This window comes from Mycobacterium sp. Root135, assembly GCF_001426545.1.
GTDB lineage: Bacteria > Actinomycetota > Actinomycetes > Mycobacteriales > Mycobacteriaceae > Mycobacterium.
This window is the reverse complement of sequence record NZ_LMEZ01000001.1, coordinates 228227-283569: the sequence shown is the minus strand read 5'-3', so window position 1 is coordinate 283569 and position 55343 is coordinate 228227. Positions and strand designations below refer to the sequence as shown.

58 protein-coding genes and 2 pseudogenes (2 of these 60 running past the window's edge) are annotated in these 55343 nt (G+C 68.0%); 32 read left to right on the top strand and 28 right to left on the bottom strand.

What is annotated here, in order from left to right:
- The 5 genes from ASD37_RS01370 to upp all read left to right on the top strand — a co-directional run.
- Positions 1 to 305, top strand: partial view of a quinone oxidoreductase gene (locus ASD37_RS01370; RefSeq protein WP_056546961.1) — the 3' end only. The gene continues 661 nt to the left of window position 1, outside the view; only the last 305 of its 966 coding nucleotides appear in the window; its start codon lies off the left edge, out of view; it ends in the stop codon at positions 303 to 305.
- Between the two features lie 76 nt (positions 306 to 381).
- A complete protein-coding gene (locus ASD37_RS01365) occupies positions 382 to 765 on the top strand; it encodes a VOC family protein (protein ID WP_056546958.1) in 384 nt (127 codons plus the stop codon).
- Positions 766 to 856: 91 nt separating this feature from the next.
- Positions 857 to 2092 carry a GTP cyclohydrolase II gene (locus ASD37_RS01360; RefSeq protein ID WP_056546954.1) on the top strand — a complete coding sequence of 412 codons (1236 nt, stop codon included), beginning with the start codon at positions 857 to 859 and terminating at the stop codon, positions 2090 to 2092.
- Positions 2089 to 3321, top strand: a complete 1233-nt coding sequence (locus ASD37_RS01355) for a URC4/urg3 family protein (protein WP_056546951.1) — start codon at positions 2089 to 2091, stop codon at positions 3319 to 3321. Before ASD37_RS01360 ends, ASD37_RS01355 begins: the two co-directional genes overlap by 4 nt.
- 16 nt (positions 3322 to 3337) lie before the next feature.
- Complete coding sequence (gene upp, locus ASD37_RS01350) at positions 3338 to 3967, top strand: uracil phosphoribosyltransferase (RefSeq protein ID WP_056549615.1); 630 nt, start codon at positions 3338 to 3340, stop codon at positions 3965 to 3967.
- On the opposite strand, the gene ASD37_RS01345 is transcribed toward upp, so the two are convergent.
- Positions 3968 to 4675 (bottom strand): GDSL lipase, encoded by a 708-nt coding sequence (locus tag ASD37_RS01345; protein WP_056546947.1) that lies wholly within the window; start codon positions 4673 to 4675, stop codon positions 3968 to 3970. It lies immediately after the preceding gene.
- Entirely contained in the window at positions 4675 to 5946 is a 1272-nt protein-coding gene (locus tag ASD37_RS01340; RefSeq protein ID WP_082569890.1) for an acyltransferase, read from the bottom strand. The genes ASD37_RS01345 and ASD37_RS01340 overlap by 1 nt, the downstream gene beginning before the upstream one ends.
- A gap of 268 nt (positions 5947 to 6214) precedes the next feature.
- Between ASD37_RS01340 and ASD37_RS01335 the strand changes: the two genes are divergently transcribed.
- On the top strand, positions 6215 to 6646 hold the full coding sequence (locus tag ASD37_RS01335; RefSeq protein ID WP_056546942.1) for a Rieske (2Fe-2S) protein: 432 nt from the start codon (positions 6215 to 6217) through the stop codon (positions 6644 to 6646).
- A gap of 60 nt (positions 6647 to 6706) precedes the next feature.
- Here the strand turns inward: ASD37_RS01335 and ASD37_RS01330 are convergent, their stop codons facing one another.
- The gene (locus ASD37_RS01330) at positions 6707 to 7294 is read right to left on the bottom strand and encodes a M15 family metallopeptidase (protein ID WP_056546938.1); all 588 of its coding nucleotides are present in this window, start codon (positions 7292 to 7294) and stop codon (positions 6707 to 6709) included.
- A 64-nt stretch (positions 7295 to 7358) separates the two neighbouring features.
- Here ASD37_RS01330 and ASD37_RS01325 point away from each other — a divergent pair, with 64 nt between their 5' ends.
- On the top strand, positions 7359 to 8495 hold the full coding sequence (locus tag ASD37_RS01325) for an alkaline phosphatase family protein (protein ID WP_056549613.1): 1137 nt from the start codon (positions 7359 to 7361) through the stop codon (positions 8493 to 8495).
- A 10-nt stretch (positions 8496 to 8505) separates the two neighbouring features.
- On the top strand, positions 8506 to 9252 hold the full coding sequence (yaaA, locus tag ASD37_RS01320; protein WP_056546933.1) for a peroxide stress protein YaaA: 747 nt from the start codon (positions 8506 to 8508) through the stop codon (positions 9250 to 9252).
- A 33-nt stretch (positions 9253 to 9285) separates the two neighbouring features.
- Here yaaA and ASD37_RS01315 read toward each other — a convergent pair whose 3' ends face one another.
- Complete coding sequence (locus ASD37_RS01315; RefSeq protein WP_056546930.1) at positions 9286 to 9693, bottom strand: VOC family protein; 408 nt, start codon at positions 9691 to 9693, stop codon at positions 9286 to 9288.
- A 77-nt stretch (positions 9694 to 9770) separates the two neighbouring features.
- On the opposite strand from ASD37_RS01315, the gene ASD37_RS01310 reads away from it, so the two are divergent.
- From ASD37_RS01310 to ASD37_RS01300, 3 genes are all read left to right on the top strand, one after another.
- Entirely contained in the window at positions 9771 to 10010 is a 240-nt protein-coding gene (locus ASD37_RS01310) for a hypothetical protein (RefSeq protein WP_056546926.1), read from the top strand.
- A 170-nt stretch (positions 10011 to 10180) separates the two neighbouring features.
- Positions 10181 to 11173, top strand: a complete 993-nt coding sequence (locus ASD37_RS01305; protein ID WP_056546924.1) for a TerC family protein — start codon at positions 10181 to 10183, stop codon at positions 11171 to 11173.
- Between the two features lie 44 nt (positions 11174 to 11217).
- A complete protein-coding gene (locus ASD37_RS01300; protein ID WP_056546921.1) occupies positions 11218 to 12678 on the top strand; it encodes an amidase in 1461 nt (486 codons plus the stop codon).
- Here ASD37_RS01300 and ASD37_RS01295 read toward each other — a convergent pair.
- Positions 12621 to 14246: an ATP-binding protein gene (locus ASD37_RS01295; RefSeq protein ID WP_082569889.1), complete on the bottom strand. Its 1626-nt coding sequence runs from the start codon at positions 14244 to 14246 to the stop codon at positions 12621 to 12623. The two genes, ASD37_RS01300 and ASD37_RS01295, sit on opposite strands and share 58 nt — an antisense overlap.
- A gap of 122 nt (positions 14247 to 14368) precedes the next feature.
- On the opposite strand from ASD37_RS01295, the gene ASD37_RS01290 reads away from it, so the two are divergent.
- Positions 14369 to 14722, top strand: a complete 354-nt coding sequence (locus tag ASD37_RS01290) for a response regulator transcription factor (RefSeq protein ID WP_056546918.1) — start codon at positions 14369 to 14371, stop codon at positions 14720 to 14722.
- Positions 14723 to 14729: 7 nt separating this feature from the next.
- On the opposite strand, the gene ASD37_RS01285 is transcribed toward ASD37_RS01290, so the two are convergent.
- The gene (locus ASD37_RS01285; protein WP_056546915.1) at positions 14730 to 15383 is read right to left on the bottom strand and encodes a response regulator transcription factor; all 654 of its coding nucleotides are present in this window, start codon (positions 15381 to 15383) and stop codon (positions 14730 to 14732) included.
- Positions 15384 to 15496: 113 nt separating this feature from the next.
- On the opposite strand from ASD37_RS01285, the gene ASD37_RS01280 reads away from it, so the two are divergent.
- Positions 15497 to 16414, top strand: coding sequence for an alpha/beta fold hydrolase (locus ASD37_RS01280; protein ID WP_056549604.1), 918 nt, complete (start codon positions 15497 to 15499; stop codon positions 16412 to 16414).
- 6 nt (positions 16415 to 16420) lie between these two features.
- On the opposite strand, the gene ASD37_RS01275 is transcribed toward ASD37_RS01280, so the two are convergent.
- The 4 genes from ASD37_RS01275 to ASD37_RS01260 form a co-directional block, all read right to left on the bottom strand.
- On the bottom strand, positions 16421 to 17644 hold the full coding sequence (locus tag ASD37_RS01275) for a S9 family peptidase (RefSeq protein ID WP_056546912.1): 1224 nt from the start codon (positions 17642 to 17644) through the stop codon (positions 16421 to 16423).
- A gap of 134 nt (positions 17645 to 17778) precedes the next feature.
- Positions 17779 to 20247, bottom strand: a complete 2469-nt coding sequence (locus tag ASD37_RS01270; RefSeq protein WP_056546910.1) for an FAD-dependent oxidoreductase — start codon at positions 20245 to 20247, stop codon at positions 17779 to 17781.
- Between the two features lie 21 nt (positions 20248 to 20268).
- Positions 20269 to 21192 (bottom strand): choline kinase family protein, encoded by a 924-nt coding sequence (locus tag ASD37_RS01265; protein WP_056546908.1) that lies wholly within the window; start codon positions 21190 to 21192, stop codon positions 20269 to 20271.
- Between the two features lie 6 nt (positions 21193 to 21198).
- Positions 21199 to 22485: a competence/damage-inducible protein A gene (locus ASD37_RS01260; RefSeq protein ID WP_056546905.1), complete on the bottom strand. Its 1287-nt coding sequence runs from the start codon at positions 22483 to 22485 to the stop codon at positions 21199 to 21201.
- Positions 22486 to 22648: 163 nt separating this feature from the next.
- Here ASD37_RS01260 and ASD37_RS01255 point away from each other — a divergent pair, with 163 nt between their 5' ends.
- On the top strand, positions 22649 to 23353 hold the full coding sequence (locus tag ASD37_RS01255) for a DedA family protein (protein WP_056549597.1): 705 nt from the start codon (positions 22649 to 22651) through the stop codon (positions 23351 to 23353).
- Here the strand turns inward: ASD37_RS01255 and ASD37_RS30755 are convergent.
- Complete coding sequence (locus ASD37_RS30755; RefSeq protein ID WP_082569888.1) at positions 23268 to 23519, bottom strand: hypothetical protein; 252 nt, start codon at positions 23517 to 23519, stop codon at positions 23268 to 23270. The two genes, ASD37_RS01255 and ASD37_RS30755, sit on opposite strands and share 86 nt — an antisense overlap.
- Positions 23520 to 23606: 87 nt before the next feature.
- On the opposite strand from ASD37_RS30755, the pseudogene ASD37_RS32090 reads away from it, so the two are divergent.
- Positions 23607 to 24446: pseudogene (locus ASD37_RS32090) on the top strand (glycosyltransferase 87 family protein); the annotation flags it as partial.
- A 335-nt stretch (positions 24447 to 24781) separates the two neighbouring features.
- Here the strand turns inward: ASD37_RS32090 and ASD37_RS01240 are convergent.
- Complete coding sequence (locus ASD37_RS01240) at positions 24782 to 27565, bottom strand: sugar-binding domain-containing protein (RefSeq protein ID WP_370072073.1); 2784 nt, start codon at positions 27563 to 27565, stop codon at positions 24782 to 24784.
- A 96-nt stretch (positions 27566 to 27661) separates the two neighbouring features.
- A complete protein-coding gene (locus ASD37_RS01235) occupies positions 27662 to 28405 on the bottom strand; it encodes a glucose 1-dehydrogenase (protein ID WP_056546891.1) in 744 nt (247 codons plus the stop codon).
- A gap of 100 nt (positions 28406 to 28505) precedes the next feature.
- On the opposite strand from ASD37_RS01235, the gene ASD37_RS01230 reads away from it, so the two are divergent.
- Positions 28506 to 29582, top strand: coding sequence for a diacylglycerol kinase (locus tag ASD37_RS01230; protein WP_056546888.1), 1077 nt, complete (start codon positions 28506 to 28508; stop codon positions 29580 to 29582).
- A 7-nt stretch (positions 29583 to 29589) separates the two neighbouring features.
- On the opposite strand, the gene ASD37_RS01225 is transcribed toward ASD37_RS01230, so the two are convergent.
- Entirely contained in the window at positions 29590 to 30033 is a 444-nt protein-coding gene (locus ASD37_RS01225) for an ATP-binding protein (RefSeq protein WP_056546885.1), read from the bottom strand.
- Between the two features lie 43 nt (positions 30034 to 30076).
- The gene (locus tag ASD37_RS01220) at positions 30077 to 30430 is read right to left on the bottom strand and encodes an STAS domain-containing protein (RefSeq protein ID WP_056546881.1); all 354 of its coding nucleotides are present in this window, start codon (positions 30428 to 30430) and stop codon (positions 30077 to 30079) included.
- Between the two features lie 251 nt (positions 30431 to 30681).
- On the opposite strand from ASD37_RS01220, the gene ASD37_RS01215 reads away from it, so the two are divergent.
- Complete coding sequence (locus ASD37_RS01215; RefSeq protein ID WP_056546877.1) at positions 30682 to 31464, top strand: HAD family phosphatase; 783 nt, start codon at positions 30682 to 30684, stop codon at positions 31462 to 31464.
- Here the strand turns inward: ASD37_RS01215 and ASD37_RS01210 are convergent.
- Positions 31401 to 32033 carry a hypothetical protein gene (locus ASD37_RS01210; RefSeq protein WP_056546874.1) on the bottom strand — a complete coding sequence of 211 codons (633 nt, stop codon included), beginning with the start codon at positions 32031 to 32033 and terminating at the stop codon, positions 31401 to 31403. The two genes, ASD37_RS01215 and ASD37_RS01210, sit on opposite strands and share 64 nt — an antisense overlap.
- Positions 32034 to 32269: 236 nt before the next feature.
- On the opposite strand from ASD37_RS01210, the gene ASD37_RS01205 reads away from it, so the two are divergent.
- Together ASD37_RS01205 and ASD37_RS01200 are read left to right on the top strand one after the other, a co-directional pair.
- Positions 32270 to 33403 carry a nitronate monooxygenase gene (locus ASD37_RS01205; RefSeq protein WP_056546871.1) on the top strand — a complete coding sequence of 378 codons (1134 nt, stop codon included), beginning with the start codon at positions 32270 to 32272 and terminating at the stop codon, positions 33401 to 33403.
- Between the two features lie 88 nt (positions 33404 to 33491).
- A complete protein-coding gene (locus ASD37_RS01200; protein WP_056549595.1) occupies positions 33492 to 34298 on the top strand; it encodes a family 16 glycosylhydrolase in 807 nt (268 codons plus the stop codon).
- Between the two features lie 12 nt (positions 34299 to 34310).
- Here ASD37_RS01200 and ASD37_RS01195 read toward each other — a convergent pair whose 3' ends face one another.
- The gene (locus tag ASD37_RS01195; RefSeq protein WP_235567939.1) at positions 34311 to 34886 is read right to left on the bottom strand and encodes a hypothetical protein; all 576 of its coding nucleotides are present in this window, start codon (positions 34884 to 34886) and stop codon (positions 34311 to 34313) included.
- A 233-nt stretch (positions 34887 to 35119) separates the two neighbouring features.
- On the opposite strand from ASD37_RS01195, the gene ASD37_RS01190 reads away from it, so the two are divergent.
- A complete protein-coding gene (locus tag ASD37_RS01190; RefSeq protein WP_056546868.1) occupies positions 35120 to 36382 on the top strand; it encodes a cytochrome P450 in 1263 nt (420 codons plus the stop codon).
- Here ASD37_RS01190 and ASD37_RS01185 read toward each other — a convergent pair.
- Positions 36333 to 36674, bottom strand: coding sequence for a hypothetical protein (locus ASD37_RS01185; RefSeq protein WP_056546865.1), 342 nt, complete (start codon positions 36672 to 36674; stop codon positions 36333 to 36335). The two genes, ASD37_RS01190 and ASD37_RS01185, sit on opposite strands and share 50 nt — an antisense overlap.
- Before the next feature lie 84 nt (positions 36675 to 36758).
- On the opposite strand from ASD37_RS01185, the gene ASD37_RS01180 reads away from it, so the two are divergent.
- From ASD37_RS01180 to ASD37_RS01170, 3 genes are read left to right on the top strand one after another with little or no spacing between them, the layout of a single operon-like run.
- Positions 36759 to 37544 carry a helix-turn-helix domain-containing protein gene (locus ASD37_RS01180; RefSeq protein WP_056549591.1) on the top strand — a complete coding sequence of 262 codons (786 nt, stop codon included), beginning with the start codon at positions 36759 to 36761 and terminating at the stop codon, positions 37542 to 37544.
- Between the two features lie 31 nt (positions 37545 to 37575).
- The gene (locus ASD37_RS01175) at positions 37576 to 38295 is read left to right on the top strand and encodes a FadR/GntR family transcriptional regulator (RefSeq protein ID WP_056546862.1); all 720 of its coding nucleotides are present in this window, start codon (positions 37576 to 37578) and stop codon (positions 38293 to 38295) included.
- Positions 38292 to 38957 (top strand): sterol desaturase family protein, encoded by a 666-nt coding sequence (locus ASD37_RS01170; protein WP_056546859.1) that lies wholly within the window; start codon positions 38292 to 38294, stop codon positions 38955 to 38957. The genes ASD37_RS01175 and ASD37_RS01170 overlap by 4 nt, the downstream gene beginning before the upstream one ends.
- On the opposite strand, the gene ASD37_RS01165 is transcribed toward ASD37_RS01170, so the two are convergent.
- Genes ASD37_RS01165 through ASD37_RS01155 form a run of 3 tightly spaced genes read right to left on the bottom strand, consistent with a single transcriptional unit; the run spans position 38941 to position 41623 of the window.
- On the bottom strand, positions 38941 to 39687 hold the full coding sequence (locus ASD37_RS01165) for a L,D-transpeptidase family protein (protein WP_056546856.1): 747 nt from the start codon (positions 39685 to 39687) through the stop codon (positions 38941 to 38943). The two genes, ASD37_RS01170 and ASD37_RS01165, sit on opposite strands and share 17 nt — an antisense overlap.
- Positions 39688 to 39741: 54 nt before the next feature.
- On the bottom strand, positions 39742 to 40353 hold the full coding sequence (locus ASD37_RS01160; RefSeq protein ID WP_056546854.1) for a Pr6Pr family membrane protein: 612 nt from the start codon (positions 40351 to 40353) through the stop codon (positions 39742 to 39744).
- Position 40354: 1 nt separating this feature from the next.
- Positions 40355 to 41623 carry a hypothetical protein gene (locus ASD37_RS01155; RefSeq protein ID WP_056546851.1) on the bottom strand — a complete coding sequence of 423 codons (1269 nt, stop codon included), beginning with the start codon at positions 41621 to 41623 and terminating at the stop codon, positions 40355 to 40357.
- Between the two features lie 111 nt (positions 41624 to 41734).
- On the opposite strand from ASD37_RS01155, the gene ASD37_RS01150 reads away from it, so the two are divergent.
- Together ASD37_RS01150 and ASD37_RS30745 are read left to right on the top strand one after the other, a co-directional pair.
- The gene (locus ASD37_RS01150; protein ID WP_056546848.1) at positions 41735 to 43198 is read left to right on the top strand and encodes a peptide MFS transporter; all 1464 of its coding nucleotides are present in this window, start codon (positions 41735 to 41737) and stop codon (positions 43196 to 43198) included.
- 103 nt (positions 43199 to 43301) lie between these two features.
- Positions 43302 to 43499, top strand: a complete 198-nt coding sequence (locus ASD37_RS30745) for a hypothetical protein (RefSeq protein WP_082569887.1) — start codon at positions 43302 to 43304, stop codon at positions 43497 to 43499.
- Positions 43500 to 43518: 19 nt separating this feature from the next.
- On the opposite strand, the gene ASD37_RS01145 is transcribed toward ASD37_RS30745, so the two are convergent.
- Positions 43519 to 44466: a threonine/serine dehydratase gene (locus ASD37_RS01145; protein ID WP_056546845.1), complete on the bottom strand. Its 948-nt coding sequence runs from the start codon at positions 44464 to 44466 to the stop codon at positions 43519 to 43521.
- Positions 44467 to 44510: 44 nt separating this feature from the next.
- Here ASD37_RS01145 and ASD37_RS01140 point away from each other — a divergent pair, with 44 nt between their 5' ends.
- Both ASD37_RS01140 and speB read left to right on the top strand, forming a co-directional pair.
- On the top strand, positions 44511 to 44972 hold the full coding sequence (locus ASD37_RS01140) for a thioesterase family protein (RefSeq protein WP_056546840.1): 462 nt from the start codon (positions 44511 to 44513) through the stop codon (positions 44970 to 44972).
- Positions 44969 to 46030, top strand: coding sequence for an agmatinase (gene speB, locus ASD37_RS01135; RefSeq protein WP_156720678.1), 1062 nt, complete (start codon positions 44969 to 44971; stop codon positions 46028 to 46030). The genes ASD37_RS01140 and speB overlap by 4 nt, the downstream gene beginning before the upstream one ends.
- 12 nt (positions 46031 to 46042) lie before the next feature.
- Here the strand turns inward: speB and ASD37_RS01130 are convergent, their stop codons facing one another.
- The 3 genes from ASD37_RS01130 to ASD37_RS01120 all read right to left on the bottom strand — a co-directional run bounded on the left by ASD37_RS01130 (position 46043) and on the right by ASD37_RS01120 (position 48311).
- Entirely contained in the window at positions 46043 to 46927 is an 885-nt protein-coding gene (locus tag ASD37_RS01130; protein ID WP_056546837.1) for a cyclopropane mycolic acid synthase family methyltransferase, read from the bottom strand.
- Positions 46928 to 47106: 179 nt separating this feature from the next.
- The gene (locus ASD37_RS01125) at positions 47107 to 47418 is read right to left on the bottom strand and encodes a putative quinol monooxygenase (protein WP_056546834.1); all 312 of its coding nucleotides are present in this window, start codon (positions 47416 to 47418) and stop codon (positions 47107 to 47109) included.
- Positions 47419 to 47423: 5 nt separating this feature from the next.
- A complete protein-coding gene (locus ASD37_RS01120) occupies positions 47424 to 48311 on the bottom strand; it encodes a TIGR03854 family LLM class F420-dependent oxidoreductase (RefSeq protein WP_056546832.1) in 888 nt (295 codons plus the stop codon).
- Between the two features lie 115 nt (positions 48312 to 48426).
- Here ASD37_RS01120 and ASD37_RS01115 point away from each other — a divergent pair, with 115 nt between their 5' ends.
- Positions 48427 to 48879, top strand: coding sequence for an SRPBCC family protein (locus ASD37_RS01115; RefSeq protein ID WP_056546829.1), 453 nt, complete (start codon positions 48427 to 48429; stop codon positions 48877 to 48879).
- Between the two features lie 13 nt (positions 48880 to 48892).
- Here ASD37_RS01115 and ASD37_RS01110 read toward each other — a convergent pair.
- A pseudogene (locus ASD37_RS01110) lies at positions 48893 to 50821 on the bottom strand (flavin-containing monooxygenase).
- A gap of 93 nt (positions 50822 to 50914) precedes the next feature.
- Between ASD37_RS01110 and ASD37_RS01105 the strand changes: the two are divergent.
- The gene (locus tag ASD37_RS01105) at positions 50915 to 51307 is read left to right on the top strand and encodes a hypothetical protein (RefSeq protein ID WP_056546827.1); all 393 of its coding nucleotides are present in this window, start codon (positions 50915 to 50917) and stop codon (positions 51305 to 51307) included.
- 16 nt (positions 51308 to 51323) lie between these two features.
- A complete protein-coding gene (locus ASD37_RS01100; protein ID WP_056546824.1) occupies positions 51324 to 52604 on the top strand; it encodes a cytochrome P450 in 1281 nt (426 codons plus the stop codon).
- Between the two features lie 6 nt (positions 52605 to 52610).
- Here ASD37_RS01100 and ASD37_RS01095 read toward each other — a convergent pair whose 3' ends face one another.
- Together ASD37_RS01095 and ASD37_RS01090 are read right to left on the bottom strand one after the other, a co-directional pair.
- Positions 52611 to 53099, bottom strand: coding sequence for a hypothetical protein (locus ASD37_RS01095; protein ID WP_056546822.1), 489 nt, complete (start codon positions 53097 to 53099; stop codon positions 52611 to 52613).
- A 97-nt stretch (positions 53100 to 53196) separates the two neighbouring features.
- On the bottom strand, positions 53197 to 54123 hold the full coding sequence (locus tag ASD37_RS01090; RefSeq protein ID WP_056546819.1) for a dienelactone hydrolase family protein: 927 nt from the start codon (positions 54121 to 54123) through the stop codon (positions 53197 to 53199).
- A 70-nt stretch (positions 54124 to 54193) separates the two neighbouring features.
- On the opposite strand from ASD37_RS01090, the gene ASD37_RS01085 reads away from it, so the two are divergent.
- Entirely contained in the window at positions 54194 to 55117 is a 924-nt protein-coding gene (locus tag ASD37_RS01085; protein ID WP_056546815.1) for an SDR family oxidoreductase, read from the top strand.
- 64 nt (positions 55118 to 55181) lie between these two features.
- Positions 55182 to 55343: the 5' end (the start) of an amidohydrolase family protein gene (locus tag ASD37_RS01080; protein ID WP_056546813.1), read on the top strand. Its footprint extends 1629 nt past the window's final position; 162 of the gene's 1791 nt are visible here — the first part of the coding sequence; its start codon is at positions 55182 to 55184; the stop codon falls past the right edge of the window.

Genomic DNA, 55343 nt, shown 5'->3' with positions numbered 1-55343 from the left:
AGGGGTCACTCGACGTGCTGCGACGCTCGGGCACGCTCTGCTGGTACGGCCCGGTGCTGGGCGGCCCGGGATTGATCGACGTCACGAGCCTGCCGAGGAGCGTCAAGATCGGCTATGCGACCTACTACGACCACGTTCACACCCCGGCCCTGCTGCAGGCACGCACGGCGCAACTGTTCGACTGGCTAGCCGAAGGTCGGCTCACCGTGCGGGTCGGCGGCGAGTATCCCCTCGTCGACGCAGCACAGGCGCATGCCGACATCGAAAGCCGTGGCACCGTCGGCAAGCTGCTGCTCGTCCCGTGAGCTTCGGTCGCATTTAGCGCACGCGACCTGGGGCGGTGTCGGTGCATTGTCGCCCCGCCTCGTTAGAGTCGCCGGCGTGACGTCTGGCTCCCCCGCATTGCGCATCGGATCGGTGTCCGTCGACTGCCCCGACCCTGGCGCTCTCGCGGACTTCTACGCCGAACTGTTCGGCATGACGCGAATCGTCGAATCACCCGACGGCAGCGTCGTCGCCATCTCCGATGGCACCCACACGCTGGCGATGATGAAGGTCGACGGCTACGTCGCGCCGACCTGGCCCGAACCCGGGCAAGGCCAGCAAATGCACTTCGACGTCTCGGTTCCCGACCTCGACGCCGCCGAGGCACGCGCGCTGGCCGTCGGAGCCCGGCTCGCCGAGCACCAACCGGCACCCGATCTGTGGCGGGTGCTCCTCGACCCGGCCGGGCATCCCTTCTGCCTGACCACCTTCGGCGCGTAGCGGCCGACACCCGGCGTCGCGTGCGGCACATCGCTATGCTGGCGCATTCCAGCGGCCCGATGGCCGGACGTTCGACCCCCGAGGAGCGAGCATGGTCGCGCACATCCGGCTGACCTCGCACAGCGGCGGGGTGGGCGCCCTGCCCATCACGTGGGACGCGCCGACCGCCACCGAGCGCGGACCGGTCATCGGCACCACCACCAAGCGCGCGCACCGCAACGTGATCGGCACCCACAGCGGCTCCTACGGCGTGTACCGCGCGCTCGCCGTCGCCGCGGGGGCGCTGTCGCGGGAGCACAAGGCCGACCTCACCAACACCTCACCCACCGACGTCGTCGGCCCGTACCCGCAGTGGAGCGAGCCGGGCAAGATCGTCAGCCTCGACCCGTGGGGGGCGATGGTCGCCGACGTGTTCGCCGACGAACTGGCCGCCGGTCACGACATGCGCCCGTCGATCGCCATCACCAAGGCCCACGTCATCCTGCCCGAGGTCGTCGACGCCGTGCAGAAGGGCCGGCTCGTCCCCGACGGTCGCGTATTGCTTGCGAGCGGCGCCGCGTTGGTCACCAAGGCCGCGATCGAACCGGTCTGGTACCTGCCCGGCGTGGCACGACGATTTGGCTGCACCGAAACCGACTTGCGCAGGGCGCTTTTCGAGGAAACCGGGGGAATGTACCCGGAGCTCGTCACGCGATCCGATCTCGAGGTCTTCCTTCCGCCGATCGGCGGCCAGACCGTCTACGTGTTCGGTGCGACCAAGGATCTGGCGGACCCGTCTGTCGAGCTGACCGCGCGGGTGCACGACGAGTGCAACGGTTCGGACGTCTTCGGGTCCGACATCTGTACCTGTAGGCCGTATCTCACCCACGCCATCGAGGAGTGCATCCTCGGCGCGCAGCGCGGCGGAGTGGGACTGGTGTCCTACTCTCGCAAGGAGGGGCGCGCACTCGGCGAGGTCACCAAGTTCCTGGTCTACAACGCACGCAAGCGGCAGGTCGGCGGCGACACGGCCGACCAGTACTTCGCCCGCACGGAATGCGTTGCCGGCGTTCAGGACATGCGTTTCCAGGAGCTCATGCCCGACGTCCTGCACTGGCTGGGCGTTCGCAAGATTCACCGGCTCGTCTCGATGAGCAACATGAAGTACGACGCCATCACCGGATCGGGCATCGAGGTCGGCGAGCGCGTCAACATTCCCGACGAGCTGGTGCCCGCCGACGCTCGCGTCGAGATCGACGCCAAGATGGCCGCGGGCTACTTCACCCCCGGCCCGGTACCGGACGCCGAAGACCTCAAGAACTCGAAGGGCCGCGGGTTGGGCGGATGAGCGCCGCCGAGGCCGACGGGGCAGCGGCTCTGCTGCGCACCACCACCGCCGTCCGGGACCGGGCCGGTTTTCTGTTGGGGCGGGCGCGCGCCGGCGAATCGCCGTGGTTCGTCGTGGACGACGAGTCGACACCGGTGGCGGTGGCCGAAGTGGTCGCCGTGACGCGACACCGATACCCCGACCTGAACATTCCGTTCCACAGCCGGTGGCGCCACTTCGAAGCCGGCGGGGTCGACCGCAAGGCAGAACTCGACGCCCGGCTCGAGGCACTGAATCCGGCCGGCCGAGCCCGCGCCATGATCGACCTCGCGGTGGTCAGCGTGCTGCTCGACGCGGGCGCAGGCCCCGACTGGCACTACGACGAGGCCGCCAGCGGACTACGGTTCGACCGTTCCGAGGGACTCGGCATCGCCTCCTGGAACGCATTCGCCGACGGGGTGTTCTCCTCCGACCCCGGTGCACCACTACGGGTCGACGCCGAGGGACTGCGGACCTTGACCCCGGCGCGGCTGGCCGAGGCGTTCCAGATCGCCAAGGACAACCCGCTGGTCGGCGTCGACGGCCGGGTGGAACTTCTGCACCGTTTGGGTTCGGCGCTCGTCGCGCGGCCCGAGGTGTTCGGTCCACTCGGGCGGCCGGGAGGGCTGTTCGACCGACTGCTCCCCCAACACGGCCCCGCAACGGTCACCGCCCACGACATCCTGTCCCAGCTGCTCGAGTCACTGTCGGGAATCTGGCTGGCGGACAACGCAATCGGCGACCAGCGACTGGGCGACTGCTGGCCTCACCCCGCCGTCCCCGGGCCCGGCCTCACCGCGGGGTGGATGCCGTTTCACAAACTGTCGCAGTGGTTGACCTACTCGCTGCTCGAACCGTTCGGCTGGGCAGGCGTCCAGGTCCAGGGGCTCGACGCGTTGACCGCACTCCCCGAGTACCGCAACGGCGGGCTGCTGCTGGACACCGGCGTGCTCCAACTTCGCGACCCGGGATGGCTCGACACCGCGTGGGCAGTCGACGACGAACTGGTGGTCGAATGGCGCGCGTTGACGGTCGCCCTCCTCGACGAGCTGGCCCCGCTGGTACGCGCCGAACTGGAAGTCGACGCGAATCGAATGCCGTTGGCGTGCGTGCTGGAGGGTGGCACCTGGGCCGCGGGACGCGCGCTGGCGCAACGCCTGCGCGGCGGGCTGCCACCGTTGACCGTCGTCAGCGACGGCACCGTCTTCTAGGGGAATGAGTTCGCACATGACGTCGCTACACCTGGTCGACCACCCGCTGGTCCAGCACAAGCTGACATTGTTGCGCCGAAAGGACTCCTCCACCAAGACCTTTCGTCAACTGGTCAACGAGATCGCTGCGCTGGTGGCCTACGAGGTACTTCGGGACATCCCGCTGCACGACATCGAGATCGAAACGCCGCTGGAGACGATGACCGGCCGGGTCATCGACGGCAAGAAGCTGGTCTTCGTCTCGATCCTTCGGGCGGGCACCGGCATCCTCGACGGCATGCTCAGCGTCGTGCCCGGTGCGCGCGTCGGACACATCGGCCTCTACCGCGACCCCAAGACGCTGGTGGCCGTCGAGTACTACTTCAAGATGCCGGGAGACCTCGAGGAGCGTGACGTCGTGATCGTCGACCCCATGCTCGCCACGGGCAATTCGGCAATCGCCGCGGTCGACCGTCTCAAGGAATGCGCGCCGAAGTCGATCAAGTTCGTTTGCCTGCTGACCTGCCCGGAGGGGGTGGCCGCCATGCAGGAGGCACATCCCGACGTCCCGATCTACACCGCCGCCGTCGACCGCCAACTCGACGAGCACGGGTACATACTGCCGGGGCTCGGAGACGCGGGTGACCGCATCTTCGGCACCAAGTAGTCAGACCCGGCGGGGCAGCTGGTCACCGATCAGCGGCGCGATCTTGTCGGCCATGTAGGCATGTCCGGCATTGGTCGGATGGACGCCGTCCGGTCCGATGAGATCCGGCCGGTCCACGAACCACCGCTCGGCGATCGGATCGATGAACGTCGCACCCGCGAGCATCGACTGGAACGACAGGATGTCGCGGATCTGCAGTACCGCGGGCGGCACGTCCGCCGTCGGCCACGGCGGCCCGATCACCAGCAGCCGGGCGGTCGGCGCGATGTTGCGGGCCAGCGAGAGCGAGCTGAAGACCTGGCCGTTGAGTGCGTTCGGGTCGACACCCTGATCGTTGCGGGACCCGTAGAACACCACGACCGAGTCGTCGGGCTTCACGGCCCGCGGGGTGAGGTCGACGAACAGGTTGCCCTGATCGCCTCGGACGCCGTAACCGGCCCGGCCCTCGGCCGCGACGTCGGCGTTGACCTGCATGCCCCTGCGCGCCAACGTCTTCCAGGCGAGCACGGGCCACGCATTGGGGCCCTGGCCGCCGATGGCGGTGCCGTTGGTGTACGAATCGCCGATGACCGCGACCCGCATCACCGGCGTCCCCGCCGTCGTGGCGTCGTAGGGCGTCGTGCGGACCGACGGGGCGTTCAGCAGCACCCCGACGAGCAGGGTCACCGACAGGACGAACGTGACCAACCGACTAGCTAAGACCTGCATCAACCCGCCTGGACTCGGAGTGTCGTGGTGCGATCCTCGAGTGGGCCCCGAATCAACGGGGGCTCGGGGGCTTCCGGCTCGGGGGGATCGGGATCGGGCGAATCGGCCTGCGGCGTGTGCTCGAGGTCCACCGGCGGTCTGCGCTCACCGACCATCCTGCGCATCCACATCCGGGCGGGCTCCTCAACGAAGTGGAACAGCAGAACCGCCAGGATCGCCGCGACCAGGATCAGGCCCGCGAAGACGAGCTTCGCGCCGATGCTGGGCTCCATCGTGATCTTGTATTGCGCCATGATCCACAGCCAGGCGGTGTGGACCAGTTCGTGAACCATGTACAGCCCGAACGAGACCTGCCCGCCGTAGACCATCAGCCTGGTCGACAGGAGCGCAGGCAGCGTGCCAGAACCGATGGACAGAGTGACCACCAGCGGCAGGAACAGCACGTCGACGAGGCCGAAGTCGTCGCGGATGTTGGGCACCGGATGGCCGTCGAACCAGTAGAGGGCCCCGACGATGGCGGCCAGCAGGACCACCGACGCGACGCCGGCGCCGCTGCGGGCCCGGTCGGTTGGTCTCATCTTTCGCACGGCTGCGCACGCCAGCGCGCCCGCGGTGAACTGAAGGACGATGCGCGGCAGCCAGCTCCACGGCGTGTAGAACTGTCCACCCGACCCGACCAGGAGCATCAGCGGCGGCAGCGTGGCGGCGAAGGCAAGCAGCAGCAGACCCCGCACGCTCGTCGCCCGCGCGATCCGGAAGATCACCAGCACCAGCAACCCGAACAGCAGGTACGCCAACCACTCCGCGCTGATCGACCACGCCGGGCCGTCCCAGCTGGAGAAGTCGAAGAACGGCTGGACCCACAACTGCACCATGACCAGCTGGCGCAGGTAGTTCATCGCGGTCAGGGAGGCCGCCTCCGGCGACGGGAAGTCACCGTAGAGGAGCGTGAAGATGATCCACAGCGCCGCGAGGTGCATCGTCACCAGGTACAGCGGCCACACCCTCGCCAGCCGCAGCCACAGGAAGTGCATGGTGGCCTTCGTCGACCACTTGTCACCCATCCGCTCCAGATAGTTCCAGGTCAGGACGAAGCCGCTGAGAATGAAGAAGAGGTCGACGCCCTGGGCGCCGCAGTCCAGGATCGGCTTGAGCGAGTCGTAGAGCGGGGGCGACGCCATCTGCAGCAGGGGCCGGAAGTGGAACAGCACCACCCAGAGGGCGGCAACGATGCGCAGGCCGGACAAGGCCTTGATTTCTCCGGTGCGCACAACACTCTTTCCGTTATTCGGGCCGGTCGGTTCGCGTGTCATCCGCGCCGTTGCGTCAGCTGCCGTGCGGTCTCCGAACCTGCTGTCGGCTCCTGGCAGGGTAACAGCGCGACCTTGGCGGAGGCATGTCCGCAACGCTGTGCGATCGCTGTGACGAGGCGCCACTTTCCGGTTCCGCGTCGGCTGCCAGCTTCGGGGGCCACAATTCGGTCAGGACTCTGCGCAGCCCCGCAGGGCCCCGGCTCCCACCCTGGAGGATTCCCTCGTCATGCTCGAACACGTTCGTCCACCGCGCAGAGCGGTCATCGTCGGCGCCGGCCTCGGTGCACTGGCCACCGCCGCTGCGGCCTGTAGCTCCAGCGACAAGTCACCAGCTCCGGAATCAGCGTCCTCGGCCGCGGCTCCGGCGAGCGCACCGGCGTCGGGCGCCCTGACGAAGACGGTCGACGTGCCGGTCGGCTCGGGTGTCATCGTCGGCGACACGGTGATCACCCAACCGACGACGGGCGTCTTCAAGGGCTTCTCCACGGTCTGCCCACACGCCGGCTGCAACGTCAACGCGATCACCGACGGAAAGATCATCTGTCCGTGTCACAAGAGTGAGTTCAACCTCGACGGCACGGTCGCCCAGGGCCCGGCGAAGAAACCGCTGGAGACGAAGGCCGTCACCGTACAGGGCGAGTCGATCGTGGCCGGCTGAGGGCGAGCGAAGCGACGGGGGGAAGGCTGAGGCGAGCGAAGCGACGGGGGAAGGTCCTGCCTACCCGGCGGCGTTGGGCCGCAACGGCGGGCAGGTGCCCGAGGCGTCCACGGCGAGCTCGAAGTGCCAGATCTCGTTGGCGTAGATCTGGCACAGCCCGAACCGCGAGCCGTTGGCGATCATCCACTGGTCGGCGACGACGGGGCCGACGTCGACCGCCTTGCCGAACACGTGCATCGACTTCTCCGGCGACGCCACGAACTGCGCCGCCAGGTCGGCGTTGCCGTAGGTGGTCACGGCCTGGTCGAACAGCCGCTGCTGGAAGCCCTTGGACCGCCAGCCCGAGGTGAGCTGCACGTCGACGCCCTCGGCCGCAGCGGCCGTGGCGGCATCCTGAATCGCCGTGAGAAGCAACGGCTCGAGAAATTCGACGGCGGGGTTCTTCACGTCGAACGGTGAGATCAGCTGGCCGTCGGGAATCGATCCACCCGTCGTGTCGACTGCTCCGGTGCCGATCGACAGCGGTTCGACGGCGACGGCAGGCCCAGGCGGCGGTGCGGCGGTCTGTGGTGCCGCGGTGCTGCAACTCATCAGCATGGCGCTCAGCCCGACGGCAGTCACCACCGATCCGCTCACCCCCTGACGCATGGGAAGAGCGTATTCGTCGTGGACGGCAACTCTCGCCCCGGCGCCTGTGGCAGGCTCTGACGTCGTGGACATACCGCGCCCGGACCCCGGTCTCCCCCACCTCGCCGACGTCGTCCCCTCGGTGCTCTCGGCGCTTGGCGCGCCCGACTTCGATCGTCGAATTCCGCTGCGCGATGGCCTTTCCGGGGCGTGCGTGTTGTTGATCGACGGGCTCGGCGCGGAGTTGCTCGACGCCCATGCCACCGACGCGCCCGTCCTGGCCGGGCTCCGCGGGCAGACGCTGAGCGTCGGCTTCCCTGCGACGACGGCGGCCGGGCTGGCGGCGGTCGGCACCGGATGCCGCAGCGGCGAACACGGCATGGTCGGCTACACCTTCCGGCTGGGTGACGCCGGCGTGGTCAACGCACTGCAGTGGCGCAGGCACCCGTGGGGTGAGGATCTGCGCGACGCGCAGCCACCCGAGCGGGTCCAACCACTCCCGACGACGTTCGAGCGGGCCGCGGCGACGGGTTTCGCGGTGAGCGTGGTGTCCAACGCGCAGTTCGCCGATTCCGGGTTGACCCGCGCGGTGCTGCGGGGTGGCCGCTACGTCGGCGTGCAGGGGCTCGGTGATCTGGCCGCGGGCGTGCAGCACGCCGTCGCCGCCGGCGGCTTTTGCTACGGCTACCACGGCGACCTCGACCTCATCGGCCACCTGCACGGCCCCGGTTCCCTGCCATGGCGGATGCAGCTGCGTCAGGTCGACCGACTGGTCGAATCGGTCGTCGAAAGCCTGCCGCCCGGCGGGGTGTTGGCCGTCGTCGCGGACCACGGGATGGTCGCCGTTGGCGACGACGACCGGGTGGACCTCGACGGGAACGAGGCGTTGCTCGCCGGTGTGAGCGCCGTCGGAGGGGAAGCGCGCGCCAGGCACGTCTACACCGTCGACGGCGCCGCGGACGCGGTCCTCGCGGCCTGGCGGGAGACCCTTGGCGACCGCGCCTGGGTGGTGTCCCGGGACGAGGCGATCGCCGCAGGCTGGTTCGGCGAGCGCGTCGCCGATCGCGTGCTGGAGCGCATCGGCGACGTGGTGGCGGCGGCCCGCGACTCCGCGGTGATGGTGCGCCGCACCGTGGAGCCCGTCGAATCGGGGCTCATCGGACACCACGGCTCGCTGACCGCCGCCGAGCAGCGTGTCCCCCTGCTGCTGGCGTACGGCTAGTCTCGTCGCCGTGATCGTGCTGCTGCCGCCGTCGGAGACCAAACGGGACGGAGGCGACGGCCCGCCGCTGCACCTGGATTCGCTGAGCTCACCGGAGTTGGGCTCCCTTCGTGCCGCGCTGGTCGACGAACTGGTCGACCTGGCCGCCGACCGCCCCGCGGCCCGTCGTGCACTCGGGATCTCCGCCTCCCAGGACAGTGAGATCGACCGCAACGCCGCACTTCGGAGCGCACCGACCATGCCGGCCGTCGAGCGGTACACCGGGGTCCTCTACGACGCCCTCGACATCGAATCCCTCAGTGGCGCAGCCGCTTCGCGGGCCCGGTCGCGCCTCGCCGTCGGCTCGGCACTGTTCGGACTCGTCCGCGCGGGCGACGCCGTCCCCGCCTACCGGTTGTCAGCGGGCTCGAAGCTGCCCAGCGGCGCGACGCTGGCGGCCAGGTGGCGGCCCGTCCTGGAACCCGTGTTGGCCCGACTGGCGCAGGACGAGCTGGTCGTCGACTTGAGGTCGGGCTCCTATGCCGCATTGGGCAGGTTGCCGGGCGCGGTCGACGTCGACGTGGTCGCCGAGCACGCCGACGGGCGGCGGACCGTCGTCAGCCACTTCAACAAGGCGCACAAGGGCAGGTTGGCTCGGGTGCTGGCGTCCAGCAGGGCCGAACCGGGCGACGCGGCGGCGGTGGCCACCTTGGCCCGTCGCGCAGGCATGCGCGTCGAGCGCACGGGCAACGAGCTCATCGTCGTGGTGCCGGCCTGAGACGGCTACGCGACGGTCATCGCGAACATCGGATCAGAGCGTGCCGAAGAATTCGATGGAGTTTCCGTCCGGGTCGGCGATGAACATCCAGCCCATCCCCGGCACCGGAACGAATTCGGTCGGCGCCTCGACGATCTCGTAGCCGGCGGCCTCCACCTTCGCGGCGAGATCCCGAAGGTTGCGCACGCCGACGGTGAAGTATCTGAGCCCGGCCTGCGCCCGACCGCCACCCGCAGCCGCGGGCAGGGGTGGTGGCGTGTTGTAGGTGACGAGCTTGATGACGCTTCCGCCGAGGGTGTATCGCCGTTGAGTTCCGTCGGTGAAGTCGATCTCGCCCTGGGGTTCCAGACCGAGGAACCCTTCGTAGAATTCGACCATCGCCTCGACGTTCGTGGTGACGAGACCGATTTCGACGCCGGGGCTGAGCAAGTCCAGGATCACGGGCTCAATGTAGGGCCATTCCAGCCACGGGCGCGGGAGAATGGTTCGCGGTGCGGCGCGGGGAGGGAGATCACCAGGTGGAGACGTTCATCGCGTACGTCAAGATTCAGGCGTTCGTGTTCCTTTGCGGCATCGTCGGCCCGATCTTCCTGATCGTGTACTTCTCCATTCAGCCCGAGCAGGACTCGCGGTGGCTGTACTGGATGGGGCTCTTCATCACCGCGGCGGACGTTCTGATCGCCCTCGCGATCACGGATTCGTCCGCCCGTGCGGACAAGGCGCTTCGGAAGTCCACACCGGTCGACACGCGCGGCTGATTTCCCGTCCTGACAGTCGTCTGACAGACTGACACGCGAGGGGAGTATTCCTTCGCTACGGTGTCGTCATCACGTTGTCCAAAGCTGGGCAGCCGGTGCCGTGGATCGCACCAGGTGTGCGGTGGCAGAGACCTCGGCCGTAGAACTACGTCCGGAGGCAGTCTCAGCCCATGCAGGTCACCCAAATCGAATGGATCGTCACGCTCGGCGTGACCCTGGCGGTCCTCTTGTTCGACATCATCTTCATCGCCCGCAATCCCCATGAGCCGACGTTCAAGGAATGCGCGATCGCGCTTAGCTTCTACGTGGGTCTGGCGATCGCGTTCGGCGTCTGGGTCACGTACTTCCACGGCACCCAGTTCGGGGTGGAGTTCTTCGCCGGCTGGCTGACCGAATACAGCCTGTCCGTGGACAACCTGTTCATCTTCCTGATCATCATGGCGAGCTTCAAGGTGCCCAGGAAGTATCAGCAGGAAGCACTGCTGATCGGCATCATCCTGGCGCTGATCTTCCGCGGCATCTTCATCGCGCTCGGCGCCGTCGCGATCAACCAGTTCTCCTGGATCTTCTACGTCTTCGGCGCGTTCCTGGTCTACACCGCGATCACGCTGGTCCGCGACACCGACCACGACGACGACGCCGAGAACGGCGTGGTGAAGTTCGCGCGCAAGCACCTGACGCTCACCGACAAGTGGGACGGGCTCAAGCTGTGGATCAAGGAGGACGGCAAGCGTCTGATGACGCCGATGTTCCTCGTGATCGTCGCGCTCGGCACCACCGACCTGCTGTTCGCGCTTGACTCGATTCCCGCGATCTACGGGCTCACCAAGGAGCCCTACATCGTGTTCACCGCGAACGTGTTCGCCCTGATGGGCCTGCGCCAGCTGTACTTCCTGCTCGGCGACATGCTCAAGCGCCTCGTGTACCTGTCCCAGGGCTTGGCGTTCATCCTGGCCTTCATCGGCGTCAAGCTGGTGCTGCACGCCCTGCACGAGAACGAGCTGCCCTTCATCAACGGTGGCGAACACGTCGCGGTGCCGGAGATTCCAACCCTGGCCAGCCTCGGCGTCATCATCGTGACCCTCGTCATCACCACCGCCGCGAGCCTCTACAAGACCCGCGTGGTGGACAAGAAGCCCGAGGCGGCTGACGAGCCCAGCTAGCGCCGAGTTGCCGAAACCGATGCCAGCGTTCAAGATCCGAGCCAATGGACACGCAACAGGCTCGTGAGCTGGCATCGGTCGACGCACTCGGTCAAGCGGAGCTCGCCGCGTCAGGTGAGCTGACGGCCGTCGAACTACTCGACGCCGCGATCACCCGGCTCGACGCGGCCCGCGGACTCAACGCCGTCGTCGCCGACCTCTTCGACAGAGGTCGGCGGCAGGCCGCCGCACTCGACGACTCCGGTGCCCTGCGCACCGGAGAGGCCGGGCCGCTGGCCGGAGTTCCGTTCCTGCTCAAGGATCTTGGCGCCTCGCTGGCGGGCGCGCCCGAGGTGATGGGCTCGCGCGCGTTGAAGGGTTACGTGCCGAAGGAGTCGTCCTGGGTCGTCGAGCGGTACCTGGACGCCGGCCTGGTCGTGTTCGGCAAGACCAACACCCCCGAGTGGGGCAACCACTGCACCACCGAGCCGTTGGTGTTCGGCCCCACGGTGAATCCATGGTCGCCGGATGTCACCCCCGGCGGCTCCAGTGGCGGTTCGGCGGCAGCGGTCGCGGCGGGCGTCGTGCCCGCGGCATCCGGCGGCGACGGCACCGGGTCCATCCGGGTACCGGCGTCGTGCTGCGGGCTGGTCGGTCTCAAGCCACGGCGCGGCCGCAGCTCGTTCGCCCCGGACGGGGGCCAGGGAATGGAGGGACTGGTCAACGGGCACGCACTGACCCGCACCGTCCGCGACAGCGCCGCGCTCCTCGACGCGATCACCGGATCCGCCACCGGCGATCCGTACACCGCCCCGCGTCCCGACACCACCTTCCTGGCCGCAATCACTCAGCAGCCGAACGGCATTCGCATCCTGACCACCACGGACTCGCCGTTCCCCGGCGAGCCGACGCATCACGAGGTGGTCGCCGCCGTCGAGGCAGCTGCCAACACCCTCGCCGCCCTCGGACATCACGTCGACCAGGGCCAGCCCACGTTCGACCCGGACGCGGTCGCCGATGCAATCGCCGTGCTGCACACCGTCAGCAACGCGCAGTTGCACGCATTCGGCAAGCAGGTGCTCGGCCGCGAACCCAACGAAGACGACTTCGAGCCAAGCAGTTGGGTGATGATGCGCGAGGGCTTCACCACGACGGGCGTCGCGTACGCCGAGGCCGTCGGCGCCGTGCACGCGCAGACGCGTCGCTTCGCCGCCGGGATGGCCGCCCACGACGTGCTTCTGGTGCCCACGCTGCTGACTCCCCCACCCCCGTACGGGCTGCTCAACCAGCCGCGCGGAACGACGAGGGCGTTCTTCGACGTCGAGTTCGCGACGACCGGCTGGACGACGATGGCCAATGTGACTGGCTGGGCGGCCATTTCGCTTCCGCTCGGAATGACGTCGACCGGCCTGCCGATCGGAGTCCAACTAATGGCACCCGACGAGACCGTCCTGCTACGACTGGCCGCTCAGCTCGAGACGGCGACGCCCTGGTCGGGCCGGCGACCCGGTGGCTGGGTCGGCTGACCGACCACCGCACGTTCCGGTTCGTCGGCGGCGGCCACCGGGATGCTTGCCGTCAGCGTCGTGCCCTCGCCGACGGGGCTGGAGACCTCGAGTCGGCCCGACACCGCCTCGACCCGGTCACGGAGTCCGATGATCCCGGATCCGCCGCCGGCCGAGGTGGCTCCCCCGACGCCGTCGTCACTGACTTCGATGAACAACGCGTCTCCGATCAAACCCACCCGGATGGTGATGCCGGAAGCGTTGGCGTGCTTCGCGGCATTCGTCATCGCCTCGGCGACCACGTAGTACGCGGCCACCTCGACGGGTTCGGGGAATCGCCTGTCGAGGTCGACCCGCACACTGGCCGGGACCACCGAACGGCGGCCGAGCGCCCGAAGCGCCGGGCCGAGGCCACCCTTCGACAGGATGGCGGGATGGATGCCGCGCGACAGCTCTTGGAGGTTGGTGTACAGGTCGGCAAGGCCGTTGATGACGTTGTCGAGTTGCTTGCGGACGGTGAGGTCGGCCGGCGGCACGGACGCTTCGATGGTGCGCAGGCCGAGCCCCAGCGCCACGATCCGCTGCTGTGCGCCGTCGTGCAGATCGCGTTCGAACCCCCGCCTGGCCTGGTCGGCCGCCGCCACGACGCGCGCCCGGGACGCCTTCAACTCGGCCTTGGTCTCCGCGTTGGAGATCGCGGTTGCGACGAGGTCGGCGAAGTCGCAGACGCGTTCCTCGGTGCCGTCGGGCATGGGCCCGGATTTCACCGAACCGACCATCAGCGCGCCCCTGGGCTTGCCGTCGACGGTGACGGGAGCGCCTGCGCCCGAGCCCAATCCGAGCCCACGCATGCGAACGGCGATGGTGCCCGTCAGCTCCGAGTAGTCGTCGATGCGGGCGGTGCTGCCGGTGTCCCGGATTCGGCTGGTGATGCTGTCACCGTCGATCGGCAGCCGCTCCCCCACCTCGAGCATCTCCCGGCCCGGCCTGTCGTGTGCCGCCAGCACGGTGCAGGTGTCGTCGGCGTCGAAGCGGACGAGCGTCACGTGGTCGACGTCGAGGCCGCGCGCCAACTCGGTGACCGTGACCGGATACACCGCCGCCGGTTCTGCTCCACGGGCAACCAGGGTCGCCACCCGTCGCAACGCCTCCTGCTGGGTGGCCAGGGCGGCGGCCTCACGGCGGCGCTGCTCGGCTTCCAAGGCCCGTAGTCGCGCCTGGCCGGCGAGCACGTTGGCCAGCAGCGCCACGGGTAGGAAGACGGTCAGCGCGGCGGTCACGCCGTCGAGGTGGAACGACAAATAGACCAGAGCGCTGGCGATCGACGTGGCGATCGCCAAGCCAAAGCCCCATCCCGCGGAGATGACGAGCACGCCGAGCAGGAAGATCGCCCCAAAGGCGTTCTCTGGGGCCACTCTGGTCAGATAGAGCACCACCAACGTCTCGGCCGCGAGGAAGGTCGCGGACACCACGATTCCCCAGCCCAGCGGCCGCGCGGTCGGGCGCAGGAACAACGTGAGGAGGCGGCTGCGGACAACGCCAAACCAGCCTTCCTGCTGGTGGTCGGCTGTCGAAAGTCGCTCGTTCATCGCACCGGATGCTATGCCCTCACAGGAAACTTTGCGTTCACAGGGAAGTTTCCGGCTAGCAGCAATGCCGGGCGGGTACCCACCTGACAAGCTCGACTCATGATGTTCTCCAGGGGTGCGCAATGCGTTGTTTGATCGTCGACGACAGTGCCGACTTCCGTGACGCCGCGACCGACATGCTCGGCCGCGCGGGAATCGACGTCGTAGGCGTGGCGTGCACGGCCGAGGAAGCCTTGGCCCGATACGCGGATCTGCATCCGGACGTCACCCTCGTCGACGTCGAACTGGGCGGCGAGAGCGGATTCGACGTCGTCGAGCAGTTACACGACGCGGACGATCCTGCGCCGTCGGTCATCCTCATCTCGACGCACTCCGAGCAGGACTACGCCGAGATGATCGCCGAGAGTTCGGCGCTTGGCTTCCTGGCGAAGTTCGCGCTCTCACCGAACGCGATCAGGGGCATGCTGGCTCGGTGATCTGAGGTCACAGCGAGTCGAGGTACATGATCACCGCTCGGACCCGACGGTGCTCGTCATGGGTCTCGGGCAGGTTCAGCTTCGTCAGGATGCTGCGCACGTGCTTCTCGACCGTGCCCTCGGTCACCCAAATGCGGCCCGCGATACCCGAATTCGACAGGCCCTCGGCCATCAAGGTCAGGACCTCGCGCTCGCGGGTGCTCAACGCCTCCAACGGGTCGTCGCGCCGGCGGGCCGACACCAGTTCCTGAACCAGCGCGGGGTCGATGACGGACGCGCCGGCCGCGATCCGGCCCGCGGTCTCGACGAAGTCGTCGACGTTGGTGATGCGGCTCTTCAGCAGGTAGCCGACCGAGTGGCCGCCGGCCAGCAGCTCCATGGCGTGTTCGACGTCGACGTGCGCCGACAGCACCAGAATCGCGATGTCGGGCCACTGTTCGCGGATGGACTTCGCGGCGTCGAGGCCCTCGGTGTCGTGCGACGGCGGCATCCGGATATCGGTCAACACCAACCCCGGCTGACGGTCGCGGACCATGTCGAGCAGCTCGACGGCGTTGCCCGCCTGACCGACCACGTCGAACCCCGATCGGGTCAACAGGCTGGCCAGTCCCTCACGAAGGAGGACGTCGTCGTCGGCCACTACCACGCGCACAGCATTCATCAAGGTTGATTCTTGCACCCCGTGCCCGCTCGCCGCACTCCACGCCGTGCGCGGTGCCGAAACCGCGGGCCGTGGCAAACTTCCGCCCGAAACCCGCGTGCGACACTCTGCTGATGGTTCCGTCAATTGCACGTCCCAAGCTGGAGGGCAACGTCGCCGTCGGGGACGATCGCCAGATCGGATTCGCCGAGTTCGGTGATCCGCTGGGTCGCGCCGTCTTCTGGCTGCACGGCACTCCCGGCGCCCGCCGCCAGATTCCCGTCGAGGCGCGGGTCTACGCGGAGCGCAACCACATCCGGCTGATCGGCGTCGACCGACCCGGCATCGGCTCGTCGACCCCGTTCCAGTACGAGAACGTGCTGGCGTTCGCCGACGATCTCCGCACCATCGCCGACGTCCTCGGCATCGACAAGATGGCGATCATCGGTCTGTCGGGAGGTGGGCCCTACACGCTGGCGTGTGCTGCGGCGATGCCCGACCGCGTCGTGACCGTCGGCGTGCTCGGCGGCGTCGCGCCGACCGTCGGTCCCGAGCGCATCGGTGGCGGTGCGATGGGACTGGGCTCGGCGATGGCGCCGCTCATGCCGCTCATCGGGCTGCCGCTGCGGCTGGCGGCCGTCAGCCTGCTCCGGCTGGCCAAGCCCTTCGCCGATTGGGGCATCGACGCCTACGGGCGGGTGTCGCCCATCGGTGACCGGCAGCTGCTGGCCCGCCCGGAATTCAAGGCGATGTTCCTCGACGACCTGCTCAACGGGAGCCGCAAGCAGATGGCGGCGCCGTTCGCCGACGTCGTCGTCTTCGCACGGGACTGGGGCTTCCGCCTCGACGAGGTGAAGGTGCCGGTGCGCTGGTGGCACGGCGACAAGGACCACATCATCCCGTTCGCGCACGGCGAGCACGTGGTCGCCCTGCTGCCCGACGCCGAGCTGTACACGCTGCCGGGCGAGAGCCACCTCGCCGGGCTTGGGTACGCCCAGGAAATCCTCGACCGCCTGATGGCGTTGTGGGACGACCTCGAGCGGGGCGTCTGACCCGGCCTACTCGGTGGGGGCCTGGGCGCGCCCGAGAATGCGGTCGATCCAGTCGAAGGCGTAACCCTCGAACAGGGTGCTGCCCAAGCCCTCACAGTGCCCGCCCGCACCTTCGGCCTCGCTGAACGTCGTCAAGCGCCGCTCGCACCTCAGCTTCTCGAACAGCAGCTCACCCTGCGCCGCGAAGTCGCCTTCGCCCTCTGTGAGCAGAGTCGGGCACTTGATCTTGCCCGCGGCGTCCTCCAACGTGAAGGTCAACTGCTTGCGGAGGAAGTCACCGACGGTGGCCGTCCCCATCGCCGCCATGCGCGACCCGTACCACTCGACGTTGCGTGCGCCGTCGACCGCCTTCTCGAGTTCGGCGTCGAGCTCGACGTCATGCGCGAGCAGCCGCCCCAGGAAGTCGTCGGCGTCGTCGTGACCCAGGCTCTGGGCGAATGCGCCGATCCGCGACGCGAAGTCGTACTGGCCGGGATCGGCCACCAGCGCGGCCACCCTCGACTCGAACGCCGTCGCCCGTGGCCCGAGGTACCCGCCGAACGAGCGGCCCATCACGATGATCGCGTGCGGGTGGACGCCGTCCTGTTGAAGCAGCCAGTCGAAGGCTCCGGCGAACGGCACCTCGAAGTCGGGACGGAAGGTACGCCGATGCTCGTAGAGGGTGCCACCCTGCCCGGGCCCTTCGAAGACGAAGAAGTTGTACCCACGCGGCAGCGCCATGTAGCCGGTGGACACGTAACCCGCCTCGGCGGTCGAGTCGAATCCGCACGGCGCCAGGATCGTCGGCCGCGGCGTGTCGGCGTCCGCGGGCCGAAAGAGGTACCCGGTCATCGTCACGCCGTCGTACGGGATCTCGACGGTCGTGGTGTGGCAGTCGAGCAGTGGCAGCGCCGCACGGAAGGCGAGGCGATGCCTGCGCCAGGCCTCCTGCAGTCGCTCGTCGTCGATGTCGTGGCGGATGAAGAAGAACGCTTGCCGCCAATATTCGGATGCGCGCAGGAAGGCCTTGCGGGCCGTCACGACGTGACCGCCCCGCAATGCCTCCTCAGCCAGCGTGTTGGCCACCTCGGCGGTCGCCGACCATTCGGAGTACCAGGAGTCGTAGTCTCCGTCGACCACCCGGCCGGCGGTCGTCATGACCTCGCCAAGGTCGGCGGCGTTGGCCGAGACGGCGATCATCGTTCGCCCGAGCTGGGCGTCCATCTCCGTGTCGTCGAGCAGTATCTTCACGAGCGGTTCATTCCCATCTGATGACCTTCGTCGGGAGTACCCATCTTCAGACCGTCCAACTGACGATCCCGTGAGCCCGTCCCGGCACCGGCGACGAGCCTATCGTCGGCAGCGCGTTGGGCGTCGTCCATCCCTCAGCGAATCCTGGTGTTGGACGGGTCGTATACGGGCTTGAGGGACACGGTGACCGGGTGCAACACCCCGCCGACGTTGACCTGGTAGTCGCCGGCGTCCACCCACTGGGCGTCGACCTTCTCCTGGTCACCGGACCGGACGTAGGCGAGGCCGACGCATGCACCCGTCGTCTGCGCCCACGCCGCGGAGGTCACCTGGCCGGCGACCTCGCCGTTGCGCAGGATCAGTTCACCGCCCCAGAGCATGGCGTCGGGCTCGTCGACGCGGAAGCCGACCACCCGGCGCCGCGGACCGTCGGCCTTGGTTTTCTCGACGGCCTTCTCGAGCGCAGCGCGACCCAGGAAGTCGACGTCAGTCGCGAGCTTGCAGGCGAACAGCAGCCCGGCCTCGACCGGATTGTCGCCAGGTGTCAGCTCGCGTCCGAACGCTCGGTAGCCCTTCTCCAGCCTCAACGATTCGATCGCGTAGTAGCCGCCGCGGACCACCCCGAACTCGGCGCCGGCGGCCATCAGATCCTCGTACACCCCGACCGCGAACTCGGTGGGAACGTACAGCTCCCAGCCGAGCTCCCCCACGTAGGTGATGCGGGTGGCGCGAACGGTGGAGTAGCCCAGGCTGATTCGCTGGCTGGTGCCGAACGGGAACGCCTCGTCGCCGAGGTCGGCGTCGGTCAGGGTGGCCAGCAGGTCCCGCGACCGGGGACCCATCACGCCGAACACCGCGAGCGACGACGTGACGTCCACCAGTTGAGCTCGCGTGCCGGCGGGCAGGTTCCGCGCGATGTGGTCCTTGTCCCGTTCGGTCGTGGCGGCGCTGCTGACGATGAGGAATTCGTCGGCGGCGGTACGGGTGACGGTGACGTCGGCCTCGTAACAGCCGCGGTCGTTGAGCATGCCGGTGTAGACGCACGACCCCACGTCGACGGCCATGTCGGCGGTGCACAGCCACTGCAGCGCAGCTTCGGCGTCGGGCCCGGCGAGGAGGTACTTCGAGAAGGACGTCTGGTCGAAGACCGCGACCGCGGTGCGGGTGGCGACCTGTTCGGCGGCGGAGTACGGAAGCCAGTTCTGCTTGCCCCAGGAGTACTCGATGGTGGGTTCGACGCCCTCGGGGGCGAAGAAGTTGGCCCGCTCCCAACCCATCCGGCTGCCGAAGTTGGCTCCTGCGGCGACGAGGAGGTGGTGCACCGGCGAGCGACGGAACGGCCGCGCCGTCGTCATTTCCCGGTTGGGCCAGGGGATTTCGTAGTGCAGTCCGAGCACCTCGGACACCCGGTCGTGCAGCCACCTGGTGTTTCCGTTGAACGGCGCAAACCGGCGCACGTCGACGCTGGTGAGGTCCGTCGTCGGCGAACCGTTCACGATCCATTCGGCCAGCGCGCGGCCCGCCCCGCCGGCTGAGGCGATGCCGACGGAGTTGAAGCCCGCGGCGACGAAGAAGTTGGCCACCTCCGGCGCCTCACCGAGGATGAACTGGTTGTCGGGGGTGAAACTCTCCGGCCCGTTGTACAGCTTCTTGAGCCCGGTCTCCTCGAGCACCGGGATCCGCAGCAGGGCGTTGTCCATCAGGATCTGGAAGTGGTCCCAATCCTCTTCCAGCAGTTGGAATTCGAAGGGGTACGGGATGGCGTCCGGGCTGACCCACGGCTTGGCTTCCGGCTCGAAGCCGCCGATGACGAGACCGCCGACCTCCTCCTTGAAGTAGGTGTAGCCGTCGGGGTCCCGCAGGATCGGCATGTCCGGGTGCACGCCGACGATGGGCTCGGTGACGACGTAGAAGTGCTCGGCCGAGTGCAGCGGGACGTTCACGCCCGCCAGCGAGCCGATCTGCTTGGCCCACTGGCCCGCGCAGTTGACGACGATCTCGGCCTCGACGTCTCCGAGATCCGTCCGCACCCCGGTGACCCTGCCGCCTTCGGTGTTCACGCCGACGACCCTGGTGCGCTCCATGATTCGAGCACCCCGCATTCGAGCGCCCTTGGCCAGCGCCTGGGTCAGATCGGACGGATTCGCCTTGCCGTCGGCCGGCAACCAGATGGCCCCGACGAGGTCGTCGATGCGGATCACCGGGTAGTGCTCGAGCGCCTCCAGCGGGGTGAGCAGCTCGCACTCCAGGTCGAACGCCGCGGCATTGGCGGCGGTGCGGCGCAACTGGATCATCCGGTCCTCGGTGCGTGCCACAGTCACCCCGCCGCACTGCTTGTAGCCCGCCGTCAGCCCGGTCTCGGCTTCGAGCTCCCGGTAGAGCTCCGTCGAGTACTGCACCAGCCGGGTGCCGCTTTCCGTGGCGCGCAGCTGACCCACCAGACCCGCGGCGTGCCAGGTGGTTCCGCACGACAACTGGCCCTGCTCGAGCAGCAACACGTCGGTGATGCCGAGCTTGGTCAGGTGATAGGCCACGCTGGTGCCGATCACACCGCCGCCGATCACCACTACCCTGGCGCGACTGGGCAAGGTGTTGTCGCTCATCGGTTCGTCTCTCCCATGGTGTCAGTCTCCGGTCCTGGCGTCGTCGAGCAGACGGGCGAAGTCTGGGCCCCTGAACTCCTCGACGGCGTTGTCGTAGCGTTCCATCGCCCACTCCCAGAAGTCGAAGTCGAGTGTGCTGCTTCCGTTTTGGATGCACCCCCACAACGTCCAGCCGTACTGCGAGACGGTGCCCTGCAGCCGTGCCCGTGCCAGTTCGTGACGCGTCGTGCGGCCGTAGTACGCGGTGACCAGCTCCTCGAGTTGCTCGAGGGACAACCCGTTGTCGCGCCAGATGTTTCCGAGTTCGAAGGCGGGGTCGTTGTTGCCGGAGTACTCGTAGTCGATCAGCCAGATCTTGTCGCCGTCGAGGACGAAGTTGGCCGCCAACAGGTCGTTGTTGCACGGCACCGACACCCGATCGGGGTGCGCGAGCGCCGCCCGAATCGACGCGAACTGGCCGGCGAAGTCCAGATATCCGGCGGGGAGCCGAAATCCGTGCGTCTCGACGATTCTCAAGTACGCCGACTGCCGCGCGAACATGTCGAAGTCGTTGCGGAACCGCGGTCCGCCGTGCAGCGTCCGGCACGCCACGGCGGCCTTGGCGATGACACCGTCGCGTGAGAAGTCGTCCTTGGTCAGCGTCACGCCATTCAGGTATCCGATGAGCAGGATGCCGAGGTCGGGCCGGTAGTCGACGACGGGTGCGCCGACGCCGGCCTGCTCGGCGGCTCGGGAGTTGAAGTTCTCGTCGTCTCGGTCGATGGCCAGCAGCTCCGAGGAGCTCCCGGAGCACCGCGCCACGTACACCGCGTCGGAGGTGGTGATCTTGACGTTGCGGTTGGTGAGCCCGCCCTCGAGGTCCTCAAGCACCCGCTCCCGCCCTGCGAGCACCGGCAATCGATCGAGACGATCGTTGAGCTCGGAATCGCTGAGCGAGAAGGACATCGGCGCTCAGTCGACGTCGCCGGGCGCCGCGAGGATGCTCCGCAGCAAGTGCATCGCGACGGTGGTTGATCGCTCGCGGACGTCGGATCGGTCGCCGGGCAACCGCAAAGTCCTGGTCAGGGTCGGACCCTCGGCGAGCCGCACACAGAAGCAGACTGTCCCCACCGGCTTCTCGGCACTCCCCCCGCCCGGGCCTGCAATGCCGGTGATCGCGACCGCGGTGTCGGCACCGAAGCGGGCAAGGGCGCCGGCCGCCATGGCCTCGGCAACCGGTTCCGACACCGCACCGTGGGCCGCCAGCAGCTGTTCGTTCACGCCGAGCAGGTTCATCTTGGCCTCGTTGGAATAGCTCACGACACCGCCCGCGACGTACGCCGACGAGCCGGCCCGGTCGGTGAGTCTTGCGGCAACCATTCCCGCAGTGCAGGATTCGGCCGTCGCGATCGTCCGGCCCGCCAACATGTCCGCGACTTGATCGTCCACCAGGGCGCCGTCGGTGGAGAACAGTTGCGCCCCATGCCGTTCGCGCAGCAGTCCCAGCAGGTCGGCGTAGACGTCGGCGGCGTCGGGTTCGTAGCGGGTGACGATCTCCAGTTCACCGCGCCGCAGACAGGTGGTGATCTCGAGCCGGTCGAAGCCGGCGATGCCGACCTCGCCGTCGCGCAGGGTCTCGGCGAGTGCCGATTCGGGCAACCCGAACATGCGGACCGTGGCTTGGACGAACTCCGTGCGGCCGGCGATCGCCGCCTGCACCCCGGCCGTCCCAACGGCCTTGTCCCACATGGGTTGTAACTCTCGCGGCGGGCCGGGAAGCACCACCACCGTCGGGGTGCCGGGCACGACGACGCCGGGGGCCGTTCCCACCGGGCCCAGGATCTCCGCACCGGCCGGCACCATCGCCTGCTTGCGGTTGGCCGCCAGCACCGACTCGAAGTCGACGCCGTTCCAGGACTGCGAGCGGCTCATCATCTTCTTGAGGATGTCGGCGATGGTGGCCTCCAGGGCCGCGTCCAACACCAGGTCTCGGCCGCAGAACTTCGCCACCGTCGCGACCGTCATGTCGTCGGCGGTGGGGCCGAGCCCACCACTGGTGACGATCAGGTCGACACCCTCGTCGGCGAGGAACCGCAGCTGGGCCTCGATGTCGGACGGCCGGTCCCCACAGATCGTGACGTGCGCCAATTCGACGCCCAGTTCCAGCAGCCGGTCGGCGAGCCAGGGACCGTTGCGGTCCTGAACCCGACCGGTGAGAACTTCGGTTCCGGTGACGACGATTCCCGCGCGTGCGCTCACGGGGTATGACACTACGACCCCGGAGCGCATTGGGTTCGGGACGGTTGAGGTTCGGGACGGTTGCGGTTCGGGGCGGTGTGGTGTGGCGGTCGCGCGCCGTTGGCCCTGCCGCAATGTCCTACGGCTACCGTCGGCGGCCGTGACGACCTACGTGGTTGCTGCCATGCCCGCCGTCATGGACCCGATGTACTGGCTCGGACACGACGGCATGTTCGGCTCGGCGGTGCTGCCGGGCGTGATGCTGATCGTCTTCCTCGAGACGGGGCTGCTGTGCCCCTTCCTTCCAGGGGACACGCTGCTATTCACCTCGGGTCTGCTTGCGGCGCAAGACGGAGCCCCCGTGGAGATCTGGACGCTGGCGCTTGGCACCACGGCGGCTGCCGTCGCGGGCGGTCAGGTCGGGTACCTCATCGGGTGGCGGCTTGGGCCCGCGTTCTTCAGGAAGGAGGACGCGCGGATATTCAAGAAGCGCTATCTGGCCTCGTCGCACACGTTCTTCGCCAAGCACGGCCGCAAGGCGATCGTGGTGGGGCACTTCGTCGGCGTGGTGCGGACGTTCATGCCGGTCGTCGCCGGCGCTTCGGGCATGCGGTACCGCGTCTTCCTCGCCTACGACGTCCTGGGAGCGGCGGCCTGGGGCGTCGGGCTCACCGTCGTGGGCTTTCACCTGGGCAACGTGGCGTTCGTCAGCACCCACCTCGAGTTGATGGTGGTGCTGATCGCGGTGCTGTCCACGCTGCCGGTGGCCGCGTCGGTGGTGAGGGCGGGCCTGGCGCGGCGGGCTAGCGGGCCAGCCAACCCTTCACCGTGTTCAGATCCCTCGAGTACGTCTCCAGGTTGTCATCCTGGAACCGGGATCCGCCGCTGATCGCGTCGTCGCCCCGCCAGATGACTCGCACCCGGGTCTGGCCGCGCAGGTAGATGTCCACGCGGTCGTCGATCCTGCGGTTCCAGCCCGCGGCGGCGGTGATCTCGGCGAGTTCGGACCGTAGGTCCGTCGTGGTCGTCGCCGGCTCCTCTTCGGATGAACTCATGGGGACATCCTCCCGGTAGGCCTGCGGCCCCGTGCGGCCACCCCGACTTTCAGGAAGTGTCCAGGCAACCTCAGTAGCTTCGCCTCGATGTCCATCAAGGCGAACGCGTGGGTGCGGGTCTACGGGCCGGTGATCCTCCTCGTCGCGCTCGTCGCCTACGCGGGGATGTATCTGCGGTGGCCCAGCCTCGCCACCCAGGTCGACCTGCTGGTCTACCGGTTTGGCGCGGGACGAGTCCTTGCAGGTCAGGATCTCTATTCGGTGGGGCTGACGGGAAACCCGCGCACACTGCTGTTCGACTACACCCCGTTCGCGGCGCTGTGCTCGCTTCCGCTGACCCTCGTCACGTCACCGGCGGCACGGGTGATCGGGCTCGTCGTGAACGCCGCACTGCTGGTCTACGTCGTCCGTCGCACGCTGGTCTGGCTCGGGGTGACGACCTCGACCGGGTTGTGGAGCTTGGGCGCACTGCTCACCGGCTTGCTCTGCTGGCTCGAACCGGTACGGCTGTCGCTGCAGCTCGGGCAGGTGAACCTGCTGATCCTCGCCGTCGTGGTCGCCGACCTGCTCGGACCTGACACGCGCCGGTGGGCCGGTGTAGGCATCGGCGTCGTCGCAGGCATCAAGCTCACCCCGGCCCTGTTCGTCGTCTACCTGGTGCTCACCGGGCGACGACGCGCCGCGGTGGTGGCGACGGTGACGTTCGCGGCCACCGTCCTCCTCGGGTTCCTGGTCCTCCCCCGCGACTCCGGCTACTTCTGGCTCCGTGGCGGGTTCGACGACGTCGCCCGCATCACCAGCGATCCCGTCGCGAACACCAGCCTGAAGGGGCTGTTCGTCAGGATGCACCTGACCGGGACGCCGACGGTGGTGGCGACCGCCGCACTGGCGGTCGTCGCGTTGGCCGTCGCGGTGCTGGCGTGGCGGCGGGGTCAGGCGGTGCTCGGGGTGGCCGTGGTGGGGATGGCGTCCGCCGCGCTGTCGCCGTTCAGTTGGAGCCACCACTGGGTGTGGGTGGTGCCGCTGGTGGTCCACCTCGGGCATCGCGCGTACGTCGTCGGCAGCCGGTCGGCGCTCGTCGCGTTGTGGCTCTCGTGGGGCGTGTTCGCGGGCTGGGTGGTGCGGACGACGGGTGACACCCCGGAGACGGGTCTGTTGTCGCTGCGCCCGGGAGGGTGGTGGGACGTCGTGATCCCTGCGGCCTACCTGGTGGGTTTCGTCGTCGTACTGGTCGCCGCCGCGTGGTGGTTGCGCGGACGAACCTACGAGATGGGCGCGACGACCGGCGCCGTGTTGTACCCGGTGACGCGGACCCAGTCGGCGGGAGCCGAACCGCTCGGCAGCGTCGCGCGGACGTCGACCGTCTCGCCGGGGAACACCGTCACGTAGTTGTCGTCATAGGTGATCGGCAGGACCTCGTCGCCGTCGCGGGTCGCGGTCACCTCGGCCCGCTCGAAGAAGGCCACCTGCTTGGTCGGGTTGCGTAGGGAGATCACCACGTCGCGCCCCGATCTCGTAGCCGTCACGGTCAGCGGCACCTTCGCCATGGTGTTGAGCGGGGTCATGTCGGCCCAGCCGTCCTGGTGAAGCTCGAAGGCGAAGTCTCCGTCGGGATCTCCGACGTCGTCGTTGCGCTGGGACTGCCAGTACACGTTCTCGTCGACGACCTTGCCCGACGCGTCGAGCACCTCGCAGCGGACGAAGAAGACCCGCGAGTCCCGCGCTTCCCTCGGCAGGGTGACGGCGTGCGCGGTGCCACCCGACGGCACCGTCAGGGCGGCACTGGTCTGGTCGTCGCGGAGCTTGCCCTGCAGGTCGTACACCCTGACTCGGACGCGGACGTCCTTCGTTTCGCCCGGCGTCTGGTTGACCAGGGTGACGTTGGCGCGACTGCGGTCCCCGGTCGCGTAGGAGTCGAAGACCGCGGACAGTGGCCGCAGGCCCTGCTTGGCTCCGAAGTACGCGCCGCCGGGGCGCAGGTAGTAGTCGAAGAGGTTGCCGAAGAACGACGGCCAGTGGTTGTTGAGCATCCAGTAGATCGTCATCTTGTGCCCGGCCCAGCCGAGCGCGGCGAACGACTCGAACTGGGCGCGGGTGGACTCGTAGTGCGCGAGCTGGGCCTTGCGGGCGAACTCGTACGCGCTGCCCGAAGACCCGTAGCGGCGGTTGACGGCCAACTGGGTGTTGGTCAACTTTTCGTTGCCTGTGTTGGAACCGGCGTGGAAGTACCAGTAGTCGTTGGGCGGCCACAGCTTGTCCGGCGGGATGAACTGCTGCAGGCTCGCGAACGGCGGGATGTGCTCGTTGTCGCCCTGTTCGGCGGAGGCGCCTCTGGCGGCGCGGTACTCCCCGCTGAACCAGTACGACGGCGGACGCCACGTGTACGGGCCCGCCATCTGGATGCCGTCCCACAGTCGTTTGCCCGTGTCGTCGGTGACGTAGGACGACACGGTGTCCACGACGGCGTTCTGCCAGTGCAGGTCCCGCAGAATCTGGTGGTAGTCCTCGCGAACCTTGTCGGGTGGCCGCCCGTCGCTGGCGTTGGCCCAGACCGCTGCCGAAGCATGCGACCGCAGCATGGTGATCTGCGAGCTCAAGCTGTCCCTGGCGACGCGGTTGTCCTCGTCGTCCCACTGCGGCCACTTCTCCCACTGGTTGCAGCACATCCAGCCGACCATCAGGGGAATGCCGAGCTCGTCGGCGGCTTCGACGAAGCGCTCGTCGGGGATCTTCGACTCCAACCGCAGCATGTTCAGCCCGAGGTCGCGAACGTAGGACAGGATCGCGTCCTCGCGGCCGGGGTCGTAGGCGAACAGCAGATCGGGGGTGTAGGTGGCACCACGAACCAGGAAGTCCCGACCGTTGACCTGCAGGTAGAAGCTGCCCCCGGTGCCCAGCTCGGGGAAGCGCTCGTCGTCGTCGCGGAATTGCGAGATGGTCCGCACACCGAAGCGTTGGTGGGTTTCGTCGACCGCGCTGCCGAACTGGCGGAATTCCAGCCGCAGGTCGTAGAGATTGGGGGCGCCCATCGTGTACGGCCACCACAGATCCGGATGGTCGACGGTGAGTTGGCTGAAATCGCTTGGGCTGAAGCTGACTTCGCGCTGTTCGCCAGCCGCCAGGCTCACCGCCTGTTCGACCTCGACGTCCGGCTTGCCAGGGCGGCTGATGGTGCCGCGGACGATGCCTCGGATGCGGTCGTTCGTCGAGTTGCGCAGGGTGGTGAAGATGGACAACCGGGCTGAGTCGGTGTTTGGCAGCGGCAGTTCGGTGTTCACCGTGGCGGCCGCGATCGTCACCGCGCCGGACATCCGCAGCGTCACGGGTTTCCACACGCCCGCGTTGCGGTCGGCGACGAACGAGTTGCCGTTGCCCGGATTCTTGTTCGGCCCCTGGTAGCCCAGGTAGTTCCAGTTGATCCAGTCGAACCAGCTGTCGGCGAGCTCCACCCCGTCGACGTCCTGCAACGACCGCTCGGGCGTCACCTTCACCGCAAGGGTGTTGGGCTGACCCGGCCGGATCCATCGGGTCACGTCGAGGTCGTGGTCGACGTACATGCCGACGATCTGCCTGGCGTCGGCGACCAGTTGGCCGTTGAGCCAGATCTCGGCGCGGTAGTTGATGCCGGGAAAGTTCAGCTGATACGAGCGGTGCCCCGCCTCGGCGTCAAACGTGGTGCGGTACCACCAGTCCTGCTTCCACAGGTCCTGCGGCACCTCGTCGAGGAGGTTCTTGCCGTAGTAGAGATTTGGGTACGTGCCGTCGTCCTGGAGTGCCTGCAGCACGGTGGCGGGCATGCGGCGGACGTCGTGCCACTTCGCGTTGCGGTAGGCGGGCAGTGAGATCGCCGAGCCCGCGTCGGTGACCTCCCGCGCGGACGCCAGCTGCCACCCGTCGGCCAGCACGACGTCCTTGGCCGGTGGTTCCGGCCGGGCGAAGCGGGGCACGTCGCCGACGCTGAGGACGAGCAGGACGAGGAGAACCACGAAGCCCAGGACGGCGGTGCGGCGCATCGTGGGCGCGATGGGGCTACTCCGTCCTGGCATGGGGGCACCTCACGGTGGAGGCGGGGGTCCCTCATTGTGCCTGCCGGCCGGCGGGACGGCCGACCGCGTCGACGATCCGCAGCTCAGTCGGCTGCGCTAGAACAGATCCTTGTGCGGCACGTCGGTCACCAGGCCGCCGTCGACGACGAACTCGGCGCCCGTGGAGAACGACGACTCGTCGCTGGCGAGGAAGACGACGAACGTCGCTACCTCGTCGCATTCGCCGGGACGGCCCAGTGGGGCGGTGACCATGTCGTCGGGGAAGTGCTTCGTCATCGGCGTGCGGATGAAGCCGGGGTGCAGCGAGTTGACCCGAATGTTGAACTTGCCCAGTTCGATCGCCGCGGACTTGGCGAGACCGCGGACGGCCCACTTGGTCGCGACGTACGGGTGCACCATCGGGGCACCGCGGAGGCCTTCGATCGAGGACACGTTGATGATGGAGCCACCGCCGGCGGTCTTCATCGCCTCGACGGAGGCCTGCATGCCGAGGAAGGTGCCGGTGAGGTTGACGTCGATGACCTTCTGCCACTTGACCATGTCGAAGCTGCCGATCTTGCCAAGCGCCACGATGCCGGCGTTGTTGACCAGAACGTTGAGCTTGCCGAAGTCGGAGATCGCGGTGGCCACGGCGGCGTCCCACTGGTCGGCCTCGGTGACGTCGAGGTGGACGTAGCGCGCGGATTCACCGAGCTCGTCGGCGAGTGCCTTGCCCTCCTCGTCGAGGATGTCGCCGATGATCACTTTTGCGCCCTCGGCCACCAACATCCTGGCGTGCGCGGCGCCCATCCCCCGCGCCCCGCCGCTGATCAGTGCAACTTTTTCGTCCACGCGTCCCATGACGGGACAGGCTACCGCATGGCCATTCCGAACTAGAACCTGTTCCAATTCCGACCCTGGGGCCGCATACTCCCAAGGCATCCATCGTGAGGAGACCTGAATGGCGATACGCGTCGCACTGATCGGCACCGGCAACTGCGGCAGCCTCGCACTGAAGCAGCTGATCACCGACGAGCGCTTCGACCTGACCGGCGTCTGGGTGTCCTCCGACACCAAGATCGGCAAGGACGCGGGCGAACTGGCGGGACTCGACACGTCCACCGGCGTCCTCGCCACCAACGACCTCGACGCGATCATCGCCGCCGGCCCGGAGTGCGCCGTTTACTGCGCGATGGGCGACGTCCGCCTCAAGGAGGCGATGGCCGACGTCCGCCTGCTGCTCAATGCCGGGGTCAACGTGGTCGGCTCGGCGCCCGGCGTGCTGCAGTACCCGTGGCAGGTCATCCCCGACAAGTTCATCGAGCGAGTGGAAGATGCTGCCCGAGAGGGCAATTCGAGTGTCTTCATCACCGGCGTCGACCCCGGATTCGCCACCGACCTGCTGCCCTTCGCATTGGCGGGCACCTGCCAGAGCATCCAGCAGATCCGCACCATGGAAATCGCCGACTACTCCACCTACGACGGTGTCACGGTGATGTTCGACGTCATGGGCTTCGGCAACCCGATCGGCGAATTCCCGATGCTCTTCCAACCCGGGGTGCTGAGCATCGCCTGGGGCACCGCGATCCGACAACTGGCCGCCGGCCTCGGCGTCGAGGTCGACGAGATCAGGGATTCCGTCGAACAGGAACCGGCACCGGAGGATCTCGACGTGGCGGCCGGGCACATCGCCAAGGGCACCGTCGCCGCGCTGCGCTTCCAGATCGAGGGCATGGTGGGCGGCAAGCCCGTCATCGTCGTCGAGCACGTAACCCGGCTGCGCGCCGACCTCCGGCCAGACTGGGCGCAGCCCGCGCATCCTGGCGGCTCGTATCGGATCGAAATCACGGGCGAACCCTCGTACTTCGCCGACATCGTGCCCACCAGCGCGCACGGCGGCGCACCGTATGCGGCGATCCTCGCCGCCGCCGCCCGGATCGTGAACTCCATCCCCGACGTGATCGCCGCCGCGCCGGGCATCCGCACGACATTGGACTTACCGCTGCCGACGGGCAAGGGCGTGGTCGTCCTCGACTGACCGTGCGTCAGCGCCGACGAATGCCTTCCCAGACCAGGCGGACGGTGGTGCCCCCGGTCGACGTCTGGATCGACGCACGATCGGCCAGCGCCTTCATCAAGGCGATCCCCCGGCCGCGACTGCGGTCGGGAGGAAACGACGGGGCCGTCCGCCACTGCCCGCGATCCGCCACGACGACCGACAGTGCCGACTCCGAGGCGTCGTGCGCGGCGCGAAGATCCATGGTTCCGGTCAGACCCATCGAGACGTACGCAAATTCCGTGGTGTTGGCGAGGGCCTCGTAGATCGCGAGGACGAGATCGTTGGCCTTGTACGGATCGAGGTCGAAGGTGCCCTGCAGCCACCGGGAGAAGTCGTCGCGAGTTCGCGCGGCCGCTGCGGGCTCGGCAGGCACGCCCACCCGCTCGAAGCGCCCCGCGCTGGAAACTGTCTTGGAAAGGGAGTCGATCATCTCAACGAGGGTGGTACCCAATCGATCGATCGACTATGCGTACTCAGGCCGTAAAGGTCGCGAGCGCTTCGTCCAGAGTGGCGTGCAACGGCATGATGTCGGCAATGCCGACCAGCTTGAGGGGCCGACTGGTGGCGGGTCCGTCGGCGACGATCAGGATCCCGACACCCTCGGGTGCGGCGTCGTGAGCGGCAACGAGGACACCCATGCCCGCCGACGCCAGGAACTCGACGTCGGTCAGGTCCACGACGAGGCCCGCGGGCGACTTGGCAAGCGCCGCGGTGATGGCGTCCTCCAGTTGAGGCGCCGTGATCATGTCGACGACACCCGAGGTGGCGATGACGGCGACCTGTCCGACCAATCGTTCGGTGACTACGCAGGTCGAACCCGGTGCCATCGAAGTGCCGTCAGTCGTTTCCCGTTGTTCGTTCAAAGCCCGTCTTCCATGTTCAACCGCAGCAAAATTGCGCGGCGCCGTGATTCTCGTTCACAGGGGGCTCCGGCTGAACCCCGTCTGAATTTGAAACCGCCACGTCGAACCTATCCGATGGGTGGTCCATCGTCCCTATCAGCCGGGTGGTTTGCCCCCATGACCGACGGGGGCCTCCGGGTTCGCGCGGCCGCCACCACCTGTATACCTGGAGTGCAATGACCTCTGACGAGTCCGTGGCGGATCTGCTCGACGAGATCGCCGCCGCCCCGCCCGGTGAGAAGGTCGGCGCCTTCTTCGACCTGGACGGCACGCTGGTGTCCGGATTCACCGCGACCGCCCACGCGGGCCACCGGGTGCACGCCCGGCAGGCCAGCATCGGTGAGGTGCTCGGGGTCCTCGAGGCCTCGCTGCGGTACCGGCTGGGCCGCATGGAGTTCAAACGGCTGGTCGTGCGCGCGGCGGGCTATCTGCGGGGCGACTCGATGGCCGAACTCGACGAGCTCGGCGAATACCTCTTTCGTCGCCACATCGAGCACAGGGTCTACGCCCAGATGCACGACGTCGTCCGCGCCCATCAGGACCGCGGGCACACCGTGGTGCTCAGTTCCTCGGCGTTGACGATCCACGCCGAACCGGTCGCCCGCTTCCTCGGCGTCGACGACGTCATCTGCAACCACTTCGAGGTGGACGCCGACGGGCTGCTGACCGGCGGCATCGTCACGCCCGTCGTGTGGGGTCGCGGCAAGGCCGCGGCGGTGACGCGGTTCGCCGAGGGCCGCGACGTCGACCTTCGGCAGAGTTACTTCTACGCCGACGGCGACGAGGACGTGGCCCTGATGCGGGTGATCGGTCATCCCCGGCCGGTCAATCCGAGGGCGGGGTTGGCCGCCGAGGCGCTCCGCATGGGTTGGCCCGTGCTGCGGGTGGGGGTAGGTCAGGGACGGCGCGGGTCGATGCGGACCAGGCTTTGGAGCCGGCCGACGAACACCGGCGGGTAGGCGCCGACACCGGCCCCGGTCAGCCATTCGGCGGCGAGTTCGGAGTACTGCAGCCAGTGCTGCGCGTGTGCTTCGTCGTCGATGTGCAGCAGCATCATCACTTCGAGCGGGTTGTCCAGGGCGCTGAAGACCGACAGCCGTCGGACACCCGCGCGGCTCATCTCGTCTCGGGTGTCCCTGACGTGGTCGCGCAGTATCTCGAGGTCGCCCACCGGCGTCACCATCGACACGACGACGCCGGGGACGGTGTCCTTGGTGCCCGCACCCAGTCCCAGCCGCTCGACCAGTTCGCCCGCGAAGACTGCCGGGATGTCGTCGACTCCGACCGCGTCGAACCACTCGAAGAAGATGCGGGATTGGAGGATGTCGAGGAGTGGCTCGCGGGCGTGGAGCGCGATCACGACGAGGACGCGCTCCGGATCGGTGGTCGAGGCGTACACCAGCACGTGGTGGGCTCCGACGTCGAGCAGGGCGGACGCGCGTCGTTCGAGTAGCGGCCCGACGCGTTCGGGGTGCGTGACCCGATAGTCCGACGCCAGCACCAGCGAGTGGTCGAGCCAGTGCGTCATGGCTGGTCCTTCGCGATCGGGGTCCTCCGGCGATCTCGCGTGTCGAAGTTCGTCGAGACTACGGAAGATGACGGATTCCGGGCCTCATTTCGTCAACAACCGAAGTCTCGACGAAGCATTGGCGAGCCGAATGCGCCCGGTCACCACCACAACCGCGGAAAGGTACTAAACTAGAACACGTTCTAGTTCGCCCGCCCCCGTCGTCCTTCGGGGCCACACTTCGAGGAGCACCAGGCATGCACACCCCACTCTGCGACCAACTGGGGATCGAGTTTCCGATCTTCGCCTTCACCCACTGCCGCGACGTCGTCGTCGCGGTCAGCAAGGCCGGCGGGTTCGGCGTCCTCGGCGCGGTGGGCTTCAGCCCCGAGCAGCTCGAGGTCGAGCTGAACTGGATCGACGAGCACATCGGCGACCACACCTACGGCGTCGACATCGTGATCCCCAACAAGTACGAGGGCATGGACTCCAACCTGTCCGCCGACGAGCTGGCCAAGATGCTCGTCGACATGGTGCCGCAGGAGCACCTGGACTTCGCGAAGAAGATCCTCACCGATCACGGGGTTCCGCTGACCGAGGAGGACAACGAAAGCACGCTGCAGCTGCTCGGCTGGACCGAGGCGACGGCAACGCCGCAGGTCGAGGTCGCCCTCAAGCATCCGAAGATGACGCTGATCGCCAACGCGCTCGGCACCCCGCCCAAGGACATGATCGACCACATCCACGCCGAGGGCCGCAAGGTCGCCGCGCTGTGCGGGTCGCCGAGTCAGGCGCGCAAGCACGCCGACGCGGGCGTCGACGTCATCATCGCCCAGGGCGGAGAAGCGGGCGGTCACGCCGGCGAGATCGGCTCGATCGTGCTGTGGCCGCAGGTGGTCAAGGAGGTCGCCCCGATTCCGGTGCTGGCGGCCGGTGGCATCGGCAGCGGTCAGCAGATCGCCGCGGCGTTGGCGCTCGGCGCCCAGGGCGCGTGGACCGGGTCGCAGTGGTTGATGGTCGAGGAGGCCGAGAACACGCCGGCGCAGCAGGCCGCCTACGTCAAGGCAGGCAGTCGCGACACCGTGCGCAGCCGCTCGTTCACCGGCAAGCCGGCCCGCATGCTCAAGAACGACTGGACCGACGCCTGGGAGAACCCGGACAACCCCAAGCCCCTCGGCATGCCGCTGCAGTTCATGGTGTCGGGGCTGGCGGTGGCCGCCACGCACAAGTACCCCAACGAAACCGTCGACGTCGCGTTCAACCCGGTCGGCCAGGTGGTCGGTCAGCTCTCGAAGGTGGAGCGCACCTCCGCCGTCATCGAGCGATGGGTGCAGGAGTACCTGGAGGCCACCGGGGTGCTGAACGACCTCAACGAGGCTGCCGGCGTGTAGCTCGGCAGTGCATTTTCAACGGCAACCGCTCCATCCACGGTGCTCGTCAACTTGCACCCGGCGCGACGATGCGACTTACATGGTCGACATGCCTGAAATGGATCGTCGCCGGATGCTGATGACGGGGATCGGCGTGCTCGGCGCCGCGGTCGCCCTTCCCGGAGCAACTGCACATGCCGCTCCCGCGCCGGTCAAGTACCTGTTCCGCGACGAGTTCGACGGCCCGGCCGGCTCGGCGCCCGACGCGTCCAAGTGGGAGACCGCGACGGAGCGCGAGTCGATGGAGGACCCGACGTTTTGGGAACTCCCCGGCAACGTGGGGCAGTACCGCGACGACCGGCGCAACGTGTACCTCGACGGCAAGTCCAACCTCGTCTTCCACGCGGCCAAGGACGGCAACACGTTCTACAGCGGGAAGCTCTTCGGCAAGTACCGCGGACCGATCGGTACCACCTGGGAGGCGCGGATCAAGCTGAACTGCCTCACCCCCGGCGCGTGGCCGGCGTGGTATCTGGCCAACAACAACCCCGTCAACGGCGGGGAGGTCGACATCATGGAGTGGTACGGCAACGGCAGCTGGGCACCCGGCACCACCGTGCACGCCAAGCTCAACGGCGGCGAGTACTCCAGTCAGACCATCGCGGTCGACAGCGCCTGGCACACCTGGCGCACGCAGTGGGACGCCAACGGGATCCGCTTCTGGAAGGACTACGTCGACGGCGCGCAGCCGTACTTCGACGTGCCGGCCAGCGCGTTGCCGGACTGGCCGTTCAACACGCCCGGGTACACGCTGTATCCGATCGTCAACCTGGCGGTCGCCGGTTCCGGCGGCGGCGATCCCTCGGGCGGCACGTATCCGGCGGACATGCTCGTCGACTACGTGCGGGTCTGGTAGCCAGGTCGGTCGTTACGGGGTCGCCGGCGGCGGACCCATCGGAGCTGGTGGCGGATCCATTGGTGCTGGCGGCGGCGCGAGCCCGGGAGCACCAGGCGTGATCGGCACGTTCGGGCCGGGAGCCTGGTTGGGGATGGGCGTGTTCATCCCTCGCTGCGCCATGCCCATGATGAGCGCTTCCTTGCCGCTGATCTCGTGGTTCTGGACGGCCTGCCACAGGTCCTTGAGGTAGCTGACGTTCGGCGAGTCCTGACCCTGCGGATCCAGCGTCGACCCCGGGGGTAGCGCGTCGGGGCTGGCGAGGTGCGGCACTCCGTTCGGTGGTGCCGCGGGCAGCGGTGCGGCGTCGGGCGCAAGCACCGGAGCGCCGGGGACTGCTGCGGCATCCGCGGGCGCGGCCGCCTGGACGATGGCGTCCGGTCCTGGCGGCGGGCCGGGCGCGGGGAGGACCGTCAGCGGCGCCGGTGGCGGCGGCGCGGGGTCGACGGGATCTGCCCCCGCGGGCGACGCCGCGAGCACCGTGAGGAACAAACCGGTTGCACAACTAGCCGCCGCTGTCGCGATCTTGGCGGTCGTGGTTGCCTTCATTTGCGTGACCCCTTCCCCCTGTGGCCTCAGGGACTGATGTTGCTGTTGGGTCCATCCACAATCGACCCTTTTTCGTTACAGGGCAATCCCCGAACAGGTGTTCCCCCGGGGCCGGTGCCCAACGAGAACACGTTCTACTCGCGACTTTCGGGAACCTGCCTCGGCACCCGCGATCTGTGGTGTAGCAATGCCTTATCCCGCTAGACCGCGTCATCGTGAGGAGCTTCCACGACATGCCGAACGCCGCAACCAGCCCCAACTTGCCTCCGGGATTCGACTTCACCGACCCCGACATCTACGCCGAACGCCTTCCGATCGAGGAGCTCGCGGAGATGCGCAAGGTGGCGCCGATTTGGTGGAACTCCCAACCCGACGGGGTCGGCGGCTTCGGCGACGGCGGGTACTGGGTGGTCACCAAGCACAAGGACGTCAAGGAAGTGTCGCGACGCAGCGACGTCTTCTCCAGCCTCGAGAAGACGGCCCTCCCCAGGTATGCCGACGGCACCGTTGCCGCGCAGATCGACACCGGCAAGTTCGTGTTGCTCAACATGGACGCACCGCATCACACCCACCTTCGGAAGATCGTGTCGCGGGCCTTCACCCCGCGCGCCGTCGAACGACTACGCGGCGAGCTCGCCGAGCGGGCCCGCGACATCGCGGAGAAGGCTTTGGCGGAGGGCACGGGCGACTTCGTCGAACAGGTGTCCTGCGAGCTTCCGTTGCAGGCGATCGCCGGGCTGATGGGCGTGCCGCAGGAGGATCGGATGAAGCTGTTCCACTGGTCGAATCAGATGGTCGGCGACATGGATCCCGAATTCGCGGACAACGACGCCATCAGCGCGTCGGTCGAACTGATCACCTACGGCATGACGTTGGCCGCCGAGCGGGCCGACACCCCGGGTGAGGATCTGGTCACCAAGCTCGTCCAGGCCGACGTGGAGGGCCACAAACTCTCCGACGACGAACTCGGCTTCTTCGTGATCCTCCTGGCGGTGGCGGGTAACGAGACCACCCGCAACTCGATCACCCAGGGCATGATGGCCTTCGCCGAATTCCCGGACCAGTGGGAGCTGTTCAAGCGGGAACGCCCGGCGACGACGGCCGACGAGATCGTCCGGTGGGCCACCCCGGTCACGTCGTTTCAGCGCACCGCGCTGGAGGACACCGAACTCGACGGCGTGCAGATCAAGAAGGGTCAGCGGGTCGTGATGGTGTACCGCTCCGCCAACTTCGACGAGGACGTCTTCGAGGATCCCTTCACCTTCGACATCCTTCGCGACCCCAACCCGCACGTCGGCTTTGGCGGCACCGGTGCGCACTATTGCATCGGCACCAACCTGGCCAGGATGACGATCGACCTGATGTTCAACGCGATCGCGGACGCGATGCCCGACATCAAGTCGTTGGCCAAGCCCGAACGGCTGCGGTCGGGCTGGCTCAACGGGATCAAGCACTGGCAGGTCGACTACACGGGGTCTTCGGCGTCGGCTTCGTAGGCGCGTCCCAGTCGAAGATGGAGCGCCAGTAGTCCTCGGGGATTTCCGCGCCGGACCTCAGCACGATGGCCAGACCGGTGGCCATCGCCAGTCCAAGCAGCCCCAGCCACAGCCCGGCGAGCGCGATGACGACCCACAGCGCGGTGGTCAGCGCCGGCCACGGCGACACCAGGGTCAATGCTGGCGCGAAGAAGAACCCGAGCCCGATGTACCAGGCGGAGCCGGCACGGTCGGAGTTCAGGACGAAGCGCAGCCAACTCGGGATGGGCGGCGGGGTCGGGGCGGCTCGCATGGTCGTTCCCTTCGTCGTCTGGTCACCTCCCAGCGTGCGTGTTGGAGGTAGTGGGGACAATTACCTCGGAGGTAGCGAATGGGCATGCCGACTCCCCCGTTCGGGAGCTTGATGCGTAAGTGGCGGCGACGGCGTCACCTCAGCCAACTCGACCTGGCCCTGGCGGCCGGTGTCTCGTCCCGCCACGTCAGCTTCCTCGAGACGGGCCGGTCGGCACCCAGTCGCGCCATGGTGATCCGCCTCGCCAGAGCGCTGGACGTGCCGCTGCGGGAGCAGAACCGGATGTTGCTCGCCGCCGGACTGGCACCCGCGCACGGGGAACGCGGGTGGGACGACCCCGACATGGCCGCGATCCGCGACGGCCTCGACACGGTACTCAAGGCCTACGAGCCGTACCCGTGCCTTGCCATAAATCGCGACTGGGACGTGGTCGCCGCCAACGACGGGGCCGCCCTCCTGCTGGAGGGTGTCGCCGCGGATCTGCTGAATCGGCCGAACGCCCTTCGTATTTCGCTGCATCCGGACGGGTTGGCGCCGCGTATCCGCAATCTCGGACAGTGGCGCCACCACGTCGTCGGCCGGCTACGACGGGAGGTCGCAGTCAGTGGCTCGCAGACCCTGGCGGAGCTACTCGCCGAGGTCGAGGCGTACCCGGGCGGGTTCGACGCCACCCACGACCTGGGGGCCGTCGCCGTCCCGCTACGGCTGGACGGCCGCGACGGAACGGTGCTGTCCTTCCTCGGCACGGTGACGACGTTCGGCACGGCCCTGGACCTGACCGCCGCGGAGCTCAGCATCGAAGCGTTCCTGCCCGCTGACGACCACACGGCGCGAGCTCTGCGTTCGCACACTACTGGTATTACCACTTGACCTCTTGCCAGTGCGCTGCCAGAGTGACGGCATGGCACTGCAACCCGTTCGCCGACAGTCGGTCCCCGAGGACGTCTTCGACCAGATCGTCGCCGAAGTCCTCAACGGCGACATGCAACCCGGCGAGGCGCTGCCCAGCGAGCGCCGCCTCGCCGAGATCCTCGGGGTGTCCCGACCGGCGATCCGCGAGGCCATCAAGCGACTCACCGAGGCGGGCCTGGTCGACGTGCGCCAGGGCGAGTCCACCACCGTTCGCGACTTTCGCCGGCACGCCGGACTGGACCTACTCCCCCGGCTGCTGATCCGCGCGGGCGAGGTCGACGTCACCGTCGTCCGCAGCATCCTGGAGACCCGGTTGCACAACGGCCCCAAGATCGCCGAACTCGCCGCCCGCCGCCGTCCGGAGGTGGCCGCACTGCTCGACGCCTCGGTCGACGCGCTCGCCGCCGAGGACGACGCGATCGAACGGCAGCGGCACGCCCTGACGTTCTGGGATCACGTCGTCGACGGCGCCGACTCGATCGCATTTCGGTTGATGTACAACACTCTTCGCGCCACCTATGAACCGGCGTTGCCCGCATTGGCCGCCATGATGGCCGCCGAGGTGGGACGCCCCGACGCCTACCGAGCCGTCGCGAGCGCCATTCGCAACGGTGATCCGACGACGGCCGAACGGGCCGCCCGCGAGCTGCTCGAGCCCGCAACCGTCGCGCTACTCAGCGCTCTCGACGAGATGGAGTCCGCCCGGTGACCACCCGACCCGAACGCCGCGGTTTCACCCTCGCCGACGCCGCGCGGGAGTTCTCGACCCACCCGTCGCCGTGGATGATTGGCGCCACCCTGACCGCGGCGCTGGCCGCCCGGATCGCCGTCGGCGACTGGCAGGTCACCGACGCGCTGGTGCCCGCGGTGATGCTGGCGCTCTTTCCGTTCTTCGAATGGCTGGTCCACGTCGTCGTACTCCATTGGCGGCCAAGACGTCTCGGCGGCATGACCGTCGACTCGCTGTTGGCCCGAAAGCACCGCGAGCACCACGGCGACCCGCGGGAGGTGTCACTGATCTTCATCCCGTGGCAGGCCCTGACCTGGATCCTGCCCGCCGCGGGAGCCGTTGCGCTGCTTGCGTTTCCGAGGATCGGACTCGGGATGACGTTCCTGGTGTGCCTTGGCACGCTCGGGCTCGGCTACGAGTGGTGCCACTACCTGATTCACAGCGACTACAAGCCCACGACGCGGTTCTATCGGGCGATCTGGCGCAATCACCGTCAGCACCACTTCAAGAACGAGCACTACTGGTTCACGGTGACCAGCTCGGGCACCGCCGACCGCGTGCTCGGCACCCATCCGGACCCGGCCGAGGTCGCCTCGTCACCGACGGCGAAGAACCTCCACGCGGCTACGCCTGGACGATGATCGGGTCGCCGATGCTGACCTGGTCGTAGTACCAGGCCGCGTTGTCGGGACTGAGGTTGATGCAGCCGTGACTGACGTTCGCGCTCCCCTGGGACGCCACCGACCACGGTGCCGCGTGCACGTACACCCCACCCCAGGTGACCCGGACCGCGTCGTAGACGGTCAGCTTGTAGCCCTCGGGATCGCTCAGCGGGATGCCGATGGTGCGGGAATCCATGATCACCGGCGACTGCTTCTCCAGCGCGGTGAAACTGCCGATCGGGGTGGTGTGCTTCGGCTTGCCCATCGACGCGGGCATGGTCCGCGCCACCTGACCGTCGACGCTGACGGTGAACGTGTGGGCGTCCAGATCGGCGACGCCGACGACCGACGCCCCCGCCTCGAAGTTCGTCTTGGCGCCACCGACCGACAGCGCGACCGTCGAGTGCGCAGGCCAGTAGCCGCTCGGACTCCACTGCACGACGTCGTTCTTCAACCACGTGAAGTTGCCCTGCGGGGCGTTCGGGGAGGTGATGCCAAACGACCGTTCGGCGGCGGCGCGATCGACCACGGGCTCCGCGAAGGTCACCGTGACGGGCATCGCGACGCCGACGACCTGGCCAGCGGACGGAGAGATGTTTGCGACCGCAACGGGTCCTGGGGTCGCAGCCAGCCCAGTACCGACTGAACCATTCAGCAGGAGTGTCGCAATTCCCGCCACCGCCAACGCATATCGCACGTGTCTACGCATCTGAACAACCTCCGGGTGTCGGGCCTAGCTAGATGGTAGATCGATCGGCAACGGTCAAGTGTTAGCCGACCTCAGGCGAGCCGCCGCCAGCAGCAGGTACCCCAGGCCGACGAAGCCGGCCGCGAGGACGGTCACGTTCACCGTCACCGCGGCGATGCCGACGCTCCCGGGATCCAGGAAGTAGTACGGCGCGCGCCGCCCGACCCGGTTGAGGACGACGAGCGCCACCCCGAGGTACGCCGCGGGGTACGCCAGCCAGGCAATCGGATGCCACCACTTCCCCAGGCTGGTGCCCCTGCCGACCAGGAGCCAGTCGGTGACCGCGAGAATCGGGACGACGACGTGCAGCAGGAAGTTCGCGGGCGTGTAGCCCATGCTGCGACCGGTCAGCAGCAGGTTCCAGACCACCCCTGCGACGACGACGTAGAGCACGACGGCTCCGCGCAGCCCCGTGCGGGCGTCCGCTCGCGGCGAGAACAGCGTCCACGCGTAGTAGGCCGCGGCCAGGATGTTGGCCTGATAGGTGAAGGTGATGAGCCGCCACGCCACCCCGGAGCGGGAGGTCACCTCGACGAGGAGAAGGGCGGACACCACGGCAAGCACGATCGCGGCGCGAAGCGCGACGCGCAGAACAGTGCCGGCAGTCGGCGTAGGGGGTGTCGTCAAACTAGCCGGGTCCGGGCGTCAGCTTCTCTTTGATGCGCGACAGGATGCCGGGCTTCTTCGCCGGTACCGGCTCGGAGTAGGGAGGCGCGACGTTGGGCGGCAGCGGCGTGCCGACCATCGGCGGGGCGAGCGCGGGGTCCACCGGGGTGGCCGGAAGGTCCGGCTCGACGGCGGGAGCCTGGTCGACGGGTGCCTGGTCGACCGGCGGCGCCTCGGCAGGCGAGTCGACGACCACCACGGGTGCCTCGTCGACGACCGGCGCGGCCGTTTCGGGCGGTGGCGGCGGGGCCGCTTCGACGACGGGCTCAGGTACGACCGCGACAGGCGGCGGCGCCACGGGCGGATCGGCCCTGGCGACCTCGGGGGCCTCGACCCTGGCGGCGGGGACGGGTTCGCTCGGCTGCGCGATACGCGTGGGGGTCAGTTGCAGGCTGACCGCGATCGAGACCGACACCACGAACGTGACGGCGCCGACGGCCAGCATCGCGGCCGGGCCGACCGTCGCCAGTTTCCGCCGGCGTTCGTTCTTGGCGCCGATCGCCAACTGCTCGGTGCGGTCGGAGCGGGCGTCGACGACGAAGCCGTCGCCGAGCGCGGCGAGCGGCATCTCCGTGCTCTGCGCAGACGCCAGGGCCGCGCCGCGGGCCAGCGCGAGCTTGGCCTCCTCGGGGGCGAAGACCGGTACCGCCAGGGCGTCTTCGAGCCGGTGCAGCAGCGGGTCGAGGTCGCCGGCCGAACCCACCACGACGAGCGCCTCCGGCGCCCAGTCGGCCCTGGTGAAGACGGTGCTCAGCCAGCTGATGAGGGCGTCGTCGGAGTCGACGGAGTGGTTGAACGCCGTCTGCACCGCACCGTCGCTGGTGTTGACGATCAGCGAGATCACCGACTCGGGTTCGATGACGCAGACCGCGGTGGTGTCGTAGCCGAGTACGTCGGCGATGCCGCGGGCCAGCGCCTCGGTGGCCTCCGGCATGCGGATCGCCACGACGTTGTCGAAGCCGGACTCCGACAGCGACTCCATCAGCAGGGAGGCCTGTAGATCGGCGTCTTCGCTCCAGGTCACGCCGATGGAGTGCAGGCGCAGGCCTCGGGTGGCCGCGATCGCCTCCGTGCGCAGGACCGCCGCGGTGGCCTGCTCCGAGGTCGCCAGATCGCCGTCGGTGAAGGCGATGGAGTCGCGATCCATCGTCGCTCCGTCGGCGTCCTGGCCTTCGACCAGAACCAAACCGACCGACGTCGGCGTCATAGACAGGCCGAGCACGGCGTCCACATGTACCCCTTCGGAGCCACGAGGCGGCCGCGCACGGCCAGCACCAGCGTGGAGGACCATTGCGCGCGACATTACCCGTTGTCCGCCTGCCCTGCGTGGCAGGGTAACCGTATGACGGAAGGACGAACTGACGACCGCGCACCGGAACGCACCGTGTTCGGACACCCCATCGGACTGGTGAACCTGTTCGGCGTCGAACTGTGGGAGCGCTTCTCGTTCTACGGGATGCTGACCATCCTCGGGTACTACCTCTACTACTCCGTGACCGACGGCGGGCTCGGGCTTCCGCAGGCCACGGCCACGGGAATCGTCGGCGCGTACGGCGGACTGGTGTACCTGTCGACCGTGCTCGGCGGGTGGGTCGCCGACCGCGTTCTCGGCATGGAGCGGACGGTGTTCTACGGCGGCACCGTCGTCATGCTGGGGCACATCGCGCTGGCGGTCCTGCCTGGGTTGACGGGCGTCGGTGTCGGCCTCGGACTGGTGGCGCTCGGGTCGGGTGCGCTGAAGGCGAATGCGTCGTCGCTGCTCGGCACGCTCTACGACAAGGACGACGCCCGTGCCGACGGCGGCTTCACGCTGTTCTATCTCGGCATCAACCTTGGTGCGTTCGTCGGCCCGCTGATCACGGGACTGCTGCAGTCCAGCGTGGGCTTCCACTGGGGCTTCGGGGCGGCGGCGGTCGGGATGGCGCTGGGCCTCGGCCAGTACGTGGCCTTCCGCCGCAATCTGGGGACCCACGGTCGCGAGGTCCCCAACCCGTTGCCTCGCGACAAGATCGCCGTCTACGTGGGCGCGCTGGTCGCGATCGTGGCCGCGATCGCCGCGGTGTTGGCGACAGGCGTCGTGAAGCTCGCGAACCTTTCGCAGGTGACCACAGGGGTCATCATCGCGGCGTCGGTCGCCTACTTCGCCGTGATGCTCAGGAGCCCGAAGGTCGAAGCCGTCGAGCGCACCAGGGTGCGGGCGTTCATCCCGCTCTTCGTCGCCAACGCGGTGTTCTGGTCGCTGTTCCAGCAGATCTTCACCGTGCTGGCGGTGTATTCCGACGAGCGGATGAACTGGTCGATCTTCGGGTGGACGGCGCCGTCCAGTTGGATCGGGTCGATCGAGCCGGTGTGGATCATCCTGCTGTCCCCCGTGTTCGCCGCGATGTGGACCAAGCTCGGCAACCGGGCCCCTACCACCCCCCGCAAGTTCGCCTACGGCGTCATCGGGATGGGGGTGGCGTTCCTGCTATTCCTGCCCTTCGCGGGGACGACGGGCAAGGCGGTGCCCGCGCTCCTGGTCGCCGCCGTTCTGGTGGCGTTCGCGGTGTCGGAGCTGATGCTCTCGCCGATCGGGCTCTCGGTCACCACCAAGTTGGCGCCGCAGGCGTTCCGCGCGCAGATGATGGCGCTCTACTTCTTCTCCGTCGGCCTCGGCACGTCGATGTCCGGCGTACTCGCCGGCTATTACGACCCCGCAAGGGAATTCGCGTACTTCGGGATCCTCGGTGCGGTCGCCATCGCGGTCGGGCTGGTGGTGTTCGCGATCAGCGGGTGGATCAGCAAGCTCATGGAGGGCGTGCACTAAGGCGTCCTTGGCCGAGTTGTGACCTGTCGTAGACCGAATCCAGGCTGCGCCCGCGCGATGATGGAACGCGTTGGGGGCCGCGAGGTTCGGCTAAGGAGGCGTCATGACGGCACCGGAACTACTGGTGGACGCAGGAGTGGCCTCCGTGCGTCGGCTCGGACGGTTCGATGCCACGGCGAGGTGCTCGTGCGGGTGGAGTGGCCGTCGCAGGCTGCTCGTGGCCGCCGCGGAACAGGATGCGTGGGCGCACGCCATGCGAGACAGGTGCGAGGTGTCCACCCCGCTGGTACTCGCCTGGTAGTCCGGTACGGACGTACCAGTCAGCCGGCGAGGATCTCGGCGAGGAGAGCCGGTTCGACGTTGCCGCCCGACACCACGACCACCGTCGGCCCCGGCGGCGTCTCCCGGGTCAGGTAGGCCGCCAGCGCGGTGGCTCCGCTCGGTTCGGCGACCAGATGCGCCCGCAGCGCCATCTCCCGCACCGCGGCACGAATGTCGTTCTCCGACACCGTGATCAACTCGTCGAGCACCTTCTGCAGATGAGCGAACGTCAGCTCCGAGGGCTGTGACCGGAGCCCGTCGGCGATGGTGCGGTTGCGGTCCTCGATCGACCAGTCGACGCGGTGCCCCGCGGCGAGGCTCGCGGCGGTGTCGGCGGCCAGTTCGGGTTCGACGCCGACCACCCGCGCCTGGGGCGCGAGCGCCTTCACCGCGGTGCCGATGCCCGATGCCAAACCTCCGCCGCTGACCGGGACGATGACGGTGGCGACGTCGGGCAGGTCCTCGACGATCTCCAGCCCGATGGTGCCCTGCCCGGCGATGACGTCGGGATGGTCGAACGGCGGGATCAGCACCCCACCGGTGCGGGCCACCACCTCCTCGGCGACCTTCTCGCGTTGACCGGCCGCACACAGCACCACCTCGGCGCCGTGGCGGCGAGTGGCGTCGATCTTGATCTGCGGTGTCTCCTCGGGCATGACGATCGAGGCGCTGATGCCGAACGTCGCCGCGGCATGGGCCACCGCCTGGGCGTGGTTGCCGCTGGAGTAGGCGACCACGCCCCTGGCCCGGACGGCGGGGTCGAGGTGGGCGATCGCGTTGAACGCACCACGCACCTTGAATGCGCCGATCGCCTGCAGGTTCTCCGGTTTCAGCCACAGCGGGCGGTCGGGATCGCCCCATGGTGCGGGTACCAGCGGCGTGCGGAGCACCGATCCGCGGATTCGGTCGGCTGCGGCACGGATGTCGTCGACGGTGACCAGTTGCATGCCTCCGAGTCTGTCAGGAGGCGTCGACTGACAGGGTGTCCCGTGTGACCGACGCGTTCTCGTTTCCGATCGTTCCCCGCTACGCCGAAGTCGACCAGCAGGGCGTGGTGTTCCACGGCCATTACCTGACGTGGTTCGACGAGGCGTCCAACGGCTTCTTGGACCACGTCGGCGTGCCGATCGTCGGGTTCGACCGGTGGGGTGTCGATTTGCAGACGGTGCACGCCGAGGTCGACTACCTGACACCGGTTCGGTGGCGCGACGACGTCCGGGTCGAGGTTCGTTGTCAGTCGACGGGGCGGACGAGTTTCACCCTGGGGTTCGACGTGGTGCGCCGCAACCCCGACGGAACCGAGGTGCCGACGACGCGCGGTCGCAACGTCTACGTCGTCGTCTCGACGCAGGACTGGACGTCCCGGGAGCTGCCGGCCCCGCTGCGGGAGGCGCTCACTTCCGTTGCTGTTCAAGGGCGCAACGCGCCCGATGGCGGTACCGTCACTCCATGAGCCACGACCACGGCCACCACCACGGTGAACCCCATCGCGAACTGCCGCCGGGAATGGCCGAGCAGCTCGACCTGCCCTATTCGGGGCTCGCCACCTTCGGGCATCGCCCGTTCCTCACCGAGGTCGAACAACTCGATTCGTGGCGGCCGGACGTCGCGATCGTCGGAGCGCCGTTCGACGTGGGGACGACGAATCGGCCCGGCGCGCGGTTCGGTCCGCGGGCGATCAGGGCGACCGCCTACGAACCCGGGACCTACCACATGGATCTCGGGCTCGAGATCTTCGACTGGCTGGAGGTCGTCGACTTCGGCGACGCGTACTGCCCGCACGGTCAGACCGAGGTGTCACACCAGAACATCAAGGAGCGCGTGGCGGCGGTGGCCTCCCGCGGCATCGTGCCCGTCGTGCTCGGCGGTGACCACTCGATCACCTGGCCGTCGGCAACGGCCGTCGCCGACGTGCACGGCTACGGGAACGTCGGCATCGTCCACTTCGACGCGCATGCCGACACCGCCGACATCATCGACGGCAACCTCGCCAGTCACGGCACCCCGATGCGCCGCCTGATCGAGTCCGGCGCGGTCCCTGGGACGCACTTCGTGCAGGTCGGGCTGCGGGGGTACTGGCCGCCGCAGGACACCTTCGAATGGATGCAGGAGCAGGGCATGGTGTGGCACACCATGCAGGAGATCTGGGAGCGCGGCTTCAAGGCCGTCATGGTCGACGCCGTCGGCGAGGCGCTCGCCAAGGCCGACAAGCTGTACCTGTCGGTGGACATCGACGTCCTCGACCCGGCCCACGCACCTGGCACCGGCACTCCGGAGCCGGGTGGCATCACCAGCGTCGACCTGCTGAGGATGGTGCGTCAGCTGTGCTACGACCACGACGTGGCTGGCGTCGACGTGGTGGAGGTTTCCCCCGCCTACGACCATGCCGAGCTCACGGTGAACGCCGCGCACCGAGTGGTGTTCGAGGCCCTCGCGGGCATGGCCGCGAGGCGACGCGACGCCGCGGGTGCCGAGATGGGGCCGCCGGGACGACGGCCACCACCCAGCTGAGGCGACCTGCGGTCAGGCCTTCTCGAGGGTGAACTGCGCGATGTCGGTGTATCCCTTGTGGAACAGCTCCGCGCAGCCGGTCAGGTACCGCATGTAGCGGTCGTAGACCTCTACGGACTGGATGGCGATGGCATCGTCGCGGCGGGACTCCAGCGTCGCGGCCCAGATGTCGAGGGTCCGCGCGTAGTGCAAGCGCAGGGGCTGCACCCTGGTGAGCTTGAAGCCGGCCGCCGTGGCGTGCTTCTCCACGGTCACCACCTGCGGGAGGTCACCACCGGGGAAGATCTCGTCCATGATGAACTTGAAGAACTTCAGCTTCGTCATCGTCATCGGGAGGCCGCGCTCGCGGTATTCCTCGTCGCTGGGCTTGATGATGGTGTGCAGCAACATCACACCGTCACTCGGCAGCGCGGCGTAGGCCATCTTGAAGAAGTCTTCGTAGCGGTCTTTGCCGAAGTGCTCGAAGGCACCGATGGAGACGATGCGGTCGACCTGCTCGTCGAATTGCTCCCACCCCTGAAGCCGTACCTCTTTGTTCCGCGGGGTGTCCGACTTCTCGAGAAGTTGCTTGACGTGGGCCTGCTGGTTCTTGCTCAGCGTCAGGCCGACGACGTCGACGTCGTACTTCTCGACGGCGCGGTTGACGGTTGCGCCCCAGCCGCAGCCGATGTCAAGCAAGGTCATCCCTGGCTTGAGTCCGAGCTTGCCGAGGGAGAGGTCGATCTTGGCGATCTGGGCTTCCTCGAGCGTCATGTCGTCGCGCTCGAAGTAGGCGCAGCTGTAGGTCTGGGTGGGGTCCAGGAACAGCCGGAAGAAGTCGTCGGACAGGTCGTAATGCGCCTGCACGTCTTCGAAGTGCGGCTTTAGGCCTTGGTCGTCGTTCTTGGTGTTTGGCATAGGTCAGCCTTTGGCGTCAGGAGTGTGAGTATCGGCAGCGGCTCCGCTTGCTCGAGAGCCTTCCCCCGCAGGTCCGCGCAATTCCGTCGAGACTACCCGAAGCGATCAGTCGACAGATAATCGGTTCGCCGCGTCGACGCGGTGCGTCACCAATGCGTAAGCACGTTTGCTGAGGCCCGTCAGGTCAGGAATCGCTCCGCGGCGACGTCGTACTCCGCCACCGACGCCAAGAGCAGCGCTGCGCCCTGCTCGTCGCTCGGGCCGCTGCCACGGAAGGCCTCGACGGCCGCCCGTGACGCCCATCTCTCGTAGACGTTGACCCGACCGGGGTCGAGGACGTCCGCCGAGATGGCGAAGTCCAAGCAGCCGGGCGTCTCGCGGGCTTGCCGAACCACGTCGCGGCAGCCCGCGAGATAGTGGTCACGTGCGTCGGGGTCGACCAGAAGATGTCCGGCGACGACGACGGTTCCCTCGGATTCCCGTGCGGTCATGGGTGTCAGTTCTCCCGTGGTAGCAGTTCGCTGGCGAACCGGTCGACGAACTCGTCGGTGCTCGCGCCGCCGACCGGGCGGATGACGAACTTGGTCAACCCGGCGTCCAGGTACCCGTCGACCATCCGGTGGAGAGCCGGCCAACCGTCGGCGACCAACTCGGTGGGGTCGACGTCGGGCCGGCGGGCTCGGATCGAGGCCAGCACCTCGTCGGGTAGTCCGTTCTCCGCTACGGCGACGTTGATCCCGTAGTGGTCGGGTTCGACGGCTCGACCTGCCTCTTCGGCGGCCGCTTCGATCTGCTCGCGGCCACGCCCGGCCTCCTCGGGGGTGAGGAACGAGCCCAACCACCCGTCGGCGAGACGACCGATGCGGCGAAAGGCGGCAGGCGCGGAGCCACCCAGCCAGATGTCGAGCGGCTTGGCCGGGCGCGGGCCGACGGCCATGGCCGTGGCGGTGAAGAACTCGCCGGAGAAGTCGGCGCCGTCGGATCGCAGCGCCGTGGTCAGCATCCGCAGCGACTCGTCGAAGACCGCGGCGCGCCGTCCGTCGGGGACCACGAAGACGTCACGCTCCTCGGGGAGCGCCGAGCGGAGACCGAAGACGGGCAGGACCCGCTTGGGGGCCAGGGCGGCCAGCGACGCGAGCTGCTTGGCGACGAGCACCGGGTGACGGCCGGGCAGGATCATGACCGAGGTGCCGACCTTGAGCTTGGTGGTTCGCGACAGCGCGTACGCCATTCCGACGAAGGGGTCGACGGCGTCGGTGTAGACCAGCTCGGAGAACCAGAGTGAGTCGACGCCCGCGGCCTCGAGCCGGTCGACCAGGTGCGGGAGTTCGGCAGGACTGGCCTCTGGGCCCGCGCCGAGGCCGACGCCGAATCGGATCTTCACCCCACCCAGTCTGCCCGCGATGCCGACGGGTCTGCTCGGTCACGGTCCTTCGAGTACGTCACCCGCCTAGGGTGACACCTGACCATGGCGGTCTACGGCGGAAGCAGGTGCACCGATGCAGGCATCAGTGACGGTGGCGATGGACGCTCCCGCGGAGAAGGTGTGGGACCTCGTCGCAGACGTCCGCAACACCGGCAAGTTCTCCCCCGAGACGTTCGAGGCGGAGTGGCTCGACGGCGCCACCGGGCCGGCGCTCGGGGCGACGTTCCGCGGGCACGTCAAGCGCAACGAGATCGGTCCGGTCTACTGGACGACCTGTCGAGTGACGGCCTGCGAGCCGGGCCGCGAGTTCGGCTTCGAGGTGCTCCTCGGCGATCGGCCGGTGAACAACTGGCACTACCGCTTCGTCCCGGCCGGGGGTGGCACCGAGGTCACCGAGTCGTTCCGGATGAACGAGGGGCTGATGACGACGCTGTTCGGCCTGTTCGGCGGTCAACTCCGCAAGCGCCGCAACATCCGCGACATGCGGAAGACGTTGGAACGCGTCAAGGCCGTCGTAGAAGGGTGAGCAGAAGCGTGACTCAGCCGAACACGAAGTCGTCCGGTTCGGGCACCCGCGTCCAGGCCCAGTAGTCGACCAGTCGCCACGGGCTCAACGTGTACACCTCGCCGTGGCTGTTCTTGTAGAACGAGTGCGCGACCGACGGCTGCGCCCACACCATCGTCTGCATCTCCTCCTGACTTCGCCGTACCCAGTCGTCGGCCTTGTCCTGGCGCGGCTCCATCCACCGGTGTCCGCCGTCGATCAAGTGGTCCAAACATCCTGAGATGTAACGCATCTGGCATTCGGAGTGAAAGATCAAGCTGCCGCCGCTGGCCAAATTGGTGCCGGGTCCGTACATACAGAAGAAGTTCGGATAGCCGGGCACGGTGATGCCGAGGTAGGCCGCGGGGCGTTCACCCCACCGGTCACGCAGATCATGGCCGTCGCGGCCGGTGACCGTCATGGGCCACAGCACCTCGGTGGCGCGGAAACCGGTCGCGTAGACGATGACGTCGACGGGATGACGCGTCCCGTCGACGGTGACCACCCCCTCGGCGTCGACGTGGTCGATCGGCGTGCGGACCAGGTCGACGTCGTCGCGGGTCAACGTCTTCAACCAACTGCCGTTGTCCTGCAGCGTGCGCTTGCCCGTCGCCGGGTAGTCCGGGATCACCTTGGCCGCGAGGTCGGGGTCGTCGCCGATCTGACTGGTGATCCACTCGGTGAACATCATTCGGGTGAGCTCGTTGATTTCGCTGACGGCGCGCTGTTGGTCTGGATAGTCGGGGTCGACGCGAGCCGCCGCCAGTCCCTTGTCGCAGCCGGGCCAGAACAGCAGGAACCGGTACCACCGCCCGTAGAACGGCAGATGACGCAGCGCCCATTGCACTCCCGCTCCGACGGGCTCGTGTTAGTTGGGGTTGGGGAACATCCATTGGGCCGTGCGTTGGAAGACGGTGAGGTGTTCGACCTCGTCGGCGATCGTCGGCGCGATCTGGAAACCGCTGGCACCGGCGCCGATCATCGCAACGCGTCGCCCGCGCAGGTCCACCGAATGATCCCACTCGGCGGAGTGAAAGGCATTGCCCGCGAACGAGTCCCGACCGGTGATCGCAGGTAGGAACGGACGGTCCAGCTGTCCGACGGCGCTGATGACCGCCCGCGCACGCAATGTCGACTCCGCACCGTCGACCCCGCGGGTGCGAACGGTCCACACGGACGCGGCGTCGTCCCAATTGGCCTCGGTGACTTCGGTTTCCCATCTGACGTGCGCCCCGACGTCGTACTTGTCCATGACGCGCTGAAAGTATGCCTGCAGTTCGGGCTGCCCGGCGAAGAAGTGCGTCCACTGGTCGGTCGGTTCGAAGCTGTAGCAGTAGAAGTGATTTCCGACGTCGACGCGCGCGCCCGGGTAGGTGTTGCGGTACCAGGTGCCGCCGGGTCCGGCGTTCTTCTCGACGATGGTGAAGGGGATGCCCGCTTCCTTGAGCCGGATGCCGGCCAGCAGACCGGATTCCCCGCACCCGATGACGACGACGGGAAAGTCGTCGCGGGCAGCCGCCGATGCGGGCGAGTGGGCGGCCCGGCTGTCTCTGCCGTCGAGTTCCATCTCCTCGAGCAGCATCGGCACGTACTCGTCCGGCACCGGTTCGCAGACGAGCCACTCCATCATTTCCTTGAGGAGGTCGCCGCCGACCGGTTCGGGGTCGGGGCAGCCGCGGTCGCGGTAGTCGCCGATCACGTCGACGGCAAGGGTCCTGACCGCCGCCTTGTCCTCTTCGGACATGTATCCCTGGACCTCGTTGAGGAACAGGCCGGCAGGTTTCAGCGCGCCGCGGATCAGGCTGGGATCACCCGACATGTGGACCAACGACAGCATCAACGTCGGGATGCTGACGTCGAGCAGCGCTTCGGCGATCTCCTCGTCGGAGTCCGTAAAGGGCTGTCCTGCATGTGGGTTGCGCACCCGTCGGTGGTATCACGGGCCGATGGCCACGCGCAGCCCATCGCCGAACGTGGCGGTCGATTGGGCGGACGGGCCGCGGGGTAAGTGCCCTGCATGACAGTCAACGACGACACCGTCTCCGCGGTCGGCAAGGTCTCCGAGGCCCTCGAGTTCGTCGAGCGCGCCCGCGGGCACCTGTATTCGTTTCATCAACTCATGGGCCATGCCGACCTGACCCTGGGCGACGCCTGCGACGAGCTGCGCGAGGCGGGGCACGGCGACGTCGCCGACCGACTGGAGACCGAACTGGTGGGCCGCAACGTGCTGCACGGGCGGTGGACGTTTCAGGTCGTCGAGGAGTTCGACGACGGCTATTGGACGGAGTTCCGCAATCACGAACGCCGGGTGCGCGACGATCTCGTCGGGGGCGAGCGGCACCTGTTCGAGGCGAGGATGAAGGACGAACGACGCACGCACGGCCGATCCGGTCACGAAGCGCGGCCCTGAGGTTACGCTCGGCATCGTGGGTATTTCCTTACGTGTCAACGGTGCACCGCCGCCTGACGTCGCACTTGCCGACGTCAACCTCGGCTCGTGGGACTTCTGGGCTCTCGACGACGATGTACGTGACGGCGCGTTCGCCACTCTGCGGCGGGAAGCCCCGGTGTCGAAGCATCCGGAGTTCATCCAGGACGGTTTCGAGCAGGGCCGCGGACACTGGGCCGTCACCCGGTACGACGACGTGTTCCACGCCAGCCGGCATCCCGAGATCTTCAGTTCCGCCCAGGGCATCGTCATCGGTGACCAGTCACCGGAGTTGGCCGAATACTTCGGCTCGATGATCGCCATAGACGATCCCCGTCACACCCGGCTCCGCAACATCGTCCGAAGTGCTTTCACCCCAAGGGTGTTGGCCCGCATCGAGGACTCGGTCCGCGACCGGGCCCGGCGGCTGGTGCAGTCGATGATCACCGACCATCCGGACGGCTCCTGCGATCTGGTGGCCGCCCTGGCCGGGCCGCTACCCCTTCAGATCATCTGCGACATGATGGGCATCCCCGAGTCCGAGCACCAGAACGTCTTCAACTGGACGAACGTGATTCTCGGCTTCGGCGATCCCGAAATTACCGCGGACTTCGACGAGTTCGTCAAGGTGGCGATGGACATCGGCGCCTACGCCGCCGCCCTCGCCGACGACCGTCGTGCCACGCCTGGCGACGATCTGACCATCAGCCTGGTGCAGGCCGAACTGGACGGTGAGCGGCTGACCTCGGCCGAGGTGGCGTCCTTCTTCATCCTTCTGGTGGTGGCGGGCAACGAGACCACCCGCAACGCCATCAGCCACGGCGTCCTCGCCTTGAGCCGGCATCCGGAACAGCGTGACCTCTGGTGGAACGACTACGACGCAGTCGCCCCCACCGCCGTCGAAGAGGTGGTGCGGTGGGCGTCACCAGTCGCGTACATGCGGCGCACCGTGACCCGTCCGACAGAGCTCAGCGGCGTGTCCCTTGCCGAGGGTGACAAGGTCACGCTCTGGTACGGGTCGGCCAACCGGGACGACGCCAAGTTCGACGATCCCTACGCCTTCGACGTACGCCGCCATCCGAACCCGCACGTCGGATTCGGTGGCGGCGGCGCACACTTCTGTCTGGGGGCCAACCTGGCTCGGCGCGAAATCACCGTTGCCTTCAAGGAATTGCACCGCCGGATCCCTGACGTCGTCGCCACCGAGGAACCGGCCCGGCTGCAATCCGCCTTCATCCACGGCATCAAGCGACTGCCCGTCGCGTGGACGCCCCGCTAGGGCGACCTAGTTGACGACGCGGTGCTGCGGGTCGCGTTCGGTGCGCTGGGTCGGCTGAAGCTCGTCGCGCTCGGTCCGCTCGTTCAGATCCTCGTGCTTGGCGCGCTCCTTCTCGGCGAGCGCGTATGCGGCGTCGGCGTCGTCCTTGCGGCGCGGGTCAAGCGAATCGGCTTGCTGGAACTTGGAGTCCAGCTCCTCGCGAGACGACGCGGCCTCGTCGCGGTGGCTGGCGGCCCGGTCGCTGAGACGGGCGGCTTCGGCGGCCTTGGCTTCGGCTTCGGCAGCGGCGGCGCGAGCCTTGGCCTCGGTCTCGGCAGCGATCGCCTCGCGCTTCTCGACGCGCGCGCTCTCCTCGCGGGCTTCGTCGCGAATGCGGTCGGCCTCGGCAAGGCGCTTCTTGTCACGCGCGCTGCGCGCGGCGAACGACAGGCCGAGGATCAACAGCAGGACCACCACGACGGCAACGACGATGATGACGACGGTGTTGGTGCTCATGTCCAGCTCCTTCGAATGGGCACGCCGATATTGACGTGCTCGCTGGAAAGAGGGTTGCCCGGACTGGGCGTTGTTCAAACCGCTTCCGCCACCGGTGCTAACCGACGTACCTGGTGAACCAGGCCTGCACGCGCTGCCACGCGTCGGCGGCCGCGGTGGGGTCGTAGCGCTCGCCGGTGTCGTTGAAGAATGCGTGGTCGGCGCCCTGTTCGACGACGAGTTCGTTGACGACGCCCGCCTTGTCGAGGGCCTGCTGGGCGGCGTCCTTGGTGCCGGTGACCCGCGCGTCCTTGGACCCGTAGAACGCCAGCACCGCGACGTCCTTCGACCCGCTGAAATCGGCGTCGTCGGGCGTCGGGCCGTAGAACGGCACCGCCGCGGCCAACTGCGGCTCCCCTGCGGCCAGCAGTTGCCACACCAGGCCGCCGCCCATGCAGAACCCGACGGCCGCCACCTTCACGCCTGGCGTCCGGCGCTGCAGTTCCTCGACGCCGGACTTGAGGTCGGCGACGAAGTCCTGAGGGGCGATCTTGCTCAGCGCCGCGGTGGCCTCGGCGGGATCGGTGAACTTCGCCGTGCCACCGTCGGCGGAGAGCAAGTCGACCGCCAGGCTGGAGTAGCCGATCCCGGCGAAACGCCCCGCGACGGAGCGCGCCCAGTCGGTGAGGCCCTTGTTCTCGTGGATGACGAGCACCGCGCCCTTGGGCGTCTGGGCCGCGGCCCAGGCCCCCTGCAGTTCACCGCGGGGTCCCGTCCAGGTGACGGGTTCGGTCTGGACGGCGTTCTCTATCCCTGGCGGAGGGGCCTTTTCGGTGGCCGCGCCGCTGGAGGTCACCGGCGCGTCGGCGGTCGGAGTGCCGTCGGCGGGCTTCTCCTGGGCGCTGCACGCGGCGATGAGCGAGGAGGCCGCCGCGGCGCCGACACCGATCAGCGCGAGCCTTCGGATGGCCTCCCGGCGGGACATCAACCCCTCGACGTGATCGGTCGCGATCTCTTCGGCGATGTAACGCTGCAGCGGAGTCACCAAACCGAGTATGCCCGCAGATTTTCCAAGTTGCGATGGCAAACCCCTCCGACGGCTAATACTCGACGTCATGTTCTCCCCCGCGGCCGGCCGCGCCCTCGCAGGGCGTATCGCCGTGGTCGCCGGGGCTACCCGTGGTGCGGGTCGCGGCATCGCGGCTGCGCTGGGCGAGGCGGGTGCCACGGTGGTGTGCACGGGCCGCACCAGCTCGGCCGCCGATCTCCGTTCCGATTACGATCGGCCCGAAACCGTCGAGGAGACAGCACAACTCGTCACCGAGCTGGGCGGAGTCGGTGTGGCGATTCCGACCGACCACCTCGACGTTGCCCAGGTGCGTGCGTTGGCCGAACGTCTCCGATGCGACTACGGCGTGGTGGACATCCTCGTCAACGACATCTGGGGAGCCGAGATTCTCAAGGGGCCACCGTCGACGTGGAACCGACCGATGTGGGAGCACGACCTCGACGACGGGCTGCGAATCCTCCGGCTCGGGGTGGACACCCACCTCATCACCTCGCATTGTCTGTTGCCGCTGGTGGTCACCCGACCGGGTGGCCTGCTCGTCGAGGTGACCGACGGCACGGCCGAGTTCAACGCGCAGCACTACCGACTGTCGGCGTTCTACGACCTCGCCAAGGTGTCGGTCAACAGGATCGCGTTCAGCCAGGGCCACGATCTGGCGCCGTTCGGGTGCGCGGCGGTGGCCGTCACGCCCGGCTGGTTGCGCTCGGAGATGATGCTCGAGAACTACCTGGTCGGTGCGACCAATTGGCGGGACGCCCTCGACCCGGGCCGGGCCGACGGTCCCGTCGCTCCCCCGTCCTTCACCGAATCGGAGACACCGCGTTTCGTCGGCCGGGGGGTGGCGGCCATCGCGGCCGACCCGGACCGGGCGCGATGGAATCAGCGGTCTGCCAGTTCGGTTCAGCTTGCCCGCGAGTACGGCTTCACCGACGTCGACGGCCGTCAACCGGACGCCTGGGCCGAACAGTAGACATTTTTGCCAATCTGTTCACGATTTCGTTGACAGGGGTGCTCCGCGGCTGTTCTATGGCGGAGTGACGTACGACACGATCATTCGAAACGGCCGATGGTTCGACGGCACCGGAGCGGCATCCGCGATCCGCCACGTCGGCATCCGGGACGGCCACGTGGTGGCGATCTCGGCCGACGAGCTCGACGCCACCCACTGCCCGCGCGTGATCGACGCGACCGGCCAC

Bases quoted from the DNA above. Each gene is read 5' to 3' on its own strand.
- ASD37_RS01360 (WP_056546954.1), top strand. From the start codon at position 857: ATGGTCGCGCACATCCGGCTGACCTCGCACAGCGGCGGGGTGGGCGCC.
- ASD37_RS01355 (WP_056546951.1), top strand. From the start codon at position 2,089: ATGAGCGCCGCCGAGGCCGACGGGGCAGCGGCTCTGCTGCGCACCACC.
- upp (WP_056549615.1), top strand. From the start codon at position 3,338: ATGACGTCGCTACACCTGGTCGACCACCCGCTGGTCCAGCACAAGCTG.
- ASD37_RS01345 (WP_056546947.1), bottom strand. From the start codon at position 4,675: ATGCAGGTCTTAGCTAGTCGGTTGGTCACGTTCGTCCTGTCGGTGACC.
- ASD37_RS01335 (WP_056546942.1), top strand. From the start codon at position 6,215: ATGCTCGAACACGTTCGTCCACCGCGCAGAGCGGTCATCGTCGGCGCC.
- ASD37_RS01330 (WP_056546938.1), bottom strand. From the start codon at position 7,294: ATGCGTCAGGGGGTGAGCGGATCGGTGGTGACTGCCGTCGGGCTGAGC.
- ASD37_RS01305 (WP_056546924.1), top strand. From the start codon at position 10,181: ATGCAGGTCACCCAAATCGAATGGATCGTCACGCTCGGCGTGACCCTG.
- ASD37_RS01300 (WP_056546921.1), top strand. From the start codon at position 11,218: ATGGACACGCAACAGGCTCGTGAGCTGGCATCGGTCGACGCACTCGGT.
- ASD37_RS01295 (WP_082569889.1), bottom strand. From the start codon at position 14,246: ATGAACGAGCGACTTTCGACAGCCGACCACCAGCAGGAAGGCTGGTTT.
- ASD37_RS01290 (WP_056546918.1), top strand. From the start codon at position 14,369: ATGCGTTGTTTGATCGTCGACGACAGTGCCGACTTCCGTGACGCCGCG.
- ASD37_RS01285 (WP_056546915.1), bottom strand. From the start codon at position 15,383: ATGAATGCTGTGCGCGTGGTAGTGGCCGACGACGACGTCCTCCTTCGT.
- ASD37_RS01280 (WP_056549604.1), top strand. From the start codon at position 15,497: ATGGTTCCGTCAATTGCACGTCCCAAGCTGGAGGGCAACGTCGCCGTC.
- ASD37_RS01270 (WP_056546910.1), bottom strand. From the start codon at position 20,247: ATGAGCGACAACACCTTGCCCAGTCGCGCCAGGGTAGTGGTGATCGGC.
- ASD37_RS01265 (WP_056546908.1), bottom strand. From the start codon at position 21,192: ATGTCCTTCTCGCTCAGCGATTCCGAGCTCAACGATCGTCTCGATCGA.
- ASD37_RS01255 (WP_056549597.1), top strand. From the start codon at position 22,649: ATGCCCGCCGTCATGGACCCGATGTACTGGCTCGGACACGACGGCATG.
- ASD37_RS30755 (WP_082569888.1), bottom strand. From the start codon at position 23,519: ATGAGTTCATCCGAAGAGGAGCCGGCGACGACCACGACGGACCTACGG.
- ASD37_RS01240 (WP_370072073.1), bottom strand. From the start codon at position 27,565: ATGCCAGGACGGAGTAGCCCCATCGCGCCCACGATGCGCCGCACCGCC.
- ASD37_RS01235 (WP_056546891.1), bottom strand. From the start codon at position 28,405: ATGGGACGCGTGGACGAAAAAGTTGCACTGATCAGCGGCGGGGCGCGG.
- ASD37_RS01230 (WP_056546888.1), top strand. From the start codon at position 28,506: ATGGCGATACGCGTCGCACTGATCGGCACCGGCAACTGCGGCAGCCTC.
- ASD37_RS01225 (WP_056546885.1), bottom strand. From the start codon at position 30,033: ATGATCGACTCCCTTTCCAAGACAGTTTCCAGCGCGGGGCGCTTCGAG.
- ASD37_RS01220 (WP_056546881.1), bottom strand. From the start codon at position 30,430: ATGGCACCGGGTTCGACCTGCGTAGTCACCGAACGATTGGTCGGACAG.
- ASD37_RS01215 (WP_056546877.1), top strand. From the start codon at position 30,682: ATGACCTCTGACGAGTCCGTGGCGGATCTGCTCGACGAGATCGCCGCC.
- ASD37_RS01210 (WP_056546874.1), bottom strand. From the start codon at position 32,033: ATGACGCACTGGCTCGACCACTCGCTGGTGCTGGCGTCGGACTATCGG.
- ASD37_RS01205 (WP_056546871.1), top strand. From the start codon at position 32,270: ATGCACACCCCACTCTGCGACCAACTGGGGATCGAGTTTCCGATCTTC.
- ASD37_RS01200 (WP_056549595.1), top strand. From the start codon at position 33,492: ATGCCTGAAATGGATCGTCGCCGGATGCTGATGACGGGGATCGGCGTG.
- ASD37_RS01195 (WP_235567939.1), bottom strand. From the start codon at position 34,886: ATGAAGGCAACCACGACCGCCAAGATCGCGACAGCGGCGGCTAGTTGT.
- ASD37_RS01190 (WP_056546868.1), top strand. From the start codon at position 35,120: ATGCCGAACGCCGCAACCAGCCCCAACTTGCCTCCGGGATTCGACTTC.
- ASD37_RS01185 (WP_056546865.1), bottom strand. From the start codon at position 36,674: ATGCGAGCCGCCCCGACCCCGCCGCCCATCCCGAGTTGGCTGCGCTTC.
- ASD37_RS01180 (WP_056549591.1), top strand. From the start codon at position 36,759: ATGCCGACTCCCCCGTTCGGGAGCTTGATGCGTAAGTGGCGGCGACGG.
- ASD37_RS01175 (WP_056546862.1), top strand. From the start codon at position 37,576: ATGGCACTGCAACCCGTTCGCCGACAGTCGGTCCCCGAGGACGTCTTC.
- ASD37_RS01165 (WP_056546856.1), bottom strand. From the start codon at position 39,687: ATGCGTAGACACGTGCGATATGCGTTGGCGGTGGCGGGAATTGCGACA.
- ASD37_RS01150 (WP_056546848.1), top strand. From the start codon at position 41,735: ATGACGGAAGGACGAACTGACGACCGCGCACCGGAACGCACCGTGTTC.
- ASD37_RS30745 (WP_082569887.1), top strand. From the start codon at position 43,302: ATGACGGCACCGGAACTACTGGTGGACGCAGGAGTGGCCTCCGTGCGT.
- ASD37_RS01145 (WP_056546845.1), bottom strand. From the start codon at position 44,466: ATGCAACTGGTCACCGTCGACGACATCCGTGCCGCAGCCGACCGAATC.
- speB (WP_156720678.1), top strand. From the start codon at position 44,969: ATGAGCCACGACCACGGCCACCACCACGGTGAACCCCATCGCGAACTG.
- ASD37_RS01130 (WP_056546837.1), bottom strand. From the start codon at position 46,927: ATGCCAAACACCAAGAACGACGACCAAGGCCTAAAGCCGCACTTCGAA.
- ASD37_RS01125 (WP_056546834.1), bottom strand. From the start codon at position 47,418: ATGACCGCACGGGAATCCGAGGGAACCGTCGTCGTCGCCGGACATCTT.
- ASD37_RS01115 (WP_056546829.1), top strand. From the start codon at position 48,427: ATGCAGGCATCAGTGACGGTGGCGATGGACGCTCCCGCGGAGAAGGTG.
- ASD37_RS01105 (WP_056546827.1), top strand. From the start codon at position 50,915: ATGACAGTCAACGACGACACCGTCTCCGCGGTCGGCAAGGTCTCCGAG.
- ASD37_RS01095 (WP_056546822.1), bottom strand. From the start codon at position 53,099: ATGAGCACCAACACCGTCGTCATCATCGTCGTTGCCGTCGTGGTGGTC.
- ASD37_RS01085 (WP_056546815.1), top strand. From the start codon at position 54,194: ATGTTCTCCCCCGCGGCCGGCCGCGCCCTCGCAGGGCGTATCGCCGTG.